General features: G+C 37.3%; 31 protein-coding genes (1 of these 31 cut by a window edge). 16 read left to right on the top strand and 15 right to left on the bottom strand.

Annotated elements, in window-relative coordinates; genetic code table 11:
- Positions 1 to 572: 572 nt before the first annotated feature.
- Complete coding sequence (locus QM491_RS04200) at positions 573 to 3152, bottom strand: TonB-dependent receptor (RefSeq protein ID WP_283325983.1); 2580 nt, start codon at positions 3150 to 3152, stop codon at positions 573 to 575.
- A gap of 355 nt (positions 3153 to 3507) precedes the next feature.
- On the opposite strand from QM491_RS04200, the gene QM491_RS04195 reads away from it, so the two are divergent.
- The 3 genes from QM491_RS04195 (at position 3508) to QM491_RS04185 (ending at position 6830) form a co-directional block, all read left to right on the top strand.
- A complete protein-coding gene (locus QM491_RS04195) occupies positions 3508 to 4545 on the top strand; it encodes a sensor histidine kinase (RefSeq protein ID WP_283325982.1) in 1038 nt (345 codons plus the stop codon).
- Positions 4542 to 5306, top strand: a complete 765-nt coding sequence (locus QM491_RS04190; RefSeq protein WP_283325981.1) for a LytR/AlgR family response regulator transcription factor — start codon at positions 4542 to 4544, stop codon at positions 5304 to 5306. The genes QM491_RS04195 and QM491_RS04190 overlap by 4 nt, the downstream gene beginning before the upstream one ends.
- Before the next feature lie 186 nt (positions 5307 to 5492).
- Positions 5493 to 6830, top strand: a complete 1338-nt coding sequence (locus QM491_RS04185) for a DEAD/DEAH box helicase (RefSeq protein ID WP_283325980.1) — start codon at positions 5493 to 5495, stop codon at positions 6828 to 6830.
- Positions 6831 to 6976: 146 nt separating this feature from the next.
- On the opposite strand, the gene QM491_RS04180 is transcribed toward QM491_RS04185, so the two are convergent.
- Positions 6977 to 7906 (bottom strand): DUF4249 domain-containing protein, encoded by a 930-nt coding sequence (locus tag QM491_RS04180; protein ID WP_283325979.1) that lies wholly within the window; start codon positions 7904 to 7906, stop codon positions 6977 to 6979.
- A gap of 215 nt (positions 7907 to 8121) precedes the next feature.
- A complete protein-coding gene (locus QM491_RS04175) occupies positions 8122 to 10500 on the bottom strand; it encodes a TonB-dependent receptor (RefSeq protein WP_283325978.1) in 2379 nt (792 codons plus the stop codon).
- Positions 10501 to 11051: 551 nt separating this feature from the next.
- On the opposite strand from QM491_RS04175, the gene QM491_RS04170 reads away from it, so the two are divergent.
- From QM491_RS04170 to QM491_RS04155, 4 genes are all read left to right on the top strand, one after another.
- Positions 11052 to 11258 carry a helix-turn-helix transcriptional regulator gene (locus QM491_RS04170; RefSeq protein ID WP_095160250.1) on the top strand — a complete coding sequence of 69 codons (207 nt, stop codon included), beginning with the start codon at positions 11052 to 11054 and terminating at the stop codon, positions 11256 to 11258.
- Positions 11259 to 11340: 82 nt separating this feature from the next.
- Complete coding sequence (gene nagB / locus QM491_RS04165) at positions 11341 to 13242, top strand: glucosamine-6-phosphate deaminase (RefSeq protein ID WP_283325977.1); 1902 nt, start codon at positions 11341 to 11343, stop codon at positions 13240 to 13242.
- 301 nt (positions 13243 to 13543) lie between these two features.
- A complete protein-coding gene (locus tag QM491_RS04160; RefSeq protein WP_283325976.1) occupies positions 13544 to 14461 on the top strand; it encodes a family 43 glycosylhydrolase in 918 nt (305 codons plus the stop codon).
- 842 nt (positions 14462 to 15303) lie between these two features.
- A complete protein-coding gene (locus tag QM491_RS04155) occupies positions 15304 to 17763 on the top strand; it encodes a YfhO family protein (RefSeq protein WP_283325975.1) in 2460 nt (819 codons plus the stop codon).
- 186 nt (positions 17764 to 17949) lie between these two features.
- On the opposite strand, the gene argH is transcribed toward QM491_RS04155, so the two are convergent.
- The 6 genes from argH to QM491_RS04125 form a co-directional block, all read right to left on the bottom strand.
- Positions 17950 to 19287 (bottom strand): argininosuccinate lyase, encoded by a 1338-nt coding sequence (argH, locus tag QM491_RS04150; RefSeq protein ID WP_283325974.1) that lies wholly within the window; start codon positions 19285 to 19287, stop codon positions 17950 to 17952.
- Between the two features lie 127 nt (positions 19288 to 19414).
- Complete coding sequence (locus QM491_RS04145) at positions 19415 to 20497, bottom strand: M20 family metallo-hydrolase (RefSeq protein ID WP_283325973.1); 1083 nt, start codon at positions 20495 to 20497, stop codon at positions 19415 to 19417.
- A 327-nt stretch (positions 20498 to 20824) separates the two neighbouring features.
- Positions 20825 to 21757 (bottom strand): ADP-ribosylglycohydrolase family protein, encoded by a 933-nt coding sequence (locus QM491_RS04140; RefSeq protein ID WP_283325972.1) that lies wholly within the window; start codon positions 21755 to 21757, stop codon positions 20825 to 20827.
- 104 nt (positions 21758 to 21861) lie between these two features.
- Positions 21862 to 22644: an acetylglutamate kinase gene (gene argB, locus QM491_RS04135; protein ID WP_283325971.1), complete on the bottom strand. Its 783-nt coding sequence runs from the start codon at positions 22642 to 22644 to the stop codon at positions 21862 to 21864.
- Positions 22645 to 22822: 178 nt separating this feature from the next.
- Positions 22823 to 23797 (bottom strand): N-acetylornithine carbamoyltransferase, encoded by a 975-nt coding sequence (locus tag QM491_RS04130; protein ID WP_283325970.1) that lies wholly within the window; start codon positions 23795 to 23797, stop codon positions 22823 to 22825.
- A 702-nt stretch (positions 23798 to 24499) separates the two neighbouring features.
- The gene (locus QM491_RS04125; RefSeq protein WP_283325969.1) at positions 24500 to 25054 is read right to left on the bottom strand and encodes a GNAT family N-acetyltransferase; all 555 of its coding nucleotides are present in this window, start codon (positions 25052 to 25054) and stop codon (positions 24500 to 24502) included.
- A 553-nt stretch (positions 25055 to 25607) separates the two neighbouring features.
- Here QM491_RS04125 and QM491_RS04120 point away from each other — a divergent pair.
- Positions 25608 to 28217 carry a TonB-dependent receptor gene (locus tag QM491_RS04120; protein ID WP_283325968.1) on the top strand — a complete coding sequence of 870 codons (2610 nt, stop codon included), beginning with the start codon at positions 25608 to 25610 and terminating at the stop codon, positions 28215 to 28217.
- Between the two features lie 465 nt (positions 28218 to 28682).
- Here QM491_RS04120 and QM491_RS04115 read toward each other — a convergent pair whose 3' ends face one another.
- Together QM491_RS04115 and QM491_RS04110 are read right to left on the bottom strand one after the other, a co-directional pair.
- Positions 28683 to 30167 (bottom strand): Do family serine endopeptidase, encoded by a 1485-nt coding sequence (locus tag QM491_RS04115; protein ID WP_283325967.1) that lies wholly within the window; start codon positions 30165 to 30167, stop codon positions 28683 to 28685.
- A gap of 418 nt (positions 30168 to 30585) precedes the next feature.
- Positions 30586 to 31038, bottom strand: coding sequence for an Hsp20/alpha crystallin family protein (locus tag QM491_RS04110; RefSeq protein WP_374761245.1), 453 nt, complete (start codon positions 31036 to 31038; stop codon positions 30586 to 30588).
- Between the two features lie 345 nt (positions 31039 to 31383).
- Here QM491_RS04110 and QM491_RS04105 point away from each other — a divergent pair, with 345 nt between their 5' ends.
- Positions 31384 to 32121 carry a porin family protein gene (locus QM491_RS04105; RefSeq protein WP_283325966.1) on the top strand — a complete coding sequence of 246 codons (738 nt, stop codon included), beginning with the start codon at positions 31384 to 31386 and terminating at the stop codon, positions 32119 to 32121.
- A 93-nt stretch (positions 32122 to 32214) separates the two neighbouring features.
- Here QM491_RS04105 and lysA read toward each other — a convergent pair whose 3' ends face one another.
- Positions 32215 to 33459, bottom strand: coding sequence for a diaminopimelate decarboxylase (lysA, locus tag QM491_RS04100; RefSeq protein WP_283325965.1), 1245 nt, complete (start codon positions 33457 to 33459; stop codon positions 32215 to 32217).
- Positions 33460 to 33618: 159 nt separating this feature from the next.
- Between lysA and QM491_RS04095 the strand changes: the two genes are divergently transcribed.
- The 4 genes from QM491_RS04095 (at position 33619) to tnpA (ending at position 37096) form a co-directional block, all read left to right on the top strand.
- Entirely contained in the window at positions 33619 to 34938 is a 1320-nt protein-coding gene (locus tag QM491_RS04095) for an alkaline phosphatase D family protein (protein ID WP_283325964.1), read from the top strand.
- A 124-nt stretch (positions 34939 to 35062) separates the two neighbouring features.
- A complete protein-coding gene (locus QM491_RS04090; RefSeq protein ID WP_166579053.1) occupies positions 35063 to 35491 on the top strand; it encodes an OsmC family protein in 429 nt (142 codons plus the stop codon).
- Positions 35492 to 35763: 272 nt separating this feature from the next.
- Positions 35764 to 36558: a thymidylate synthase gene (locus tag QM491_RS04085; RefSeq protein ID WP_283325963.1), complete on the top strand. Its 795-nt coding sequence runs from the start codon at positions 35764 to 35766 to the stop codon at positions 36556 to 36558.
- Positions 36559 to 36631: 73 nt separating this feature from the next.
- On the top strand, positions 36632 to 37096 hold the full coding sequence (gene tnpA / locus QM491_RS04080; RefSeq protein ID WP_283325962.1) for an IS200/IS605 family transposase: 465 nt from the start codon (positions 36632 to 36634) through the stop codon (positions 37094 to 37096).
- Between the two features lie 342 nt (positions 37097 to 37438).
- Here tnpA and gmd read toward each other — a convergent pair whose 3' ends face one another.
- Together gmd and QM491_RS04070 are read right to left on the bottom strand one after the other, a co-directional pair.
- Positions 37439 to 38503, bottom strand: a complete 1065-nt coding sequence (gmd, locus tag QM491_RS04075) for a GDP-mannose 4,6-dehydratase (RefSeq protein ID WP_283325961.1) — start codon at positions 38501 to 38503, stop codon at positions 37439 to 37441.
- A gap of 218 nt (positions 38504 to 38721) precedes the next feature.
- The gene (locus QM491_RS04070; protein WP_283325960.1) at positions 38722 to 39312 is read right to left on the bottom strand and encodes an SPOR domain-containing protein; all 591 of its coding nucleotides are present in this window, start codon (positions 39310 to 39312) and stop codon (positions 38722 to 38724) included.
- Positions 39313 to 39522: 210 nt separating this feature from the next.
- On the opposite strand from QM491_RS04070, the gene murB reads away from it, so the two are divergent.
- Positions 39523 to 40542, top strand: coding sequence for a UDP-N-acetylmuramate dehydrogenase (gene murB, locus QM491_RS04065; protein WP_283325959.1), 1020 nt, complete (start codon positions 39523 to 39525; stop codon positions 40540 to 40542).
- 73 nt (positions 40543 to 40615) lie between these two features.
- Positions 40616 to 41425, top strand: coding sequence for a 3-deoxy-8-phosphooctulonate synthase (kdsA, locus tag QM491_RS04060; RefSeq protein WP_283325958.1), 810 nt, complete (start codon positions 40616 to 40618; stop codon positions 41423 to 41425).
- 206 nt (positions 41426 to 41631) lie between these two features.
- On the opposite strand, the gene QM491_RS04055 is transcribed toward kdsA, so the two are convergent.
- Positions 41632 to 42567, bottom strand: a complete 936-nt coding sequence (locus tag QM491_RS04055; RefSeq protein ID WP_283325957.1) for a patatin-like phospholipase family protein — start codon at positions 42565 to 42567, stop codon at positions 41632 to 41634.
- Positions 42568 to 42951: 384 nt separating this feature from the next.
- Between QM491_RS04055 and QM491_RS04050 the strand changes: the two genes are divergently transcribed.
- On the top strand, positions 42952 to 43006 hold the 5' end (the start) of the coding sequence (locus tag QM491_RS04050) for a polyprenyl synthetase family protein (RefSeq protein ID WP_283325956.1). Its footprint extends 920 nt past the window's final position; the window shows 55 of its 975 coding nt (coding positions 1–55); it begins with the start codon at positions 42952 to 42954; the stop codon falls past the right edge of the window.

Raw genomic sequence — 43006 nt, 5'->3', positions numbered from 1 at the left:
AGATAGTTATAGATCTTTGTTAAATCGCTTCGACACAACGATTTCAAGTTGGATGGGGTTTAACTTTATAGCATTCATTATCATGGCAATTAAGAAAATTAAAAAGTCAAGATGACTTCAACTTTATAAATGAATCTTGAGAGTGAAACTGAATAGGATTAATGGGGTTTAGAGGAGGTATTTATGTTATTTGAAGTCTTGCAATTAAACGTTATTAATCAGAAGTACTTCAATCGTTTGGTCGATGAAAATGGTATGTATGTTAAAGAAAAGGCTCGTCTCGAATAGGACGAGCCTTTCTAGATTATTATCCAAAAAACACAATTATATAGATTGTGTGCCCTAGATAAGAGGATCAGAAAACTCGTAGTTTGCCTTTCCTGGGGTTATATCATTACTTGAAGATTAGGCTTCAAGAATACAATCGGGTTTCATTTGTTCAAAGATGAAAGAATCTGAAAAAAGTCCAAAATGCTTTTATCTTTAATTGATTTTTTCCTAAGAACAAAATTGGAATTAAATCGGTTGCAAATTTACTAATAAAGAGTAATATTACCGAATTATACTCAAAATTATCTTGGGCGATTTCCACTATTTCCGCCACTTGCAGGAGCAGCCTGTCCACCACCGCTATTATCGCCACCTCCGTCGCCTTTTACGTCATCGTTACTAACCGACTTGGTTTTTTTAGGGCTAGAGAAGCTCATTTTGCCAATTTTATAACTGAATGTTAATTTAACGCTTGAGTTATATATTTTATTTTCACTTGTCTGCTTAAAAGTTTCAGAATTCAAATTCGTCGCCATAACAAAGCCATTCGTCATGAAATTTTCGGCTGCTATCCCAATACTTCCTTTCTGGTTTGGCAAATCTTTTTTGATACCCAACGAATACATTCTAAATCCACTCTGCGAACCTTGAAGTTGTATCTGTGGTCCACGGAAAAATCCAAATCCTTGAATGCCCCATCCGTTTGTCAACGATAACGATGTCATGATACGTCCACTTACAACAAATCCTGAGTTGCTAGTTGTATAAGAGGTTCCGCTTAAGCTCTGCGCCTGACCTTCGAGGTAGGTATGCAATAAGTCTACACCGCCATTTAAACTCCACTTTGGTGTGATAAAAATATTGGCAAATACATTGGCACCATAGTTTTGTTGTTTACCAATATTTTGATACGTCGTAATCAAAGCTCCAGACAAAGTATCTGACAATATTCTGATTTGCGAAATCGAATTATTGGTTTGACGAGCAAACAATGAGGCATTGATATACGTCTTATTAATATTGGTACTTGCACCTAATTCAAAGTTATCAGTCAATTCAGGACTTAGGTTGGGGTTACCAATTCTAATATCTTGTGGGTTAGCTGCATTAAAGTTAGGGTTCAGTTGTTGTAACCCTGGGCGCTGAATACGACGATTGTAAGCGGCTTTTAACGTAGTACCAGCAAATGTTTTTGACACATTGATACTTGGTACTAAGTTGCTATAATCGGGTATTGAAATGGTACTCTTTGCATCATTTGCCGTAATGCTTGTGTACTCGTAACGGCTACCTACTTTGAAAGTGTATTTATTGTCAGTTGTGTAAGTATAAGACAAATAACCTGCCGCTACATTTTGCTGGTAGTTCAACAAACCTGCTGGACGAGTCGCATCATTGTAATATATAGAAGAGTTACCAGTGGCAGCTAAATACTCATAATTACTGTTTACTTGTCTAAAAATTCCTTTAACGCCGAATTCTAGTAATTGATTCTTACTCAGCGGAGTAGTGTAGTCGGTTTGTAGCGTAAACTCTTTGTTGGTATTTAAGTTGATGTTTTTCTGACGAGAAAGAATATCGTTGCTTGTACCCAACAAATCCGACGTAAAGTTGTTGGTCAAATTGTTTTGACTATACTGCGTCGAAATAGACCATTCTTGTTGTGGCTTGAAAGTATGCAGATAGTCGATGTTTAAGTCTACCGAGTTTGACAAATCTTGAGAATTGATACCTCTCAATGCAGTACTTTTTAGGGCTTCATCTGCAAAAATAGAAGTTGCTTGTGTTTGGTCACGTTTGAAATTTCTAACGCCAAAACGAGCATTTGCCGATAGAGACTGATTTTTGGCTAAATCATAATCAAAGCCTAATGTATATTGTCCAAACAGACCGTTGTCTTGTGCATCAGTACTTTGTTTAGTCGTAATAGTAGAGCCACCTTGCAAAGTAGATTGTGTCAATGTACCTGAAGACGGGTTATAAAATGCACGTCCAAAACCACTCAAACTCACCCCTAGTTTTCCTTTGCGGTAGCTGCCATTCAAGCCTAAGTTGGACGAGCGGTTACCTGCACCAGAGTCCACACTGAGTGTAAGACCTTCTAGTGTTGTTTTTTTAGTAATGATATTGATAATACCTCCCGACCCTTCAGCATCATATTTGGCAGATGGAGATGTAATTACTTCAACGGTTTTAATCATATCGGCAGGGATTTGCTTCAAGGCATCAGCCACACTGCTAGCCATAATCGTTGAAGGTTTGTTATTAATCAAAACTCTAATATTTGAGCTACCTCTCAACGATACGTTACCATCCAAATCCACGGTAAGCATAGGAACTTTTTTCAATACATCCGAAGCATCGCCACCTTTTGAGGTTAAATCTTTTTCAGCATTAAAAACCAAGCGGTCAACTTTTTCTTCGATGAGTGCTTTTTGACCAGTTACCGTTACTTCTTGAAGCATTTTCATCTGAGGGTTCAATTTGATGACGCCTAAGTCTAGGTCATCACCTTTTTTGAGTTTGATATCATCAATGGTTTTATTGACAAAACCAACAAATGAAATTTGAATTTTGTAATCGCCAGCAGCCAAGCCTTTCATGGTAAATTTACCTTTATCGTCGGCTACTGCTCCATCTACAATTTTATTAGTAGCTTTATTAAAAAGAGCAATGTTGGCAAATTCAACAGCTTGTGTAGCTGCTGAGTCAATCACATAGCCTATGATTTTGGCATTGCCTTTGGGTGCAGGATTTGCCACAGCATTGTTTTCAGTCGCAGTACGCTGGCGACCTTGCCCTTCGGCGCCTGGTCCTGGAAATTGCGCTTGTGCCAATTGGATGGTGATAACAAACGCTAGGAAAGTGAATAATGATTTCATATTTTGAGAGATTAAAAATCTGCGTGCCTTTGTGTTTTTTGATGGAACAAAACAAATACAAAAAATCGGACTAATTTTTTGTATTATACCTTTCTGACAATCGACTCGACAACTCGGTATATTCCTCGATTTTACCGAATGATGGATAAAATAAGGGGGATTGTCTGTCACAAAAGTCAAATGGTAGAATAATAGGGCTTGTTTAAGGAGATTATATGCCGAATCTTTTAACTTTCTGTCGAGATTTGAAAATAAAGGCAAAACAGGCTTGAAGAAGAAGAGAGCAAATGAAGTTTTATTCTTGCCTTTATCTGTCAAGGATATTGACTAGGTACCAAAACTATACTTTAATATAATGAATCCACAGAAAAAACAACGAATACTATATATACACATCGCATTTTGGTGCGTGTATTTTTCCTTTTTTTATTATCAGTTCACTTATCCTAAGCATGGACAAGAACCTGATTTATTAAAAGCATTTTTAGATGCAGGCTTTCAGGCAGTTTGTATTGCTGTGATTGCGTATTTTAATTATTTCGTGTTGTTACCCAAATTTTTGGCCAGCAAAGATTTATCCTCTTATCTGTTTAGTATTATACTGCCTTTGTTTGTGAGTGTCGAAATATTGGTTCATGGCAAGCGATGGATTGTTGATGGATACTCGCACGAAGCATGGTTTTTATACACTGATAGATTTTGGGTAAGCTCGTTTCTTTCTACCTTGTTTATTGTGGCATTTATCAGCATGTTAAAATTTGTAGAAGACTGGTTTGAGCTAGAAGCAAAAAAGAAAGAAGTTGAAAATGAGGGTCTTATGGCAGAGCTTCGTTTTTTGAAAGCGCAAATTAACCCTCACTTTTTGTTCAATACTCTCAATAATCTGTATTACCTTGCTTTTACCAACTCACCCAATACAACCGAAGTAATTGCCAAACTTTCGCAAATGATGCGATATATGATTTATGACTCCAATCACCCGAAGGTGTCATTATCAAAAGAAATCGAGTATATGCAAAACTATATTAGTTTGGAAGAACTTCGCTTAAATAACGACATACCGATTCGGTTGGAGGTGAAAGGCGAAACAACAGGCATTATGATTGTGCCGCTGATTTTGATTACGTTTCTTGAAAATGCCTTTAAACATGGTGTAAGTAATAATGTGTCGGATTCGTTTGTGTATGCAGTACTTGAAATGAATCGTCAAAGCTGTACTTATATCGTAGAAAATCCTAAAATTCCGAAAAACACCAATAACGAAGAAAAATCAGGAATAGGCTTACAAAATGTAAGACGTCGTTTGGAACTAAGCTATCCCAATCAGCATGAACTTATCATTGAGGATACCCCAACTCATTATCGTGTACACTTAACCCTCAATTTGGCATGAATATCACCTGCATGATTGTTGAAGATGAGCCATTGGCACGCAATCTTTTGACAGAATACGTAAAAAAAGTACCATACTTAAACTTGTTAAAAGCTTGTTCAAATCCTTTGGATGCAATTGAGTTTTTGAGAGAAAATACCGTAGATGTGCTATTTTTGGATGTGCAAATGCCTGAAATTACAGGTATCACTTTGCTCAAAATTCTACAAAAAAAGCCATTGGTAATTCTGACAACTGCCTATTCTGAATATGCCCTAGAAGGATATGAGCTCGATGTGATGGACTATCTACTCAAACCTATTACTTTCGAGCGTTTTTTGAAAGCTGTCGAAAAGGCCAGTCAACGATTAGGTGGCAATGAAAATACTAATATTCAAATTCCTACGACTGTCGAGCGAATTATTCATGAAAAAGTGCCTATCATGGATCATAGCCCAGCTTATATTTTTGTAAAAGATGGTACAAAATTGGTCAAAATAAGACTCAACGAAATTCTTTATGTGGAGGGTTTGAAGGATTATGTGACCATTTTTACCAAAACCCAAAAAGTGGTAACCTTACAACGTTTGAAGACTTTGGAGGAACAACTGCCTGAACAAAAATTTATTCGAATCCATAATTCATACATTGTGTCATTAGATGCAATTGACGCTATTCACAAAGAAAAAGTGCTAATTGGACAAACGTATCTACCTATTAGTGATACCTATCGTCGGGCATTTAAAGAATTTATTGACAAAAACCAGCTAGGAGAAATGTAAGAGTAGAATTTGAAGATTTGAAGATTTGGAGATTTGAAAATTTGTCACACAGCATGACACATTTTCAAATCTTTTTAACTTTTAATTCATTCCTAAACCTGAAAATTACCTGATGTTACTGCTTTCTTCCAATATATTTTCAGGTCTATCCAGTCACATCTCCTCATTTGCTTGTACTTTTGTATTATGCAATTAGATGATAAAATTCAATCGCTGTTAAACAATTTAGAAATTGAACAGCTCAACCAAATCCAAGAGGATTCTTTCCGTAGTATTCAGAATCGCCCTGATACCCTGTTGCTTGCGCCTACGGGTTCGGGTAAAACGCTTGCCTTTTTATTACCAATTTTTACTAAATTAAAACCAGAAGAAAAACGAGTACAATGTTTGATTTTGGCGCCTTCGCGTGAGCTTGCCTTACAAATCGAGCAAGTTTGGCGCAAAATGAGTACAGGTTTCAAAGTCAATATCTGTTATGGAGGTCATAACATGGCTGTCGAAATTCAGAACTTGAGCGAGCCACCTGCCGTACTGATTGGTACGCCCGGGCGTATTGCTGACCATATTACCCGCAAAACTTTTGATTTGTCAGGTATTCAGACATTGGTTTTAGATGAATTTGATAAATCTTTGAGCTTGGGTTTTCATGACCAAATGGAGTTTATTTATGGGCATTTGCGTAAACTCAAAACAAGGGTATTGGTATCGGCAACATCCAAAATTAAGATTCCTGAGTTTACGAAAATTACGCAACCTTGGGTGCTGAATTTTACCAGAGAAGAAGATGAAAAGCCAGACTTAAAACTCTACAAAGTGATTTCTGAATCAAAAGACAAAATTGACCGTCTATTCGAATTGATTTGTCATTTGGGTTCGGAACCTAGTATAATTTTCTGTAATCACAGAGAAACTACCATGCGAACTTCCGATTTGCTTTGGGAAATGGGTATCGAAAATGCCTATTTTCATGGAGGAATGGACCAATTAGATAGAGAGAAAGCACTGATTCGTTTCAGAAATGGGAGTGTGAAGTTTTTAGTAGCCTCTGATTTGGCAGCTCGTGGCTTGGATATTCCTTTTGTAAAACACGTAATCCATTATCATTTGCCACTCAAAAACGAAGATTTTGTACATCGTAACGGACGTACCGCTCGTATGAATGCGGAAGGTTTTGCGTATTTACTTTTACATAGAAATGAGCATCAACCAGAGTATTTGAACCAAAAAATAGAAGAATTTATTTTTCCTGAAAATACTACTCCGCCTGCGTTTTCTGAATTTACTACCCTGTATATTAATGGAGGTAAAAAAGATAAATTGAGTAAAGGAGATGTGTTAGGCTTTTTGGCTAAAAAAGGAAACTTACAAAAAGAAGATATAGGGGTAATTGAACTCAAAGATTTTATGGCCTTTGTAGCTGTAAAGAAAAGTGTCGTAAAATCGCTCATCAATGCCATTCAAAATGAAAAGCTGAAAGGCAAAAAGTACAAATACGGTATCGAGTCTGAGCAGAAGTTTGCTTAAAATGAAGGGCATAGGCAAGAAGGGGTAAGGCACCAGTATTTATGAAGAATTAACCTGTTAATGATAAAAGAGGGATAGAGTATTATTCTAAAATACTTTATCCCTCTTTTATTTTTACTAGTGCCTTTTTGCCTTATCCCTATTATCTATCTCAACCCTTTCTGTGCTTTTTTGGGATCTACAACAGTTTGTGAAAAGCTTACTGCTGATGTACCAAACCAACCTATAGCTTTTTTGTTTGAGCTGCTGTTTACGTTGTTGACATTGGTTGGAATATTGGCAGAAGGTCTTGCAAATAGACCGCCGTTGTTTACTTCAAGTCTAGCCTGTGTCCAGAAGTCAAAATGTCCTTCAGTAATCGAACGAAGCTCAACTTTAATCGTGTCGCCTGCTAAGTAGAGTTGTGGAGAAATTGTAGAGCGTACAGGTAAGCTAAAGATTAATCCATCTGCGGCACCACTACTTTTCTGGATTGCAGCATCATAAGCGATAGCTACAGTATTGCTCATTTCGAGCATCTTTCCATTTTTATAAGCTATAATTCTGTAACAGTCGCCAATACCTGTAAAATCACGGGCATAGAATTGAGCGTCATATCCTTCCTTGGGATATCCTTTGTCGTCGTCTCTCTGGTTTAATCGAGCTTCGTCAAACTGATAGGCAATCGAATCGATTTTAGGTACTCTTTTGAGCGCTGAAACTGCTTGGTAGGTTTCACCATTTGCAGTGATTTTAAGCGTGTAAGTTTTCCCAACCTGACCAATTTTAGGCTCTGAAGTGGTTGGACTCCAAACATACTTGCCATCTCCTTTGAGATCTTTGAAGGTAAAAATCTTCCCATCGCTGTCAGTCACAGTAACCGAAGCTCCCAAAACAGGTTTGACAGTAGCATTGTTAAAGTAATCTTGAGATTGCGAAAGCGTAATAACTTGATTAGTAGATACATCAGTTACATTTCCATCCACTACCAACATCGATGGAGCATTGGTAATACCTTGTAAATCAATGACATCTTCACAGCTTGTGAGGCTCAAAGTACCAAGTGCAATCAAAGTATTTAAAATATATTTTTTCATGATTTAAGTACAAGTTAAATTCTCTAAACATCATTAAGTATTAATGCAAAATAAAATGGCATTAATACGCATTAGGCAAGCATTGTATTCATAGTATTATTAGAAATACCTTCAGCTTACAGTATATATCCTAATGCCTATTGCGGGTAAAATTATTTCAATTTTGCCCACCAACTTATTACCTTCTCCAAGTTGGACTAAAGGTATTTTCATGATTAAAACTTAAAGTTATAAGTTACAGCCGGAACGAAAGAACCGATAATAGACAACTGAACTGCCTCTGTTTGGGCAGGGTTCGTTTCGTTTGGACGGGTGTAAATCGAGAATGGATTACGACGATTATATAGATTGTAAATCGAGAATACCCACTCAGATTCGCCTTTACCAAATAAAGCTTTTTTGTTTTTCTTGGTAGCCGAAACGTCTAAACGGTGGTATGCTGGAACTCTGAAATTACCACGTGTACCTGCTGGAATATATGGATAAACTTGCCCTTCAACCACAAACTGCTGTTCGGGTAAGGTGTATGGTACCCCTGTGATATAGGCGAAGTTTGCTCCGAATGACCATTTTTTGTTGATTTCGTACTGAGCCAACATATTCAACGTATGAGTACGGTCATAACGACTGAAGTACCAGTTTCCATTGTTAAGGGCATCTATTTTCTTCTCCGAACGTTGTAGCGTGTAGCTAATCCAACCTGTCAACTTACCACGATTTTTCTTCACAAATAGCTCAAGTCCGTATGCGCGACCTTTTCCAAACAATAAATCCTTTTCGAAATAAGGATTCAAAAATAAATTGGCGCGGTCAGCATAGTCAATTTGATTCTGCATCTCTTTGTAAAAAACCTCTGCTGATGCTTCATACATATTGTCTCCAAAGTTTTGGAAATAGCCTAATGCAACCTGATCTGCCACTTGTGGTTTGATGTTATTCGTACTTGACGTCCATACGTCCAAAGGCGTAGACGCCGCCGTGTTAGACATTAAGTGAACATATTGTGCCAAACGGTTGTAACTAGCCTTGATTGAGCTGTTGTCACCCGTGTTGTAGTTCATAGAGAAACGTGGCTCTAGATTTTGGTAAGTCTGGATTGTTTTTCCTTTTGTATTCGGGATATATGTCAAATCATATCCTGAAGGGAAATCAGCACTTACACCTACATATTTTCTTTGATAGTAAAAGTCTTCTTGGCTCGAGTAGTCATATCTTGAAAAACGCAAACCATACTGCACAGAGAATTTTGGTGAAATTTTCCATTCATCACCCACATAAATAGAAGACTCAATACCATTTTTACGTTCTTGACCAAACGAACGTGATTCTCCTTCTGAGGTTGCTGTAGCTGCGCCAGGTTTGAAATTATACGTTAATACTTGCCCACCAAAAGTAAGAGTATTATTAGGAGAGATATAATACGTAAAATCTGGCTTAATACTTAAATTAGTAATATTAGAAGACCATTTAAAAGCATTATTAGGACGCTTATTCTTCAAGTCAGAATCTAAGGCATAGTCGTAGTTACTATAAAATGCCGTAGTATTCAAGAATAACTTATCGCTAAATACATGGTTCCAACGACCAGAAAGCGTACTGTTACCCCAGTTAAAACCAAAATCTTGTCCAAAAACATCACGTCCAAAATAGCCTGAAAGGAAAACCGTATTTTTATTGTCTATATTATAGTTAACCTTAGCCGTTAAGTCATAAAAGTTAAAACTCGAACCAGCATTGTTTCCTGTGAGGAATGGTTTAGCTAAAATATCGATATAAGAACGACGAGCCGCTACAATAAAAGAGGCTTTATCTTTAACAATTGGAGCTTCGATAGATAAGCGGCTAAAAATGACACCGATACCACCATTAATTTCTAACTCTTTGGCATTACCTTCCTTCATTTTTACATCCAAAATCGAAGATGCACGACCGCCATATTGCGCTGGAACACCTCCTTTGATGAGTTTTACGTCTTTTACAGCGTCGGGATTAAACACCGAAAAGAAACCAAATAAGTGTGATGAGTTATAAACTGGCGCATCATCCAATAAAATTAAGTTTTGGTCTACACCACCTCCACGCACGTTGAAGCCCGAAGCTCCTTCACCGACTGTTGTAACGCCTGGCAAAAACTGAATCGCACGTACTAAGTCTACCTCACCTAAAAGTGCAGGGATTTTCTTAATGGTTTTCATTTCGACCTTGTTAACCGACATTTCCATCGATTTCACGTTGTCATCTTCTCTTTTTGCTTTTACAACAACTTCTTCTAGTTCTTGTCCATCCTCTTGTAGTTCAAGATTAAGGCTTAAGCTTTGTTCTGTGAGTTTAATTTCACGGATACTTTTACGGTATCCTACCGAGCTTACCACTAAAGTATAGTTTCCTTTTGGCACTGTGAGTGAGTAAAAACCATACGTATTGGTGGTAGTACCCGTCATAAGTTCTTTTACAAAAACAGAAGCGCCGATAAGACCTTCTCCGTTTTTAACGTCCTTGATATAACCGCTGACAGTTAATTTTTGATTTTGTGCCTGTAGGCAAAGAGGAAATAATAAGAGGACTACCCAAATGTTTCTTAAAAATGCATTCATGGATAAGTGTTTAAGTGATTGATTGTGTAAAGAAAGTAACATAAAGAACGGACAAAAGTTTTTATGTTCAATTCAATGAAAGTGTGATTTATGGTTCAAAATTATACTAAAATGTATTGATTGTGATAGAATAACTACCAAAAAGTAATTTTGTTTTCTCTTTTCGAATTTTTTTTCAAATAATAATTTTCAACCCTTCTTTATTTTTGACAAGCTAAAAACACAATGCCCCTATGGAAACCGTATTTATATATTTATTTTCCGAAAACATAATATTGAAATAATTTTATAGGTAAAATATTGCCGATTTTTATTTTTTAAAATAACAGGCTTAAAATACGAGCACATAAAAATCGTATTTTTAAAAAATCACTAGAAAAATATTACTGATTAAATAAGGAGTAAAGTGTCTTTTAGAGAGATATTTGAGGGTTTTATGAAAAATATTTTAAAAATTTTAATGATTCGGCAATATAATACTTATTAAAATTTTTTATTTAATATTTTGTTTCTATATTTGTCATGAAATAAGTAATATATTATCAAGTAATATGAACTTCGAACAATTAGGCCACATAATCAGAGAAAGACGCAATGAACTTTCCTACAGTCAAGAAGTGCTGAGCGATAAGAGCGATGTTGCTATCAAGACAATTCATTCAATTGAACTTGGCAAAGCCAACCCATCGCTTAAGACCCTCGACAAGGTACTTGGTGTATTAGGACTGGAGCTAATTGTAGTAAGCAAAAAAGATTAAGAAGAACTATTCCCAATTTTCATATAAAAATATTTAAGTACGAAAACCAACCACGGCATCAAGTCGTGCAGCATAAACAACTATGGAACAGGCCATCAGCTACGAACGTATCCCTACAAAAATTTACGCAAACTCAGACGAAGCTTCTCGCTCAGTAGCGTTAGAAATTGCTTCCATCATCCGCCAAAAAGCTGGTGAAGGCAAACCTGCTGTGTTAGGTTTAGCCACTGGATCGTCTCCTAAAAAAGTGTATAAAGAATTAATTCGTATGCACAAAGAGGAGGGTTTGAGCTTCCAAAATGTAGTGACATATAACCTTGATGAATACTACCCAATGGAGCCTGATGCAGTACAAAGTTATGTACGCTTCATGCGCGAGCAATTGTTTGACCATGTGGATATTCCGTCAGGCAACTGGCACTTACCTGATGGTACATTGCCATTAGAAAAGGTAGCAGATTTTTGTCGTGACTACGAAGAGCAAATCGAGCGCTATGGTGGTTTGGATTTTCAGTTGTTGGGTATTGGTCGTAACGGTCACATTGGTTTCAACGAGCCAGGGTCATTGGTAAATTCAAAAACTCGTTTGATGACACTCGACCTTACTACTCGTATCGATGCTGCTGGTGATTTTGGTGGTTTGGCAAAGGTTTCGAAAAAAGCCATTACCATGGGTATCAACAAAATTATGGAAGCGAAACGCGTAATTTTGTTGGCATGGGGTGAGCACAAAGCCGAAAACGTAGCTCGTGCAGTAGAAGGTTCAGTATCTGCTGATGTACCAGCTTCTTACTTACAGCACCATACTAATGCAGCTTTCGTATTGGATAATTCGGCCGCTTCTCAATTGACTCGTATCCGTACTCCATGGATGGTGGATGCCGTAACATGGGATCGTCCAATGGTGAAAAAAGCCGTGACTCACTTGGCTTTACAAGTAGGCAAACCAGTATTGAAGTTGACAAACTCAGACTATAACGAAAATGGTTTATCTGATTTGTTAGCATTGTATGGTCAGGCTTATGATATTAACATCGAAGTTTTCAACTATTTACAACATACTATCACAGGTTGGCCAGGTGGTAAGCCAAACGCCGACGACTCTAACCGTCCTGAGCGTGCTTACCCAGCTAAGAAACGTGTGATTATTTTCTCTCCACACCCAGACGACGATATCATCTCAATGGGTGGTACCTTCCAACGTTTGCATGACCAAGGTCACGATGTGCACGTAGCGTACCAAACTTCGGGTAATATTGCAGTGGCAGATGACGAGGCGCTTCGTTTTGCGGAATTTGTGGTTGACTTTAACGAGAAATTTGAAGCAAACAATCCAAAAGCAAATCGTATCTATCGTGAAGCGGTGAAATTCTTGAAAAACAAGAAAGATTCGGAAGTAGATACTTCGGAGGTTCGTTACATCAAAGGGTTGATTCGTAGAGGAGAAGCTAAAAATACTTGTCGTTATGTAGGTATTCCAAAAGAGAATGTACATTTCTTGGATATGCCATTCTACGAAACAGGTAAAGTGCAGAAAAACCCAATTGGTGAAGCTGACGTTCAAATCGTAATGGATTTGATTGAAGAAGTTAAGCCTCATCAAATTTATGCAGCAGGTGACTTGGCTGACCCACATGGTACTCACAAAGTATGTTTGGATGCCATCATGGACGCTGTAACACGTTTGAAACACCGCGAATACATGAATAGCTGTTGGGTATGGTTATACAAAGGCGCTTGGCAAGAATGGGATATCGACCAAATCGAAATGGCGGTTCCAATGTCACCAGACCAAGTATTGAAGAAACGTTATGGTATCTTCAAACACCAATCACAAAAAGATGGTGTGCCGTTCCAAGGAACAGACTCACGCGAATTCTGGCAAAGAGCCGAAGATCGTAACTCGAGTACAGCAGAGTTGTACAACAAGTTAGGTCTAGCAGAATATGAAGCAATGGAAGCTTTTGTACGTTGGAAATTCTAATTAGAAAAAGCTTGGCGTTAGCGCCAAGCTTTATAAGTTATTGAGGGTGCAAAAGAGAGTTGCTAGAAAAGAGTGACTTTATTGAGCATCCGAATTTGGAAAAAGGAATTGATTATAGTGTTTGATTATCAGGCCTTGCGCCTGTGAATTTAGCCGTCGAACTTTGTTTGACGGCTACTTTGTTTTTAATAGGAACGAAAAATCAATGACTCATCTGAGTATATCTGAATTTAAAAAAGCTCTTGTTCTTAGCGTGTTTATTCACCAATTTTCAGAAATTATCAATTCTATTTTTATCCCCATGAAAAAAATCCTATTTACTTTGTTGACTTGTTGTGGCATGAGTCCAATATTTGCTCAACAAAAAGCTCCTTCACCTGCATTGCCTGGCGCTTTTGCCGACCCTCACGTAGCAGTTTTTAATGGTAAATATTATATCTATCCAACTACCGATGGATTTGAAGGCTGGTCATCTGACTATTTTACGGTATGGTCTTCAAAAGATATGAAGAAATGGAAAAAAGAAGGAACAATTCTTGACTTCAAAAAAGACCTTACTTGGGCACAAAAACGTGCTTGGGCACCCGCAATTGCTTTCAAAAACAATAAATACTACTTTTATTTTTCGGCAGATACCAACATCGGTGTAGCGGTGTCTGACAAGCCAACAGGACCTTTCAAGGATGCTTTGGGCAAACCTTTGATTGCAAAAGGACAATACCAAGCGCAGATTATTGACCCAATGGTCTTTGTAGATGACGATGGACAAGCCTATATCTATTTTGGACAGGGGAGATGTTATATCGCCAAGTTGAATCCAGATATGATTTCGATTAATGAAGCATCAATCGTTTCTTACAAGCCTGAAGGTTATAACGAAGGTTCTTTTTTGATTAAACGAAAAGGAAAATACTACTTGATGTGGTCAGAATACGACACCCGTGATCCACGTTATTCGGTAGCTTATGGTGTTTCGGATTCACCAATGGGACCATTTGTGAAAGCTCAAAATAATCCAATTCTAAAAGGGCATGATGAGGTAAAAGGCGCTGGTCATCACTCGGTAGTACAAGTACCAGGCAAAGACGAATGGTACATTGTTTATCACCGTTTTATCATTCCTAACGGAAATGGATATAACAGAGAAACTTGTATTTCGCCAATGAGATTTGATGCAGAAGGCAACATCTTACCTGTAGAGGTTTACGAGAAAAAATAAAAATACACGATAGGGCTTAGGCTATGAGTCATCGCTAATTGCGTGATTAGTTTAATTGTAGAGACGCAATGCTTTGCGTCTTTAGCAGAATAGTATCAAAAAAGCGGTCGGAAATTGTTTTCCGACCGCTTTTTTGATAAAAATGGGAGACTCATCCTAATCCCGACATTCGGGATGAATCATATGTATATTTTTAGTACCTACAAGCCGAAAGCACAAGGTAAAAACGTATTGACAAGTTTGTAAGAAATGATTTGACTCTGTGCTTTAGGCACTAGGCAAAAGGCAAAGAGTTTTAACATGTTTTTTAGTAACTACAGATATGCTTTTACCGAAAGCCCATTCTTTAGCATACAGCTTAAGGCCTAAAGCCTATTGCACATAACTCACCTTATTTAAAAAATCCCTTTGCTATCAAGTAAGGAATGATCAACCAAAGAAGCCCTTTGATGAGAAAAAAAAGAAAGCCTGCCAAGCCCAATTTTTTGAGCCAAGATTGAAATTTATTAGGATTTTGAGGTGATTGATTCATTTTTGTATGGGCAATTTCTTTGATGTATTAGGATGCTTTGGGTACAATGCTTACAGATTGATTGAAACATCTGTTTTTAAGATGTACTATAAAAACGATTTTGAGGCTATTTAATTTCCTACCTACTAAATTCTAATTCTCTTCCTATTTCGCCTCAAGCTAACTCTACAACGCAAAATACTGAAAAAAGGGTCAATTATTCTTACTTTGGCATAAATTTGGCGCAAGTATTTCTGGTTTATGAGTAATACTTTTCACACTATGCTGTAACCAATATTTCAATTCCAACTCATTTATTTTCAATCCGCTGATGGCAAAACCTAAAACTTCTAAAACCAAAATTCAACCCGTCTCCGAGCCTAAAGAAGCCCCTAAAATTAGGTCTGAAGTCATTTCAATTTTTGATAAAATTTCTGACTTGCAAGGGTTTGGCTTATTATGGGGCTGTGTGCTTCTGATTTCGGTTCTCTTGTTTAAAGACTATCTTTTTCACAAAAAGTATTTCCTTTTTCTCGATCTCGGTGCCGATTCTATCAATATCATTTACACCAACTTGATGCATTATGCCGATTATATTAAGGCGGAGGGTGTTCCTGCATGGTCATTTAAGGCAGGAATGGGGCAAAATATCAATCCATTTTGGCTAGACCCAATTGCAACCAGTGTCTTGTTTTTATTTGGAAAAGAAAACATTGCTGGTAGTTTAGTATTGGTGGTAGTGATAGAGATTTTTTTAGCAGCTACGTTCTTTTATGCCTTTTTACAAAGCCTTCATTTACATAAGTTTGCCTCAATAATAGGGGCTTTGAGCTATGCTTTTTGTGGCTATTTGATTGTTTGTAGTACGTGGGATTTAAACAAATATCCTACCGAAGTATATCAAGCTGCGTTCTTACTTTTTGCCCTGGAACAATGGATAGGGAAAAGTAAATGGTATTTTTTCCCGTCGAGTATCGCCCTGATTGCTATTCATCAGCCTTTTTATTTGTACTTGTACGGAGTATTGATTTTGATATATGCTTTGGTGCGTCATTTTGAAGATGCTTCAAAGCCTGTATCTCAACTGTTGTGGCAACTGCTCAGTTTGATAGGATTCGGTATTTTGGGTTTGGCTTTGGCTGGTTTTATTTTACCAAGTAATATTTATCAAATTATCGAAAGTCCACGTGTGGCTGGAGGCGTATCTTACTTTGATACCCTTTCAGCGGCTTCACCATTCGATATGTCGGATGGTGTACAGACAGCTTCGGCTTTCCTACGCTTTTTCTCAAATGACCTTTTAGGAACAGGTTCAGATTATCGAGGATGGCAAAACTATATGGAGGCACCTGTTTTATACTGTGGCATCTTAACGTTGGTGGCTGCACCGCAGGCATTTGCCTTGGCCAATCGCCGACAGACAATTATTTATGGTGCTATCACCTTCGCTTGTTTTCTGATACTGACTTTTCCCTATTTTCGATATGCTTTCTGGTTGTTTTCGGGCGATTATTATCGAACAGTAGGCTTTTTTATCGTAATATTCTTATTGTTTTTGGCATATCAAGGAATTTCTCAAATTGTACAAAAGTCAGAAATCAACCTTGTAGTTTTAGGAGCTACTTTGTTTGTTCTACTTTTTGTATTGTATGCACCTTATGAAATTCCGAAAGAAAATATCAATAGCCGTTTACGCACTTTGGTGAGCTTTTTTGTGATTTTACAGGCTGGTATTTTGTATTTATTGAGTCGTTCTTCGTTAAAAAATATTGCTCAAATTGGAGCCCTTGTATTGGTTATTGGAGAGATACTATTTTTGGATAATCCCGCACTCAATCGTCGCAGTACAGCATCTGTTTCGGAGTACAAAGACAAAAGCTCATTATTTGAAGATGCCACCAACGAAGCAGTAGCTCGCCTCAAAAAATCGGATACAAGCTTTTATCGAATCGATAAAGATTATGCTTCAAGTCCTGCGATTTTTGCTGGGCTCAATGATGCCAAACTACAAGATTACTATGGGACTTCGTGTTATTCTTCGTTCAACCAAGTTAATTATGTCCGCTTTTTGTTAGGTATGGGCTTAGTCAAAAAAGGGGACGAATTTAGTACACGATGGGTAAATGGTCTAGGAGGAAATACCTTACTCGAAAGTGTAAATGCTGTGAAATATGTCCTGATTAAAAACCCAACCATGGATTTGCGTCCACAGGGTTTTACCCCAATTGATACGGTGGGAGAGGTGAAGATATTAAAAAACAATAATGCCTTGCCTTTGGCATATACTTATAACCAATTTGCAGATGAAAAGACATTTGAACAACTTTCGCCATTTGCTAGACAAAAAGTATTATTGCACGCCTGTGTTTTGAGTCAAGAAAAAGGAAAAGAATTAGGCTTGTCACTCTATCAACAAGCAGATACAACGAGCACATTGAATGGTGTAGAGTATAACGATGCCATTGCTGCCAGAAAAGCAACTCCTTTTATAATGACTAAATTTTCGGATAACCATATCGAAGGAAACATCAAGTTGCAAACGCCACAATTATTGTATTGGAGTATTCCGTTTGATATTGGTTGGAAAGCTTTGGTAGATGGAAAAGAGCAGAAAATCGAACAAGTAAGTTTTGGTTTTATAGGCATCCCATTGTCAGCAGGAAACCATCAGGTAGTACTTCAATATGAAGCGCCTTATGTGAGTATGGGTACAAAAGTTGCCCTAGTAGCGTGGTTGCTATATCTCGCAGGTTTAGTTTTCTTTTTGATACAGCAAAGAAAACTTATTTAGTGATTTGTGATTGAGCGAATGAGTGATTATTTTAATAAGTATATTAACAATAGAAATGTAAGTAAAAGGAAGTATTAAATTAATAATATATCTCTGACTCACTTTGGTAGTATATATCAATAACTGATATACTGTTAACTATTAACTTCTTTAAAATAATCACTCAATCACAAATCACTAAATAACTTAAGCAAGCAAATCAGCTATGGCTTTTTCTACTTTTTCAAAGCCAAATTTCTGTTTTACTTCTTCCATCATTGCTGTAATTTCTGCTGTACAGAGGTTACCAATACTTCCTTCGTGTGAATGTTGTAAATTACGATTTGGGTGGTATTCTCCTGAGTTGATTTCGTTTCCGATAATTTTGTAAGCTTCTCTAAAAGGTACACCTTGTAATACCAATTCGTTGACTCTTTCTACTGAAAACAATAAATCATACTTTGAATCGTCCAAGATACCTTCTTTAACTTGAATACCTGAAAGCATAAAATGAGTCATATCTAAGCAACTCAAAATTTCGTCGAAAGCAGGCATTAATACTTCTTTCAAAATCTGCATTTCACGGTGGTATCCAGAAGGCAAGTTACTCATTACGAGCATAATATCATTAGGTAATCCTTTCAGCCTATTAGTTTTTCCACGAAGCAATTCTGCCACATCAGGGTTTTTCTTATGAGGCATAATTGAGCTACCTGTTGTCATTTCGTCAGGAAGTTTGATAAAACCAAAATTCTGAGAATTGTACAAACAAATATCCATTGCCAAACGAGATAGCGTTGAGGCAATTTGAGCAATAGCAGTTACCGCAAATAGTTCAGTTTTTCCTCTTGACATTTGAGCATATACTACGTTGTAATGCAAATGGTTAAAACCTAACAACTGCGTTGTCATGGTACGATTCAGGGGAAAAGAAGACCCATATCCAGCACCCGAACCAAGTGGGTTTTTGTTGGCTAATTGATAGGCTGTTTGCAACATTTCCATGTCATCAACCAAACCTTCGGCATAAGCACCGAACCACAAACCAAACGATGATGGCATCGCAATTTGTAAGTGTGTATAGCCTGGCAACAAAACACTTTTGAAGCGTTCACTAAGTTCAGTTAATAAGTCAAATAGGCGAAAAGTTGATTCTGCCAATTCTTGTAAACGTGCTCTTGTAAAAAGCTTTACGTCTACCAAAACTTGGTCGTTACGTGAGCGACCAGAGTGGATTTTTTTCCCAGCTTCACCCAATTGACGTGTAAGCATCAATTCTACTTGCGAGTGAACATCCTCGATACCCTCTTCGATAACAAATTCACCGTTTTGGATACCTTGATAAATATTTTTCAATTCAGATTGTACCTGAGCCAATTCGTTGGCTTCGAGTAAGCCGATACTTTCGAGCATACGAGTATGCGCCAATGAGCCCAATACATCGAACTCGGCTAATAATAGGTCAAACTCAGGGTCGCGACCTACGGTAAATTTTTCTATTTTCTCGTTAACAGAAGTATTATCTTTTTGCCAAAGCTTACTCATTTTGAATCTTGAGTTTTAAGTGTTGGAGTTTAGTGTTGAGTGAATTGGTGATTGAGTGATTTAGTGATTTTTAAATTGAAAAAAACTCTATTCACAATCACTCAATCACCATTCACTCAATCACTCATTAAATATTTGCTACAATAGTTTGTTTCAACATTTTGATGTACAAATCAATACCTTCTTCTATTTCAGAAAGGTAGATAAATTCATCGGCTGTGTGTGAGCGTTCAGAATGTCCAGGACCTAGTTTTAGTGATTGACATGATAAAACCGCTTGGTCTGAAGTAGTTGGCGAACCGTAGGTTTCACGACCTAATGCTAACCCAGCTAGAACAATTGGATGCTCCATTGGAATCGACGAAGGCTTCAATCGAATAGAACGAGGAATAGCCTCTGATTCAATATTTTGACGAATTGTTTCTAATATTTCCTCTAAAGTATATTGCTCAGTTACACGACAGTCAATGGTAAAAGTACAGCTATCTGGCACTACATTATGTTGCTTGCCTGCATTGATAACTGTTACTGACATTTTGATAGGACCAAGTACTGGCGAAACTTTTGGAAACTGATAGTTTTTAATCCATTTAATATCTTTGATGGCTTTATAAATGGCATTATCGCCTTCTTCACGAGCAGCATGTCCAGCTTTTCCGTGGGCAATACAATCTACAACCATCAAACCTTTTTCGGCAATAGCCAAGTGCATTTGCGTGGGTTCGCCTACGATAGCAAAATCTATTTCAGGCAAATCATTATCCTTAAGAAGTAATTCCAACCCATTTACGCCCGAAATTTCTTCTTCGGCAGATGCCACAAATAAGACATTATATTTGAGGTCGCTGCGATGATAGAAATAACAAAACGTTGCTAAAAGACTTACCAAGCATCCACCTGCATCGTTGCTACCTAAGCCAAATAATTTACCTTCCTGAACTACCGGCTCAAAAGGGTCTAGTGTCCATTTAGGATTAGGTTTTACGGTATCGTGATGAGAATTGAGTAATACGGTAGGAAGTTCGGGATTAAAATGCTGATTGCGTGCCCACAGGTTATTGATTTTTCTTCTAAAAGGAATATTTCTTTCTCTGAAAAACTCTTCAAGAATATCGCCTGTTTTGTCCTCTTCACGACTAAATGATTGCGTGGCAATCAATTGTTTTAACAACCCAATAGCATCTTGGGTTAATTGTTCTTGTAGGGTCATTGGAATCAGCCCGTTTGAGATAAAAATAAAAATTTTGGGTCGAAATTATCATGAACACTTTTGTTAAGCAAACATCCAACAAAAGAATTCAAAAATGTGCCGACTTTTGAGATAACAAGCCTGTCAATATTTGCTTGTTAAGTAAGATTGCATGATTGGGCATTTCGCTGTCAGGTAACGGCTTTCGGCGGTGGGCTTTGGAAAAAAGCATGGCTGTGGTTATTAAAAACATCTTAACACTCTTTGCCTTGTGCCTGTTGCCTAGTGCCTAAACAAATAACTTAAATCTTATTCTGCACGATTACTTACTATGTTAAAACGTTGTATTTATTGACCAAATTTTGCTGAAAATCTACTAGCCAAATCGCCAATTTCTTCTTTTTTAGCTAACTGTTCAATCCATTCGCTAGGAATTTGCTCAAAACCATAATAGAAGCCTGCAATTCCTCCAGTAACACTTCCGATAGTATCGGTATCATCACCTAGATTGACTCCTCTCAAAACAGCGGATTTGAAGTCATCTGTTGTTAAAAAAGCCCAAAGAGAAGCCTCTAAAGTATGTAAGATATAGCCAGAAGAAAAAATTTCACTTTCATCAATTTTAGAAATATCGTCAAAAAGAAGTCTACTATATAATTCTAATTCTGCGGGTTTTACTTGTACCGATAACAGATAATCTCTCACGGTATTTTGAGTAATGCTATAGGCTTCATGTTTTTCTTTGCCTTTCATCAAATTGAGCAAATACTCAGTAACAAAAAAACAACCTATTAGCGTGCGAGTGTGCCCGTGAGTAATACCTGATACCATTTTGATAACACTACAGCGCTCTTCAATAGACTTGTTTTGCGTATAATATACCACTGGTAATGTTCGCATCAAAGAGCCATTTCCGTTAGAGTACTCGTCGCACTCTCCTGAGCTATGTGGTGAAACACCTTTTAATAGTCTATCTATGGCATTTCGTGTGGCGATACCCACATCAAAAAAAGCACCATGTGCGGTCCAGTAACCATTATCGTACCAGTCGCAAAACTTTTTGGCTAGACCATCTAGGTCAAAACCTTCGATAAGTTGTTCGGCTAAGCAAAAAGATAGGGAGGTATCGTCTGACCAAGTACCTGCTGGCTGGTGATGAGTCCCGTAGGCACGCATACCTTCCACAGGATGTGCCTTGAGGTGTTTACGACTCATAAACTCGACAGGAACACCAAGAGAGTCGCCAATGGCAATACCAAAAAGTAGACCTTTGCTTTTCATAGAAATAAAATGAAGAATAATAATGTAGCATTGAGCCATCGAGCCTTAGTAATCAGAATGTGTAAATTGCTGACTATCAAAAAACTATGGCGTGATACCAAAATTTATATCGTTAGCTTTGTCCCAGCGTTACCTTCGCTGACAGCGGCAAGAACTTCTTTGGCATGACATATAGTTACTTGTTTAACTCCTTCGTCAAGTGCTTTGAAAGCATTATCTAGTTTGGGAATCATTCCCTTGTTGATAGCGCCAGTAGCTTTGTAAGCAGTATATTCCTCAGGTTGTAACTGAGCAATCACAGAGTCGTCATCGTCAGGATTCGAAAGTACGCCTTTTTTCTCAAAACAGTACACCAAGTTGACCTCAAATTCTTGAGACATGGCCGTTGCTAATGCTTGTGCTTGTGTGTCAGCATTGGTATTGAGCATATTGCCATCGAGGTCATAAGTCAACGGGGCGAATACAGGAGTTAATCCTTGCGAAATCATTCCTGCAATTTGTCCTGCATCTACACGCTCAATGTCTCCTACAAAACCGTAGTCTATTTCTTTTACAGGGCGTTTCTTAGAAAGAATAACGCCACCATCAGCGCCCGTCAAACCAATGGCATTAGTGCCAAATTTTTGTAATTGAGCTACGAGGCTCTTGTTTACCAAACCACCATACACCATTGTTACGACATTGAGCATAGCTTGGTCTGTGATACGTCGACCTTCCACCATTACTGTTTCGATTCCTAATTTTTCAGCAATTTGAGTAGCGATTTTGCCACCACCATGAACCAAAATTTTATGACCAGCAATTTGAGCAAAATCAGATAAAAATTGACTACATAGTGTTGGGTTATCAATTACATTACCCCCAATTTTCACAACAGTGAGTTTCATAAAGATTATTTTGATTTGGTTGAACAGAGATTTTGCTATAGTTTTTTATGCCATAGCTATTAAACAACAAATGTACAGACCATGAGACCTGTACATTTGAAAATATGATAGATTGATGGAGTTGTGGAGGAGTGGGCGAAAATGATTATCACTCAATCACTCATGCACTCAATCACCATTAAAACAAGTACGGGCTTTCTTCACGGATAATACTCAGAAGCATTTGTTTGATTACAACTTGTGCTGACCATACACGGTTACCAGCTTGTTGTACAACCACTGAGTTGGGCGAATCTAATACGGCATCTTCGACTACCACGTTGCGACGTACTGGCAAGCAGTGCATGAATTTGGCGTTGTTGGTCAAGTTCATTTTATCCGTTGTCACCATCCAAGATGGGTCTTGATTTAGGATTTGACCATATTGAGAATAAGATGACCAGTTTTTAGCATAAATAAAATCTGCATCTTTGAATGCCTCTTCTTGATTGTAAGTTACTTTGGCGTTACCTACAAACTCAGGAGCAAGTTCGTACCCTTCAGGGTGTGTGATAACAAAATCCACATCAGCAGCATTCATCCATTCTGCAAAAGAGTTTGGTACTGCTTGAGGAAGCGCTTTTACGTGGGGTGCCCATGTCAAAACCACTTTAGGACGAGGCTTTGTCTTGAGTTCCTCGATTGTAATCAAGTCAGCCAAAGACTGTAATGGGTGACGAGTAGCCGATTCTAAGCTCAAAATCGGACGACCAGTATGTTTAACAAACTGATTCATGACGTTTTCGGAATAGTCTTCTTCACGGTCAACCAAACTAGGGAAACTACGAATACCAACAATATCACAATATTGTCCTACTACGGGTGCGGCTTCTTTGATGTGCTCGGCTTTGTTGCCATTCATAATTGCACCATCTTCAAACTCCAACCCCCAGCTATCTTGTCCGACGTTCATCACGATTAGTTCCAAACCTAAGTTTTGAGCTGCACGTTGAGTACTTAAGCGTGTTCGTAAACTTGAGTTAAAAAACAAGAGACCCATGGTCCTGTTTTTACCCAAATGCTTGTCAGCATAAGGAGTTTTTTTATATAGAAGGGCTTCTTTAACTAGAGCCTGAACATCAACAGCATCTTTAACTGAAAGGAAGTTTCTCATTTTTTAAATATCCGATAGCAGTTCGTTGCAAGTTTTAAATGGAACAATTGATTGAAAGATGATTCTTCGACATTGCGATTGTCTTGAATTCAAACTACAAAGTTATTCCTAAATATGAGATTCACGTTAGGATTTTTGTAAAACTCCTTGATTTTAATGGCTTATTGCCACTTTTTGTGAAGATTTTTGGATAAATACTCAAATTGAAGGATAAACTGGGTATAAAAAAATTTGGCGAACCCTACTAGAGCCCGCCAAGATTGTATCACTAACACACCAAAATATAGTTTTGCTTATTAGATTTTGAAATACTATTCCACAAAACCTATTTCTACTATGAAAACTACTCATTTAACGTATGAAACTGAGAGAAGTCACAGTATATCTGAAAATTTTTAGATTTTTTTTAAAAAAATGAAAAGCACATTTCCAAATCCTCTGAATCTACACAGACATACGAAAGATGGGTTGAATTAGATTGCGAAGTAAGGGATTTTTTTTTGAAAAATTATTACAAGAGAATTGTGAAAAAATGATACTAACGACTAATTAGTCGTGTACGAAGGGATATAAAACCATTTATATCGAATGTTGTATTTCAGAATCGTAACCTTCTGTATTTTGTAAAAACAAAAATGTTTTTCTCTATTTCCGAAATCAGAAATCCCAAATCCTCAATAGTTGGAAATCCTTCATACAGCCCTAACGACTAATATTCAACTTCCAGTGTCTAACTAAGATTGTTTCGATATGTTCTACTTCTTCGATTTCGCCAAATTGTTGAAAGCCATTTTTTTCTAACACTTTTCCTGAACTTGTATTGTCAACAGGAGTATCTGCCAAAATTTGTACGATAGCTGTATCTTGTTTGGCCCAGTCTATAAGCCCTTTCAACGCCTCTGAGGCATATCCTTTGTTACGATAGGGCATATCTATAAAGTAGCCAACCATTGTTGTGCCGTTATCATCTGGCAAACCCGAAAACCCAATGCCACCAATCGAGCGATTTTCTTCTTCAAGAATAATTTCCCAATTAGAATACCATGCAAAATCCCAGGGAAATATTTGTGCCATCGGAATCCAGAAATGTTCGAGCGCTTCGAGGGTTTCTGCTTCAAAAAAAGGTTCTATTTGCCAAGACGATGGAATAAGACCCAAATGTTTTTCAAGAGCCTCGCGACCATGACGATGCCAAATCAGTAATTCATTATGCTTTAATGCTTGAAGTCTGAGCCTATGAGTGTGAAAAATTGCCATATAATATGAAAGGGTGGTTAGTTGTAAGGCATTAGTTTTAATATTCTTCAATTGATGTTGCGAAAATTACAAGGCGAATTTAGGGTTTATTTTCAACCTATCTTTGGGAAACACGTCTAAAAAAGCTTCACTTAAATCATAAATGTATCATCAAGTACCTGATATCAGCTTTCTTATTTACCTTTAATTTATCATTCGACATTGGTAGGCTTACCCCTATAATAACTGATAAAAAAGAAAGATAGATGTATTAAATTTGAAGATTCTAAGATAGTAGAGCCTGAAAATAAACACCTTGCATGAAGCGAATAAACAAGTCCTTTGATTAATGTTATTCACCGATGAATTATTTTGTTTGGTCGAAAAGTGACCTTATGTCCCATCTTTCAGTGCAACTTTTGTGTTCTAAAACTGTCAATAGGCAATATTTGGGCGAACGTCCATTTATCTTTTAATCGAACCACTGATACTTTTTGTTTATACTTAATTAATACTTATCAACAAATTTGTCATCTATTTGAACATAAAGTTCAGGGCTTTCTAAAATATCATCATGAAAAAAGTTTTATTGTTTTCAGTATTAAGTTTTATAGGGTTTAATACTATGGCGCAGTTCCCTGGTGCGGGAATGGGAGGAGGACAGCGTCAGCAGCCACAACAACAGGCAATACCTGGAACAGCACAAGCTGCGCCAAAAGGGTCTGCAAAAATTGTTGGCTTTGTGATTGATTCGGCAGCTACAAAGGCAGTTGAATTTGCGAGTGTTGCATTATTGAGTAAAACTACCAATAAACCAGTTGACGGTACTGTTGCCGACGAAAAAGGTAAATTTACCATCAATAAAATTGCAGTGGGGGATTATGTTCTTTCAGTGTCTTTCTTAGGTTATCAGTCTAAGAAAATTCCTGTAAAAATTCAGAATAAAAATGACGAAATTGATTTGGGTGTAATTCGTTTGAGTCAGTCAAATCAGGTTTTACAAGAAGTGACTGTAGAAGGTCAAAAAGCAGTTATCGAAGACAAAGTAGACCGTTTGGTGTATAACGCAGAACGTGATGCTACCTCAAAAGGTGGCGATGCTTCAGACGTATTACGTAAAGTACCAATGCTTTCGGTTGACTTAGATGGTAATGTGTCGTTGCGTGGTAGCTCAAATGTTCGTGTATTGATTAACAACAAACCATCGACCATTGTAGCAACAAGTATTGCAGACGCCTTGAAGCAAATTCCTGCTGATATGATTAAGTCGGTAGAAGTAATCACTTCTCCTTCAGCAAAATACGATGCGGAAGGGTCTTCAGGTATTATCAATATCATTACAAAGAAAAACAATTTGCAAGGTTTGACCTTGAACATGGATTCAAGTGTAGGTATTCGTGGTGCAAACCTTTCATTGAATGGAAATTATCGTAAAGGTAATATGGGCTTCTCGTTAGGTGGATTTGGTCGTTCAAACTATAATGTAAATGGTACATTCGAAAACAGCCAACTTACTACTAACAACGGAAAACAAACGTTGAACACTCAGAGTGCTGATACTCGTAGCAATGGTTTGTTTGGTAGCTACCAGTTGGGCTGGGATTGGGATATCAACAAGTATAATGCTATCACGGCATCGGTTCGTTATGGTGTTCGTAATCAAAATAGCTATCAAGACGGACTGTTGAGCCAAAGCTATTCTGCTTCAACATTGATGTCAAAAACTCTTCGTGATGTTAATACAAAAGATTTGTCAGGAACGATTGATGCGAATATCGACTATACTCATACGTTCAAAAAACCACAACAAGAATTTAGTTTGTTGACGCAATTTAGCCGTAACAACCGTACTAATGACTTTGTGAATAATTTGTTGAACTTGACTGATAATAGCGTAACAAGTCGTTTGAAAAACAATAACGATAGTTATAACCAAGAAGTAACAGTTCAGGCAGATTACCAAACGCCAATTACTAAAACACAATTGGTTGAAATTGGTGCTAAAGGAATTTTCAGAACAGTAAATTCAGATTATCAATATTTCACTGCTCAGGGAGCAACAGGTGCTTATGTACCAACTACAAGCTCATCGACAGCATCAAACGTATTTAATTATACTCAAAATATTGCAGCGGCGTACTTATCATATACAGCTACTTTATCAAAATTATATACTTTGAAAGTAGGTGGTCGTTATGAGCACACTGATATTTCTGCAAACTTCAAGAGTGGAGACCAAACTTTGTCAATTCCATCTTATGGAGTATTGGTTCCAAGTTTGAATATCTCTCGTAAGTTGGGTAGTGTAAGTACTTTGAAATTAGGTTTCAACCGTCGTATTCAACGTCCGTCGATTCAGTTCTTGAACCCGAACGTTAATGCTTCAAATCCATTGAATATTTCATCTGGTAATCCTAATTTGAGCCCAGAGTACACAAACAACTACGAATTGACTTTGAATACCTCTATCAAAGGTACATTCTTGACGGTGTCAACTTTTGTACGTAATACAACAGGAAGTATCGAAAGTGTTCGTGATGTAATTGGTGATACTATTCGTACGTCGTACCAAAACATCGGTAAACAAGATGCTTATGGTATGAACGCGTTCGGAAATATCAACTTCTCAAATAAGTTAACCGTTGGTTTGGGTGGAGATGTGTATTATGCAAAATTGGCCAACAATGTGCCAAACCCATTATATAATGCTTCAAACTCAGGTTGGGTAGCTAATTACCGTATTTTTGGTAGCTACAATTTGGGTAATAACTGGGGCTTGCAAGCATTTGGTTTCTATCGCTCAACACAAGTACAGCTACAAGGTTTCCAAGGAGGATTTGGTATCTATAGCTTGAGCGTGAAGAAAGATTTCAAAGACAAGAAAGGAAGTATTGGTTTTGGTGCAGAAAACTTCTTTACACCAAATGGCTTCAAAATTCATAGCGAAATTAACTCACCTATCATTACTCAGAATAGTACTAATACCATGCGTAACATGAACTTCAAGATTAACTTCAGTTATCGTATTGGTAAAATGTCGTTCGACGCTCCAAAACGCAAGAAATCAGTTAGTAATGATGACTTGAAAGATGGCGGTGGCGATAATAACGGCGGCGGTAATGGTGGCGGTCAGTCTCAAGGCGGTGGCAGTATGCCAAGCGGAGGCGGTGGTCGTCCAAGATAGTACGGTGATTATTTAGTTATCATAAATTCGAAAATGCTCAATCATTAGAAAATTGACCTGAGTGCTAGATAATTACAACAAATTGATGTTAGTAATGAATAAAATTCCCCAGTTGTTCGACTGGGGAATTTTTTTTAGTGAGGAGTTGTCCTTGCCTAAATAAAATTATATTAATACGCATTAAACATTAGGCAAAAATCTATTCATGCTTTTATGACGAACACTTTTTACTTTTAGGTTACTGTGCCTATTATCGGTAAAAGAAAATGGTCTTAATTGCCTCGTTATAAGTTCTGTACTAGCGATAATTTCGTAGCAATTATTATTGCGAAGGTTTCCAAGCTATTTCTGATTTTGAAACTATTACCTCTTTCCGAAATCGAAAATCCCATATCCACAATAGCAAAAAAATCCCCTACCCGCAAGAGCAAGTAGGGGAATATACAATCAGTCAAAATTACATTATTAAAGAACGATTACGTAGTAGTAACGAGTGCCGTCCATATCTACACCCTCGATTTTTACACGACCTTTACGGTTTTGTAATAAATCAGCTGCTTCCTTGGCATCTTTTACTGCTTTGTCATCGATTTTTGAAATAATCAAACCGCTTTCTACACCTTGATAACCCAAACGACCTTCTGGATTTACATCTGTTAATTTAACACCACCTGAAAGTTTCAATTTGGCTTTTTCTGCTTCTGAAAGGTTGGCGATTTTAGCTCCAAGATATTCACTAGCAATAACAGCACCAGCAGATTCACCTTTTACAATGTTGGTGTTGCCATCTTTATTTTTCAAAACAACATTGAAATCTTTTGTAGCACCATCACGGTTTACAGTTACAACCACTGTTTCGCCTGGACGCTTACGACCTACTAATTCCATTAGTTTTGAGCTTGATTTCGTTTCAACGCCATCTACTTTTACGATTACGTCATTTACTTTCAAGCCTGCTGCTTGCGCAGAGCTACTATTAGCAAAACCACCAACATATACTCCTTCGTTTACTTTCAAGCCTTTTTCTTCAGCTACTTTGCCTGATACATCTTGGATACTTACGCCTAAGTAACCACGTTGTACATTACCATACTTAATCAAATCAGCAGATACTTTTTTTACAATACTTACAGGTACTGCAAACGAATATCCTGCAAACTGACCTGTACGGCTGTAAATCGCAGTATTGATACCGATTAGTTCACCTTTTAAGTTTACCAAAGCACCACCTGAGTTTCCTGGGTTTACCGCTGCATCTGTTTGGATAAACGATTCAAGTGGATTTACATCTTCTTTATCACGGTCGATAATATTTTGACGACCTTTTGCTGATACGATACCAGCCGTTACCGTTGACTCAAGATTGAAAGGGTTACCTACTGCCAATACCCATTCGCCAACTCTCAAAGCATCAGAATCACCGAATGTTAAAAATGGCAAATTCGTAGCTTTTACTTGAATTACTGCCAAGTCGGTAGAAGGGTCAGTACTTACTACTTTAGCCTTCAATTCGCGCTTATCGCCAAGGATTACAGTTACTTCATCGGCATCTTGCACTACGTGGTTATTAGTTACGATATAACCATCAGCACTGATAATTACACCAGAGCCAGAAGCTTCTTGCGCTTCAGGTTGACGACGACGCCCACCGCCCAAATCTCCAAATCCGAAGAAATCTTCAAATGGATCTACCATTTGACGGTTTACCTGACGAGTCATTTTTGTTTTGATATGGACAACCGCAGGCGTAGCTTTTTCTGCTGCGAAAGTAAATTCTGTTAATGAACCTGCCGCCGCTCCATTATTCGACACCATGCGAGTAAAGGCAGATGGAGTATCTGAAAATACAGCGTCAGATGAAGACTTTTCGATGAATAACTTATAGGCTCCGAGCGTGGTCGCACTGCTCAAAGCACCAACGATGGCAAGGGTTTTTAAATTATTGTTCATTTCCATTTTGAATAAAGTGTTTTTAATGTGAACCAGACTCGTACTTTATTTCCTAAACGGTCTAGTGGAATAGATTGTTTTGTTGAAATTTGTAGCTGTTGGCTCTTGTTTACTTAAGCTTTTTTGAAAAATTATTAGCTTGTATTTTTGAGCCTCTAACAAGTAAACTAACTGAGCGAGTTTTTTTGATTTCACTACGCTAATTTAACGCAAAATCGATATTCAAGGTGCACACATTAAAGGCATTTTAACATATTTTAAGATTTCGAGTATTTTTGGGATTTCGTTAGATAAAAAAAGAAGGGAATACCCATCCAACTATTTCTCGAAATTGAAAAAGAGTTAGGGATATTCCCCCAATATTGAATTTAAAAAGAGGCAATATTCTATGCTTCTTTCGTGCTTCAAATTTTACTAATTACAAAACCGCAATCTCTTTCACTGCTGGTTTGAGCTCTTCTTTTTTCGGTAATCCTACATGAAGAATACCGTCTGTATAAGTAGCTTCAATCTTTTCGCCATCTACATTTTTAGGTAACGTAAATGTGCGTTGGAATTGGTTATAGTTAAATTCCTGACGAGTATATTTTTCGGTTTTTTCCTCCTGTTGTTGTTCCTGAACTGCTGATATCGTCAAGCGATTTTCGTGAAGACTCAATTTGAAATTTTCTTTTTTCAAGCCTGGTGCTGCTACTTCAATTTCAAACCCTGCTTCTGATTCTTTTACATTGACCGCTGGAATTGATTGATACAATGAATTATGGAAATGTGCTTTTGGTAACATGGTGTCAAATTGTTTAAAAAGGTTATTGAAATCGTTGTTGAAATTTGAATTTCTTTTTACTGCTGGGTTTAGTCTTACGAATGTCATGGCTGTAAATGTTTTTTTATTTTGTTAATTGAAAAAATCACTTTAAAAGAACTACCACTTGTTGCGGTGGTATTATTTTTTTTACAAGTTCTATACCAATTGAAAAATAAAGACATTTTGTCATGTATTGATATGGTTTATGTATATTTATACTGACAAAATGACTATTTTTGTATTTTGAGCATATAAAAAATGTCAGTCGTTTGTATTTTTATTGATTATCATTTTTGAAAAAAAACTACTTTAGCTTAATTTTTGCTATAATCATAGAACGTCTTATTGCCAAGAGCCAGTTGAAACCAATAGAATGGCTCAATAAATCAACTAACACACAACATAAAATATATGTATCAACTAAAATCTTTACTTACTGCCTGTTTTATCTTGCTAGTTGCTCAACAAAATATTTGGGGACAACAAAAAAAGAATACAGAAACTACAAAGTCTGTGAAAAATGTAAAGTCTGAGACGCCCAATAATGTAAGCGTCAAGCAGTCGACAGGACCACAATCTAATTTGCAAGGATTCAAGGCCAATAAAATGTCTACCAGAGACGGACGTTTTGGAGTGCCAGAAGAAATCGCTCCAGACAGATTTGGATTAAGAGGAGGAATAGGGCAGGTAATTCTTTTTGAAGGAGAGCAATCAGATTTGATTCCAACTTTTGAAATCGGTGCTTTTGCCAATATCGGTTTTACACCAAGAAGCCGTTTCCAACCTGAAATCTATTACCAGTCAAAAGCAACACAAAAAAATGATATCACTCTCCATATGAATATGCTCAATATTCCCTTATTGTATCAATATCGTTTTGGGTATGATGCTAAGAGTTTTTTTATTGAACTTGGACCTTACGTTTCTTATCTGACCAGTATGAGCTATTTTTCTTCTTCTGTCAATAATACGATTGATTTGAGCGGATTATCTTTTGGTGATCGAGTGGAAATGGGAGTAGTGGCAGGAGCAGGATACCGCTTCGACAAGCGATGGTTTGTAGATTTGAGAGCTAATTATGGTTTGAAAAAAATCAAAGATTTCAACAATTTTGCGACCGTATCGCTTGGGGTAGGATACGGGTTTTAGAACAATAAATCGTGTAGAATTTAGAGTGAGGAGATTGATTGTTTTCTTTTTCAGAATATAATCAATCTCCTCACTCTAAATTTATATTTCATTTTATATGTCTACTTCTACCGTATTACGTAAAATATCATCAAAATTCTCGCGACGACGAATCAATTTTGCTTCACCATTTATCACCAACACCTCCGCAGGGCGAATACGAGAATTGTATTGTGACGACATCGAGAAACAATATGCACCTGCATTTTTCATCGCAATAATATCACCTTTGTTGACAGTATTAATACGACGCTCACTTTGTTGACCCTCAGCCGACCAACTAAAAGTATCCGTTTCGCAGATATATCCTACCACACGATAATCATCTTGCTGGCTATCATCCTTATTAGAAGCATTGAAAATATCATGATAAGCGCCATACATCATCGGACGACCCAGATGATTCAAACCTGAGTTGACACACACAAAAGTCTTGATTGGATCTTTTTTAACGGTATTTGCTGTAGTCAAAAATGTTCCAGCCTCACTAACCAAAAATTTGCCAGGCTCAAACCATAATTGTAATGGACGACCATACTCTTGGCAGAAATTCAAAAATGCCGAACTCAAAACCGCACCCAATTCTGCCATGTTTGTGGTAATATCTCCGTCTTTGTAAGCCACTTTAAATCCACCACCCAAATCAATGATTTCTAAATCTTTGAAATCTTTAGCCATTTCCAAAATAGCTGAAGCTGCTTGCGTAAAAGCATCTGCATTTTTGACATCAGAACCTGTATGCTGATGTAAGCCAATGATTTTCATATCATACTTTTTCACAATGTCTAAAATTTGGTCTTTCTGATGAATCGAAATACCGAACTTAGATTCAGGGTGAGCCGTCATGATTTTTTCGTTACCACCTCCAAATACGTGAGGTTTGATACGAATCAAAGCACCTTTTTTGTTGCCATACAATTTTCCAAAGGCTTCTAGTACATCCAAGTTATCGAGATTGATACGTGCACCAATTTCAGCTGCCAACTCAATTTCATCAAACGAAACACCACTTGGTGTAAAGGTAATTTGTGCACCCTCATATCCAGCCATCAATGCCAAACGCAGTTCTTCAGGAGATACCACGTCGATTTCGACCCCATGTTTGCGCATGAGTTTTAGGATAGATAAATTGGTGTTAGCTTTACAAGCGTATTTTATCTTTATATTAACATCTTTGAATGAATCACGAAGAATGCCTATTTTTTCGATAATTTTGTTGGCGTCATATACATATAAAGGCGTATCAAATTTTTCGGCCAACTCTGTCAATTGAATCCCTTGGATGTCGTAATAATGCATTTTTTTGCTATTGTTAAATTCTATTTGTGCCTTTTGTGATAAATTAACAAAATATATATGCCGTTTAGATAGAAATTCAGAATACTATTTTGTCATTGTTTTCAATAAAAGCTAAATACAAAGATACCCCAATCTTATCACCAACTAAAAACATCCCTCATGAAAAAATTCTTATTATTCATTTTATTATTTCAAATAGTACAGTTTGCAGTCACAGCGCAGATTCAGTGTGGGCCTATGGTGGGCTATTCTGAAATGAAAGAAGTAATGCTTTGGGTACAAACACAAAAGCCTTCAAAAGTGAAATTTGTGTATTGGGATAAGGAAAACCCAGCTATCAAATACAGCACCGCTGAAGCTATTACCAACAAACATGATGGAAATGTAGCCAAGCTGGTTTGTGACCAAGTAACAATGGGCAAAAAATACGATTATGAAGTTTGGGTAAATGGCAAAAAAGTAGCACGTAATTATCCACTTTCGTTTCAGTCGCAAGAATTGTGGCAATATCGTAAAGACCCAGCCAATTTTAAGTTTGCTTTTGGTAGCTGTAACTATATCAACGAACCAGAAACAGACCGTCCTGGACGTCCTTATGGTGGTTATCAAGAAATCTTTAGTGCGATTTATCAAAAACAGCCCGATTTTATGATGTGGGGCGGTGACAATTTCTATTACCGTGAGCCAGATTGGAATACTCGCACAGGGATGATTCACCGCAATACTCATTCAAGAAGTATTCCTGAAATACAACCATTATTGGGTAGTGTTCACCATTATGCGATTTGGGACGACCACGATTATGGTCCAAACGATGCTGACCGCTCTTTCTGGAATAAAGATATGTCCTTAGAAATGTTCAAGCTTTTTTGGGCAAACCCTAATTATATTTTCGAGAATGAAGCTTGTACAGGTACTTTCCAATGGAATGATGTTCAGTTCTTTATGTTAGATAACCGTTGGTTCCGCACACCCAATGACAACCATACAGGAGATAGAGCGTTTTTAGGTCAAAAACAAATCAACTGGTTAATAGACGCACTTACAGGAAGTAAAGCGACTTTCAAATTCATCGTTTGCGGTGGGCAAGTTGTTAATCCAGCTAAGGTATTCGAGAATATGGCAACGTATGATGCAGAAAGAGCCGACCTTTTGAAGAAAATTGCAGATGCTAAAGTGCCAGGCGTATTTTTCTTGACTGGCGACCGTCATCATACTTGTTTACAGAAATTAGAAAGAGCAGGGAATCTTTATCCTTTGTATGATTTGACAATTTCGCCATTTACTTCTGGTCCGTCAAAACCTATTAAAGACGAAAATAATTCACCAATTGTTGACGGTACATTATACACAGAACGTAACTTTGCAATCTGTGAAGTAACAGGACCGTTGAAAGACAGAGTTTTGAAAATCACAGTGTACGATACCAAAGGAACACAAGTTTGGGATAAGGATATTCATGCCAATGAGCTGAAATAGAGGTTTATTAGGCGTGTTTGTTCTCCAGCCCATCTATTGGGGCACTAAGTGGTATCGGTTTCTGTTATACCAAAAAGAGATAGAGTTTTCAAAAATTCTATCCATCATTTAATTATCGAGAACCATGCAAGTAGAATTAGTTAGAGTAGATGATGCTTTCCATTTTGAAGCATCAGGAATGTCAGGAGTACCTGTACACATCGATGCAGCCGAAAATATAGGTGGTACCAACTCAGGTGCGCGTCCAATGGAACTTTTGTTGATGGGTTTAGGTGGCTGTACAGCCATTGATGTAATTTTGATTTTGAAAAAACAACGCCAACGTATCGACGACCTTAAAATCTCGGTATCGGGCGAACGTGTCAAAATCGAAGGAACTGAAATGACTCCATTCCGTAGTATCAATATCCATTTTGCTATGAAAGGCAATATTACAGAAGCAAAAGCTCAAAAAGCGATTGAATTGTCAATGGAAAAATACTGCTCTGCAACAGCTCAATTGAGCCCTTCGGCTACTATTACGCACACTTATAGCATTGATTTTGCTGAATAGATTTAACTTGTTTGCATTAGGAATTAGGCAACAGGCACTAGGCAAAGAGATTTAACAACTATAGATATGCTTTTGCCGAAAGCCAAATAGTTGAATCACTAACTTAGAAATACCATCGACAAAACCCTTGCTGACTTTGGTCAAGCAAGGGTTTTGTGCTAATTTTGGGGTCATTTTGAGAAAAAATCAACCAGAAATTATCCTAAAAATATTGAATCAATGCACTTCCTATTGATGTTGCTTCAATATCAGCTATAAATACTTATTATCCCATGCAACAGTATCACGATTTACTCCAACATATTATGGACAACGGTGCGGTAAAAACAGACCGTACTGGTACAGGAACAAAAAGTGTATTTGGTTATCAAATGCGTTTTAACCTTCAAGAGGGTTTTCCGATGGTAACTACTAAAAAAGTACACCTAAAATCGATTATCCACGAATTGTTGTGGTTTATTCAAGGTGATACCAATACCAAATATCTAAAAGATCATGGTGTGAGCATTTGGGACGAATGGGCCAACGAAAACGGCGATTTAGGTCCTGTATATGGCAAACAGTGGAGAAGCTGGACAGCGCCAAATGGTAAGGTGATCGACCAATTGAAAGAGGTGATTGATACCTTGAAAAAAAGCCCAGATTCACGTCGTATCATTGTTAGTGCATGGAATGTAGGAGAATTATCAGAAATGGCATTGATGCCTTGTCATGCATTATTCCAGTTTTATGTAGCTGATAACAAACTTTCGTGCCAATTGTACCAACGTAGTGCCGACGTATTTTTGGGTGTACCATTCAATATTGCTTCTTACGCCCTTTTGACAATGATGGTAGCACAAGTTTGCGATTTAGAACTTGGTGATTTTATCTGGACAGGTGGCGATACGCACATCTATTCAAATCACTACGAGCAAGTGGCTACGCAGCTTTCACGTGATATTCGTCCATTACCAACTATGAAAATTAATCCAGAAGTGAAAGATATCTTCTCATTCAAATTTGAAGACTTTACTTTGGAAAACTATAACCCACACCCAGCGATTAAAGCTCCTGTTGCGGTTTAAGTAATTACTGGTTTACCTAAGGTCATGATTTGATCAAACCTTAGGTATTTTTTGACTACAAGATTCTACACTAATGGCAAACACCTATTCTCAAGTGAATATTCATTATGTATTTGCAGTGAAAGGACGAGAAAATATCATATCCAAAGCTCTTCAAAAGAGGTTATTTGAATACATTTCTGGTATTCTATCTGGTAAGAATGCTTATCCACTAGCTGTTGGAGGATGGAAAGACCATATTCATATTTTATTTGAGCTTCCCACAGATAAAAACATTGCAGAGATTGTAAGAGAAGTAAAAGCCTCATCAACGAATTGGATTAATTCGTTGGGTTTGATTAAAGGCAAATTTTCTTGGCAAGCAGGGTATGGGGCATTCTCCTATACAAAATCACAGAGAAATAATGTTATAAATTATATTCTCAATCAAGAGCAACATCATCGTGTAAAAACTTTTAAAGAAGAATATTTAGAGATATTACAAAAGTTTGAGATTGATTTTAATGAACAATTTGTATTTGAATTTTACGAAGAATAAAACCATTACGACTTTAGCTCAATTGGAATGATATAGAAATATCGTGAGTTCTGTCACCCCTACGGGGTTCTTGATTATTCGGCATGGATTATTTTATCTACCAAACTGTCGCTCCTACGGAGCTGATTCTATCGGAAAAATTGCTGAAATATAGAAAAGATTTTTTGTGGAAAGTTAGTGTCCAATTCATCATTCTCAGCCCCGTAGGGGCGTAAGTTTGGTAGTATATAAGAGAGTGTAGACTAGTCTAAAAAGCCCCATCGGGGCGACAGAGTTATAGCATAAAAAGTAAAAAGCGGAAATCAAGAAATTGGTTTCCGCTTTTTACTTTTATCTTAAAATCTATTTTGAAAACAGCGCAACGTCTGCTTGCATCATATCGTCTACGAGAGCATTCAAGTCAAATTTTGGTTTCCAGTTCAACTTGGTTTGAGCTTTGGTTGGGTCACCAATCAACAACTCTACTTCTGTTGGGCGGAAATAACGTGGGTCAATTGCTACAACTTCTGTTCCGACAGCTACTTGATAAGCAGGGTTTGAACAAGATTTAACGATACCTTTTTCGTCGATACCTTCGCCTGTAAACTCTACTTCGATACCAACGAATGCAAATGCCATACGTACAAACTCACGTACACGTGTTGTGATTCCTGTCGCAATTACGTAATCTTCTGGCGTATCTTGTTGCAAAATCAGCCACATTGCTTCTACATAATCTTTGGCATGTCCCCAGTCACGTTGAGCATCCAAGTTTCCAAGATATAGTTTATCTTGTTGTCCTAAAGCAATTTGAGCTACAGCACGTGTGATTTTACGAGTTACGAAAGTTTCGCCACGTAATGGTGATTCGTGGTTAAACAAAATACCATTCACCGCAAACATATCATAAGCTTCACGATAGTTTACCGTAATCCAATAACCATATAATTTGGCTACTGCGTAAGGTGAACGAGGGTAAAATGGTGTATTTTCTGATTGTGGCACTTCTTGTACCAAACCATAAAGTTCAGAAGTGGAAGCTTGATAAATTTTAGTTTTTTTCGTTAAACCAAGCAAACGTACAGCCTCTAAAATACGTAAGGTACCAATTCCATCTACCTGAGCTGTGTACTCTGGTTCGTCGAATGAAACTTTTACGTGCGACATCGCCCCTAGGTTATAAATCTCGTCGGGCTGCACTTCTTGAATAATACGAATGATATTGGTAGAATCACTCAAATCGCCATAATGCAAAATAAATTTTACATCTCCTTTGTGTAAATCTTCATACAAATGGTCGATTCTTTGTGTATTTATCAACGAACTACGGCGTTTGATACCATGAACTTCGTAACCTTTCGAGAGGAGCAACTCTGCCAAATAGGCTCCGTCTTGTCCTGTAATACCTGTAATTAGGGCTTTTTTCATTTATAAAATTAGAATACGTTATTTCAATTTTGCCATTTGCCGATTAAGCATCTTGCAAAAATAATAAATCCATTCACCAATCTCAAAGTTTTTACTTACTGGTTAGTAGATGGTTAAAATTTATACGTAGTTAAACGATGATTGTCACGGTCTAAATAGTACTTTTCAAAGAAAGGAAGTTGCTTGGAAGTGTCGTAATATACTTCTTTCCTAAAACCTTATTTCACAAACATTCCTTTTTTGATTTCTACTTTATCTGGTAAAATCAAGGCGCTGGGGTACGTCTCTTTAATAGAGGCAAAGTACCTTTCAGCATCCATTCTGTTTAAAAAATCTCCTACTTTTACTTTGTAAACAGGTTGTTGAAATGTCAAATACGGAAAAATTTCTGGATAGGTCTGATAAGTATACACCTTGGCATCGTCGGCCGACTTGCGGTCATTTCCGACATATATCTGAATGCGAAAGCCGTTTGCAAACTTGATATTTTTGTTTTGCGAGGCAATAGTATCCAAAATAGGGTCTAAGCGCTTATTGATATATAATGCTACATCTCGATTGTCGAAAATAATTTTAGAGGCTTTGGCCGAATTTAAGACCTGATTAGACTCATCTGGATCTTTGAATTTTGGACGAAAACTAGACAAGTCTTGCTGGAAAACTTGGTGTTCGATGCGACCTGTTTCTCCACTTTTTGTTTTACTAGCCGACATACCTGTTTGGGTCGAAGCGGTTGGGCTTTGCGAAGCACAAGCAGAAGTCAACAAAAGTATTCCATAAAAACCTACTACTCCGATGTATTTTTTCATATAATTTGCTCAGGATTATAATGACTTAATTTTTGCGAAAGGTTATCAATACCAGCCAAGATTAGAATAAAGGATTAGAATTGCAATAGATAACTCAGACGGAAGTCTTGCCAAAGATACAATTTTATTAAAATAATTGAAAAGCACCTTACTCATTGTAACTTTGCTTTACGTTTATTTTAAATTTTCATTCGTTCCAACAACAACCTAATGAATATTCAAGAAAATATTCCTTTAAAAGCCTACAATACCTTTGGGCTTGATGCTACAGCACAATTTTTTACTGAGGTCAAAACAGTCGAAGCATTGGTAGAAGTTTTATCACTAGAAACTTTCAAAGATACCCCAAAACTATTTTTGGGCGGTGGTAGCAATATTTTATTGACAAAAGATTTTGAAGGATTGGTAATTAAAATTGATATTCAGGGAGTTACTAAAGTAAATGAAGACGAAACACATGTGTATCTACAGGCAGGAGCAGGTGTGGTTTGGCATGAGTTTGTATTACATTGTATTGAGAATGGCTGGGCTGGTGTCGAAAACCTTTCGTTGATTCCTGGCACGGTGGGCGCTGCACCAATGCAAAATATTGGAGCTTATGGAATAGAAATCAAAGATGTTTTTGAAAAACTAGAAGCGCTCAATTTAAAAACGCTCGAAATAGAAACCTTTACCTTAGAGCAATGTCATTTTGGTTATCGAGAAAGTATTTTTAAGAACTCTCACAAAAATCAATATGTTATTGTTAATGTAACGTTTAGACTTAGTAAAACGCCCAACTTTCATGTCGAATATGGCGCCATTAAAGACACTTTGAAAGAAATGGGTATTGAAAAACTCAGTATCAAAGCTATTAGCGATGCAGTGATTCATATTCGTCAGAGTAAATTGCCTAATCCTGCTGAAATAGGCAATTCGGGTAGTTTTTTCAAAAATCCAGAAATACCCAAAGCGCAGTTTGATACGTTAAAAGAAAAATTTCCACATATTGTTTCGTTTCCGAGTGTAAATCCTGAGTTAATTAAAGTACCCGCAGGCTGGCTTATTGAGCAAGCTGGTTGGAAGGGCTACAGAGATGGACAAATAGGAGTACACGCCAAGCAAGCTCTCGTACTTGTAAACCATGGTGGGGGAAATGGCAAAGCGATTAAAGAATTAGCCTATAAAATTCAAGATTCGGTCAAAGAAAAATTCGGTATTTTGCTACATCCAGAGGTGAATTTTATATAAGATTAAGCGTTATAACGATACGATCACTAATAGAACTCAATCAAAGTTTTTCTCCCAAAAACAAATATCCAACATGAATATTCCCAAATTAAAAAACTTAGATAAAAATAATTTCTTCTTAATGGCAGGTAGTTGTGCCATCGAGAATCGTGATTTGGCTTTTGAAATTGCTGAAAAAATAAAAGGGATTACTGACCAATTTGGTATTCCATTTATTTTCAAAGGTTCATACCGTAAAGCAAACCGTACAAAATTGAACTCTTTTACAGGTATCGGGGATATTCCTGCCTTGGAAATCTTGAAAGAAGTGGGCGAGTATTATGACCTTCCTACGGTAACAGATATTCATGAGTCTGACGAAGCGGCTATGGCAGCTCCGTATGTAGATGTATTACAAATTCCAGCATTTCTGTGCCGTCAGACAGACCTTTTGGCTGCTGCTGCCAAGACAGGTAAAGCTGTAAACATTAAAAAAGGACAGTTTATGTCTGGTCCTTCTATGGGATTTGCTGTAGAGAAGGTATTGCACGAAAACCCTAATGCTCAGGTATTTTTGACAGACCGTGGTAACTCTTTTGGCTATGGTGACTTGGTGGTTGATTATCGCAATATTCCTGAAATGCAAGCTCATGGTGTTCCAGTGGTGATGGATTGTACTCACTCGTTGCAACAACCAAACCAAGGAACTGGTGTAACAGGTGGCAAGCCCCAATTGATTGAAACTATTGCCAAAGCAGCTATTGCTGTAGGAGCAGAGGGTTTGTTTATTGAAACGCACCCTAATCCAGCTATTGCTAAATCTGATGGAGCCAATATGTTGCCATTAGACAAACTAGAAGCTTTATTAGAAAAATTAGTACGAGTTAGACAAGCCATTGTTTAAACATGGTTCAGTTCTAACTGAGTGAAAATTGATTGCTTCACCAGTAGAAACGCAAAGCATTGCGTCTCTACTGGTGAATTTCTTCTTAAAATAATCACTAAATCACTCATTCAGCAATCACTCAATTGGTAGTGATTCATCTCTTTGTGAAAAAGCTGTTTACATACGCTCAAACAACGGATATACCAGTAATAAATAACCTTCCCTTAATAATTCTTCATTTCATCTCTTCCTTGTTGGTAGCCTAATAAAATTAGTCTTTCAATATCGTCTTTGTCAAATGACTGTATGTCGATATTTAAGGGCTGTTGAGGGCGAATAATTTTTAATTTGATTCTTTTTTGACCTTTCAAAATGCCTGAAGTAGCACAGCTTCCATCTTCGGGTAAACATTCATTTCTGAACTCCGCCCAGTCCAAATCGGCATTGAGACATTCGTTTACGGCAATATCCATTACTCTATCAACCAATGCCAATAAGTTTCCGTAAGGAAAATACCCGCCGTCGAGCTTACGAGTGTGGCAGGCGATACATACAATCTCATCTGCACCATCGTCAATAGCTTTTTTGACTGGAGCTACATCGCGCATACCCCCGTCCAGAAAAGCCATTTTTTTGTGATCACCAATATTGATAACAGGCATCAAAATTGGAATAGCCGACGATGCCATCACATAATCTAAAAAATGCTCATAACTAGGGTCAGCATAAATCATATTGCCGTTGATAATATCAACTGCACCAACTTTCAGTGATACAGGACTTGCATTGAGATTGCGAAGATGAATATTGTTATGGAGTATTTCTTTGAGTGGGGTTGTATCTAATAAACCTTCAAAGTTTCTTCTAATAGCGCTTAATCCCAATTCGTAAGTACCACGGCGTAAAGCCAAAGAATCTGGGGTTGTGATATTATTTGCCCAAAATTGAGATAAATCTAAGGCTGTTTCAGTGTAGTCAATAATACCATTCTCGAGCATTTGTCTACCCATGGCATTGACCAAATAGGACGCATTCATACTTCCTGCCGAAACCCCATAAATAGCATCTGGATAAAAACCAGACTCAAATACCGCACGAACAACCCCTGTTTGATAAGCCCCTTTGACAGAACCACCTGCCAATACTAATATTTTACTCATAGTGGTGTTTCAATATTCTTGGTTCATAGTTAAATAATTAGGTAACTTTGGAAAGAAAAAAGATATTCGTTTTTGAAAAATATTTTTTACTTTATTATACAAGCAATAATAGCTAAAGTTGTTAATAATCAATAGAATACTTGCTGTTTTTTAGAAATATTTATCTCAAAGTTTACATTTTTTACCTTCTATTTCCTTTTTACGAATAGGTTTTTGAAGGGAAAAAACTAAAACTTTTAACAAACTAAAATACAGTTTTTATGTTATAAAGTCAGGTTAAAGTACCTGTTTTTTATCTAAATCGACTAATTTGCGTCGTAATTAAGAACGGTGCCTGTCTTTGTCATAAAATATACCCAAACTAGGTGCCCAGCAATTGAACAAATGTCTTTATCAATCAAGGAAATACAAGCTCCCATCGCTGCCGAAATGGATGCCT

The sequence above is a fragment of the Flectobacillus longus genome, from assembly GCF_030056705.1.
GTDB lineage: Bacteria > Bacteroidota > Bacteroidia > Cytophagales > Spirosomataceae > Flectobacillus > Flectobacillus longus.
The sequence above is the reverse complement of the archived record's forward strand: the minus strand, read 5'-3'. Positions and strand labels throughout refer to the sequence as shown.

What these genes read in the sequence shown, in the direction of transcription:
- QM491_RS04200 (WP_283325983.1), bottom strand. Translation starts at nt 3,152, where the DNA reads ATGAAATCATTATTCACTTTCCTAGCGTTTGTTATCACCATCCAATTG.
- QM491_RS04195 (WP_283325982.1), top strand. Translation starts at nt 3,508, where the DNA reads ATGAATCCACAGAAAAAACAACGAATACTATATATACACATCGCATTT.
- QM491_RS04190 (WP_283325981.1), top strand. Translation starts at nt 4,542, where the DNA reads ATGAATATCACCTGCATGATTGTTGAAGATGAGCCATTGGCACGCAAT.
- QM491_RS04185 (WP_283325980.1), top strand. Translation starts at nt 5,493, where the DNA reads ATGCAATTAGATGATAAAATTCAATCGCTGTTAAACAATTTAGAAATT.
- QM491_RS04180 (WP_283325979.1), bottom strand. Translation starts at nt 7,906, where the DNA reads ATGAAAAAATATATTTTAAATACTTTGATTGCACTTGGTACTTTGAGC.
- QM491_RS04175 (WP_283325978.1), bottom strand. Translation starts at nt 10,500, where the DNA reads ATGAATGCATTTTTAAGAAACATTTGGGTAGTCCTCTTATTATTTCCT.
- QM491_RS04170 (WP_095160250.1), top strand. Translation starts at nt 11,052, where the DNA reads ATGAACTTCGAACAATTAGGCCACATAATCAGAGAAAGACGCAATGAA.
- nagB (WP_283325977.1), top strand. Translation starts at nt 11,341, where the DNA reads ATGGAACAGGCCATCAGCTACGAACGTATCCCTACAAAAATTTACGCA.
- QM491_RS04160 (WP_283325976.1), top strand. Translation starts at nt 13,544, where the DNA reads ATGAAAAAAATCCTATTTACTTTGTTGACTTGTTGTGGCATGAGTCCA.
- QM491_RS04155 (WP_283325975.1), top strand. Translation starts at nt 15,304, where the DNA reads ATGGCAAAACCTAAAACTTCTAAAACCAAAATTCAACCCGTCTCCGAG.
- argH (WP_283325974.1), bottom strand. Translation starts at nt 19,287, where the DNA reads ATGAGTAAGCTTTGGCAAAAAGATAATACTTCTGTTAACGAGAAAATA.
- QM491_RS04145 (WP_283325973.1), bottom strand. Translation starts at nt 20,497, where the DNA reads ATGACCCTACAAGAACAATTAACCCAAGATGCTATTGGGTTGTTAAAA.
- QM491_RS04140 (WP_283325972.1), bottom strand. Translation starts at nt 21,757, where the DNA reads ATGAAAAGCAAAGGTCTACTTTTTGGTATTGCCATTGGCGACTCTCTT.
- argB (WP_283325971.1), bottom strand. Translation starts at nt 22,644, where the DNA reads ATGAAACTCACTGTTGTGAAAATTGGGGGTAATGTAATTGATAACCCA.
- QM491_RS04130 (WP_283325970.1), bottom strand. Translation starts at nt 23,797, where the DNA reads ATGAGAAACTTCCTTTCAGTTAAAGATGCTGTTGATGTTCAGGCTCTA.
- QM491_RS04125 (WP_283325969.1), bottom strand. Translation starts at nt 25,054, where the DNA reads ATGGCAATTTTTCACACTCATAGGCTCAGACTTCAAGCATTAAAGCAT.
- QM491_RS04120 (WP_283325968.1), top strand. Translation starts at nt 25,608, where the DNA reads ATGAAAAAAGTTTTATTGTTTTCAGTATTAAGTTTTATAGGGTTTAAT.
- QM491_RS04115 (WP_283325967.1), bottom strand. Translation starts at nt 30,167, where the DNA reads ATGAACAATAATTTAAAAACCCTTGCCATCGTTGGTGCTTTGAGCAGT.
- QM491_RS04110 (WP_374761245.1), bottom strand. Translation starts at nt 31,038, where the DNA reads ATGACATTCGTAAGACTAAACCCAGCAGTAAAAAGAAATTCAAATTTC.
- QM491_RS04105 (WP_283325966.1), top strand. Translation starts at nt 31,384, where the DNA reads ATGTATCAACTAAAATCTTTACTTACTGCCTGTTTTATCTTGCTAGTT.
- lysA (WP_283325965.1), bottom strand. Translation starts at nt 33,459, where the DNA reads ATGCATTATTACGACATCCAAGGGATTCAATTGACAGAGTTGGCCGAA.
- QM491_RS04095 (WP_283325964.1), top strand. Translation starts at nt 33,619, where the DNA reads ATGAAAAAATTCTTATTATTCATTTTATTATTTCAAATAGTACAGTTT.
- QM491_RS04090 (WP_166579053.1), top strand. Translation starts at nt 35,063, where the DNA reads ATGCAAGTAGAATTAGTTAGAGTAGATGATGCTTTCCATTTTGAAGCA.
- QM491_RS04085 (WP_283325963.1), top strand. Translation starts at nt 35,764, where the DNA reads ATGCAACAGTATCACGATTTACTCCAACATATTATGGACAACGGTGCG.
- tnpA (WP_283325962.1), top strand. Translation starts at nt 36,632, where the DNA reads ATGGCAAACACCTATTCTCAAGTGAATATTCATTATGTATTTGCAGTG.
- gmd (WP_283325961.1), bottom strand. Translation starts at nt 38,503, where the DNA reads ATGAAAAAAGCCCTAATTACAGGTATTACAGGACAAGACGGAGCCTAT.
- QM491_RS04070 (WP_283325960.1), bottom strand. Translation starts at nt 39,312, where the DNA reads ATGAAAAAATACATCGGAGTAGTAGGTTTTTATGGAATACTTTTGTTG.
- murB (WP_283325959.1), top strand. Translation starts at nt 39,523, where the DNA reads ATGAATATTCAAGAAAATATTCCTTTAAAAGCCTACAATACCTTTGGG.
- kdsA (WP_283325958.1), top strand. Translation starts at nt 40,616, where the DNA reads ATGAATATTCCCAAATTAAAAAACTTAGATAAAAATAATTTCTTCTTA.
- QM491_RS04055 (WP_283325957.1), bottom strand. Translation starts at nt 42,567, where the DNA reads ATGAGTAAAATATTAGTATTGGCAGGTGGTTCTGTCAAAGGGGCTTAT.